The following is a 56,386-nucleotide window of genomic DNA, read 5'->3' as shown; positions in this document are numbered from 1 at the left end:
GGATGCGCACGACCCTCGAGCAGGTGGACCCGACACATCACGGCCACGCCGGGCACACCGCCCCGCAGGGGTCGGCCGGAGAGCAGGCCGCGCCGGCGGTCGTCTGCGGAGTCCATGTCTACGGCTACGAGCCCACCGGGGCCACCACGCTGGCCGACGTCCGGACGGTCTACGGCTTCCACCTCTGTGGCGTCGCCGAACAGAAGCGCCATTGGGACGGAGCGGTCAAACTCGTCGGCCCACTGATCATGGACATGACCACCCGACCTCCCGGCGTCGAGGTGGTCGAGGCGACCGCCGACGTCAGGTTCGTCGACCGGCTACGGGAGATGTTCCCCGACAAGTACGAGGACCTGGCACTCAGGGAAGCGTTGCCCGCATCGGAGATGGCCGACCTGCGGCGCCGGTACGACGCCGCCGCCGGCCTCTGACCACGCCGAGCGGCCGCCTCCGGTCACCTCGTGTTGGTGAGAGTGCCGCAGGCCTCTCTCATTCGTCGTATCAAATTCAAGGTGGTCTAACTCTGGACGTCTACTGTTAACAGTCCTAATAATAAGGCCCTCGGTTCCGCCCCGATCCGGAAGGGCCACCCCCATGCGCCGCCCCGCCATCCTCGCCCTGGCCGCCGTCCTGGCCGCCGGTGCTGCCACCGTCCACCTGGCGTCGTCCGCCTCCGCGGCCGCCGCCTGCTATCCCGCCTGGTCGTCGTCCGCCGTGTACGTCGGCGGCGGTCAGGCGTCGTACCAGGGCGTCAACTACCAGGCCAAGTGGTGGACCCAGAACGAGAACCCGGCCACGCACAGCGGCCAGTGGGACGTCTGGGCCAACCAGGGCGCCTGCGGCGGCTCCACCCCGCCGACCACGCCACCCCCGACCACGCCACCCCCGACCACGACGCCACCGTCCACCCCGCCCCCGACGACCACCCCGCCGCCGACCACGCCCCCGCCGACCGGCAACGGTCAGCTGCCGAAGCACTTCCTCACCGGTTACTGGCAGAACTTCGACAACCCGGCCCGGGAGATCCGGCTCCGTGACGTACCGGCCACCTACGACCTGATCGCGGTCGCGTTCGCCGACGCGACGAACACGCCCGGCACGGTGTCCTTCAGCATCGACCCGGGCCTGAGCGCCTCACTCGGCGGCTACACCGACGCCGACTTCAGGAACGACGTCGCCACCCTGCACTCGCGGGGCAAGAAGGTGATCATCTCGGTCGGTGGCGAGCGCGGCACGATCTCGGTCGCCAGTTCCAGCGCCGCAACGAACTTCGCCAACTCGATCGTCGGCCTCATCGCCAGCTACGGGTTCGACGGCGTCGACATCGACCTGGAGAACGGCGTCAACGCGACGTACATGGGTCAGGCCCTGCGGGACATCCGCAACCGGACGAACCCGAACCTGATCGTCACGATGGCGCCGCAGACCATCGACATGCAGAGCACCGGCAGTCAGTACTTCCAGTTGGCGCTGAGCATCAAGGACATCCTGACCGTCGTCCACACCCAGTACTACAACTCCGGTGCGATGCTCGGCTGCGACAACAACGCCGCGTACGCCCAGGGAACGGTCAACTTCCTCGTGGCGCTCGCCTGCATCCAGCTGGAGAACGGGCTCCGGCCGGACCAGGTGTCCCTCGGGCTGCCCGCCGCGCCGAGCGCCGCCGGTGGCGGCTACGTCAACCCCTCGGTGGTCAACCAGGCCCTCGACTGCCTCGCCAAGGGCATCAACTGCGGCTCCGTGAAGCCGCCGCGCACCTACCCGGGGATCCGTGGCGCCATGACGTGGTCGGTCAACTGGGACGTCACCAACGGCAACGGATTCGCCAACACCGTCCGTCCCCACCTCAACACCCTTCCCTGAACCCCCGCAGGAGAGTGTCATGAAACTCAGGCAGAAGATCCTGGCCCTGGCCGCCGTCACGGTCACCGCCACCGCCCTCGCCGTCGCCCCGATGACCACGTCGAGCGCGGCCGCGGCCTGCTACCCGGCCTGGTCGTCGTCCGCCGTGTACGTCGGCGGCGGCCAGGCGTCGTACCAGGGCGTCAACTACCAGGCCAAGTGGTGGACCCAGAACGAGAACCCGGCCACCCACAGCGGCCAGTGGGACGTCTGGGCCAACCAGGGCACCTGCGGCGGCACCACCCCGACCACCCCGCCCCCCACCGGCCCGACCAACCCGCCCCCGGCCGGCAGGATGGCGGCGGCGCCGTACGTCTATCCCGGCTGGGGCAACCCGCCGGCGCCCTCGACGATCACCGGTCAGGGCGTCCGCGCGTTCACCGTCGCGTTCGTGCTGGCGAACGGCTGCAACCCGGTCTGGGACGGTGAGGGCGGCCTGACCGGCGGCGTCCACGAGTCCTGGATCAACCAGGCCAAGGCCGCCGGCGCCACCATCGTCCCGTCGATCGGCGGGTGGCAGGGCAACAAGCTCGGCCCGAACTGCGCCACCCCGGAGGCCCTCGCCGGCGCGTACCAGAAGGTCATCAACACCTTCGGCCTCAAGGCCATCGACATCGACATCGAGAACTACGACGAGTTCGAGAACTACACGGTCGCCGACCGCATCGTGAGTGCCCTGGGCATCATCAAGCGCAACAACCCGGGCGTCACCACGATCCTGACCTTCGGTACGACCACGACCGGACCCAACGTGCACGGCGTCCGGCTGATCAACCAGGCCCGGGCGCTGAACGCCAACGTGGACGTCTTCACCATCATGCCGTTCGACTTCGGCGGCGGCGCGGACATGTACACCAGCACCCGCAACGCCGCGGAAGGTCTGAAGAATCAGCTGAAGTCCACGTTCGGCTGGAACGACCAGACCGCGTACGCCCACATGGGCATCTCCGGTATGAACGGGCTGTCCGACCAGCAGGAGGTCACCACGCCGGAGACCTGGACGCGGATCCGTGACTACGCCAGGAGCAACGGGCTCGCTCGATTCACGTTCTGGGCGGTGAACCGGGATCGCGGCTGCGCCGGCGGCGGCGTGGTGTCCAACTGCAGCGGCATCGCCCAGAGCGACTGGGAGTTCAGCCGGATCTCCGCCGGCTTCTGAGAGCTGTTCCACCAGGGCGGTGGAGCCGGGGAGGAGTCCGGGCGGCGGCCCGGACTCCTCCCCGCCCCGCACGGCATCCACCCTTCAGAAGCTGACCCCGAACGGCACCGGCGTCTTCGACGTCCTGACCGTGAGCGGCCGCACGGCTCGGCCGCGGTGTACGTCAGCTCGCCCCGTCGTTCGGCTCAGCGACCGACCTGGCGGGTGCGCTGCGGCGTGCGTCGACCGCCCCGGGTCACTCGGGTCGGTGGGATCGGTCCACGCCCTTGTGCACGCGGACCGTGCGCTCCACGAGCTCACGCAGCGTGCCCTCGTCGACGTCGTCGAGCCGCTTGAGGTAGAGGCAGCCCTTGCCGGTCCTGTGCGGGCCGAGCCGGGCGAGCAACGTCGGGTAGCGCTCCTCGTAACCGCCGACCAGATAGAGGACGAGCTGCTGCTTGCGGGGCGAGAAACCGGCCAGGGGCCAGTCGCCGGTGGGGCCGTGGTAGCTGCCGAAGCCCACGATGCTCGGGCCCCACATCACCGGCGGCTCACCCGTCACGTCGCGCAGGATCGCGCACAGGCGCAGGGCGTCGGCACGCCGGCGCTCGTCCGCGACCGCGGCCAGGAAATCGTCGACGCTCGCGTCGGTGGGAACCGTCACCGGCTGCCTTGATGTCGCCACGGCCGTGATGCTGTCACGTCCGTACGACAGGCGCCCCTGCGCGAGGACCGTTGCGCCGCCGACGTCGACCGCATCCGCACGTTCGGTCGAGGGGCCGGACCTCCGGACGCCCCGGTGGTGCCGCTGCCGCACGCCACCCGTCCTCGTCCTCCCAGTTCCGCGACCTGGTGCCGGGGCTCGGCAACCGTCGGCGGCTGGTCGCGCCCGATCTGCGCGGCAGGCGCTCCAGTCGCGAGCGGGATCGGCATGGACCGCGCCGCGCGCCCCGATGCCGTCGGGGAGACGTCGCGACGCTTCGTCCGTCCTCCCGTCGAGTAGGGATCACGCTCACCTGGCGGGGAGCGGCCGGCCGGAACCGCCCCGCAACCCCGGCGATGCCGGATCGGCATGAACACCGCCGATTCCGTCTTCGACCGCATGCCCGATCGCTGCCAGGGTCGAGTCCTGCCCAACCGGCGCTGTCCGGTGCCGGACGCACGACATCGACAAGGAGTGATCATGGTGCTCGCCCCACACCGTCTGGTGGCCGTGGTGTCAGCGGTGGCCCTCGCCGCCTGCGGTCCCGCCGATTCCGGCGATGCCGCCGAACGGCCGACGCCGGACCGTCCGATGACGGCCACCGCGTCCGCCGCGGCCGACCGGGACCGCGCGTTCCGGCACCTGGAGGAGACGTTCGACGCGCGGCTGGGGGTGTACGCGATCGACACCGGCACCGGCAGGACGGTGGGCTACCGGGCCGACGAGCGGTTCGCGTACGCCTCGACGTTCAAGGCGTTGGCCGCCGCGGAGGTTCTCGACGAGACCACGGATGCCGAGCTGGACCGGGTGGTGCGGTACTCGGCGGACGACCTGGTCACCTACTCGCCGATCACCGAGAAGCACGTCGCCGACGGCATGACGCTGCGCGCGCTCGCCGACGCGGCCGTGCGCTACAGCGACAACACCGCCGGTAACCTGCTGCTGCGCCGGCTCGGCGGACCGCAGAGGTTCGAGAAGGAACTGCGCGGGGTCGGCGACAAGGTCACCGCCCCCGCACGGTACGAGACCGCGCTCAACGAGGCGCGCCCGGGTGACCGTAGGGACACCAGCACCGCGCGGGCCCTGGCTCAGGACCTGCGGGCGTACGCCGTCGGCGACGCCCTCGACCCCGCGGACCGCGACATCCTCAACGGCTGGCTGCGGGGCAACACCACGGGCGGCGAGTTGATCCGCGCCGGTGTGCCCGACGGCTGGGTCGTCGGGGACAAGACCGGCTCCGGCGGCTACGGGACCCGCAACGACATCGCGGTGGTCTGGCCGCCGGACCGGGCGCCGATCGTGCTCGCGGTGCTGTCCAGCCGCGACCAGAAGGACGCCGACTACGACAACGCCCTGATCGCCCGGGCGGCCGAGGTCGCGATCGCCGCGTTGTGACGGCTCCACCACCAGCCGGTGCGGCGCCAGCCTTCGGGCAGCGCGGATGGAGGCCGCGGTGAACGCGCCGGTCGCCGGCGGGACCGACACCACCGACGCCGAGAACCACGAATGTCACGGTGCGACGGTGACGCGGTGACACTGCCCGCGCCGTCCGGCGAGCGCTGCAATGGGAATGCCACGCCGCTTGGAAGGAACCCCATGGACGCCACACGAACCGACGAACCGACGCAGCGTCACCGGCCGGCCGTCGACAGCTCCCGGCCCTTCGGGGCCCACCTGCGGATGAGCTGGTGGAAGCCGCTCGTGGTCATCGGTGTCCCACCGGTGGTGATGCTGGTCCTCCAGGTCCTGCTCTATCAGGTCGTGGGCGCCGTCGAGGGCAGCGACGACCCGATGTCCCCCCTCATGACGCCGCTGAAGTCCCTGGCCGTCAACATCAGCATCGGCGCGTCGGGCGTGGTGGCGGTCCTGCTCCTGGCGCGGATCGCCAGGGTGCCGTGGCGCAGGCTGATCAGCTCACCCCGGGCCGTCGACGCCCGCCGCCTGACGTCCTACCTCGTGATGGCCGCGGTGCTCGTGGGCGCGGGGATCGGCGTCGTGGCGCTGGTGGCGCCGGACTCGCCGGGCTGGACCACCTTCGGTGTCAGCGGCACGACGATCGGCCTGCTGGCGGTCACCGTGCTCAGTACGCCGCTGCAGTCCACCGGCGAGGAGTTGTTGTGGCGCAGCGCCGTGCTGCCCGCCGCCGCGTCCTGGGTGCGTGCGGTCCGGCCGGCGCTGGCCGTCGGGCTCGTCGTGTCGAGTCTGGGCTTCGCCGTGCTCCACGGGTCGAGCGACCCCTGGCTGTTCGGTTACTTCACCGTCATCGGCCTCTGCACCGGCCTGATGGCGATCATCAGCGGCGGCATCGAGGCGCCGGTCGCCTTCCACGTCGCCAACAACGTCCTGTTCGGGGTCGTCAGCACGGTGATGGCCGACGGCGAGCCCTACGCGATCGACCGCGCCACCGACTCCGGCGACGCGTCCCTGCTGATCCTGGCGGCCGTCAACGTCGCCATGGTGGTGCTGGTCTGGTCGCGTGAGCGGCGGACCCGGCCCAGAACCGCCGGCTAACCCCACCAGGGCAGCGTGCCCGTGCGCAGGTGGTCGTGCAGGGAACGGGCGACCTGGGCCATCGTCGCCTCGCTGCCGGGCTGGGCGACGGCGGGCACCCGGGAGGCGGTGAGTGCGGCGACCGCGTACGACTGCCCGTCGCCGTGGTCCACCACCCCGACCTCGTGCCGCAGGTGCAGCAGGGTGCCGGTCTTGGACGACCAGCGGGAGGCGTCGGAGGTGAAGTCGGGGGCGAGCCGCTGCCGGTGCAGGTTGTCGCCCATCAGGGCGCGCACCCGCGCGGCGGTGGTCTGGTGGATCACCGACGGTCGCCAGAGGGCCTGCAGCAGGTCGACGTAGGCCCGCGCCGATCCCGTGTTGGCGCGGGTGACGTCGAGCTGGGCGACCGGATGGCCCTGCCCGGGAGTCGCCGCGCCGATGGCGAGGGAGTGGGCCAGATGCGCGTCGTCGGGCCCGAGCCGTTCCGCCGGCGTGTCGGCGAGGTCGCCCGCCCGGTGCCGGACGGCGATGCCGTCGACGCGCAGTCGCCGCAGTTCGGCGGCGACCGCAGCCGGCGGAACGAGGTCGAACAACGCGTCGGCGGCGACCGAGTCGCTGACGGACGTGCTCAGGTACAGCAGGTCGTCCACGGCGATCCGGGCCGGATGCCGGAATCGGCTCAGACCGGTCGGGCCGGGGGTGGTGATCCGACCGGGCGCGACGTCGACCGGCAGCGCCGGGTCTATTTCGCCACGGGCGATCCGTTCCAGCACGGCGACCGCCAACGGCACCTTCACCAGCGACGCCGACGGGTAGCGGGCGTCCGCGTCGAAGCCGATCTCCGCGCCGCTGTCGAGGTTGCGGACCAGGAAGGCGCCGCGCAGCCCGGCCTCGTCGAGGAGCCCGCGCGCGTCGCGCACGACGGTGGTGGCACTCACGTCGTCGCGCCCAGGCATCGCGCTATGTCCGAATGCAGCACCGTTCGCAGCTGTTCGAGGTCCTCGCGGAGGCCGGCGGCGATGTCGTAGCCGCGTACGAGTCGAGGCTCGGCGAGGGGACACCAGTGCAGCCCGAAGTCCTCGGCCTGCTGGCGGGAGCAGAGCAGCAGGTCGGGTGAGCTGAGCGCCTTCGCCGCGGCGTCGACGAGCGACGGCGCGACGGTGACCTGGGCCGGCGCCAGTCCGGCCGACTGGCCGGCGCGGGTCAGCGGATCCCGCAGGTGGGCGAGGTCGTCCTCGGGCTGGATGAGGATCCGCCGTCGTGCCTGGGTGCGGGCTCGGCCGCGGCGCAGCGTCTCCAGGAACACCGTCGCCGCCGGAAACGGGGTCCGGGCGGCCAGCCCGAGCGGAACCCGCCAGGAAGCCGCCGCCTCGGGGACGGCCAGGATCCCCGCGCCGACCTCCAGAGCCTGACAGAGCCGGTCGCGTTCCTGCGGGCCGGCCGGCCGTACCTCCAGCTGGAGGCGGTGACGCCGGCTCGCGACCACCAGGGCGGCGAGGCGGGGTGCGGGACAGGTCTCGGGTACGGCGACCTGTAGCGGGCGCAGCCGGGCGCGCTCGGCGTCGTCGGTCATCGCGTCGGCGAGATCGACCAGGCGACGGGCCGTCGGCAGCATGTCCTGCCCGAACGACGTCAACCGAACCGCCCGGGAGGACCTGTCGAACAACCGCGCCCCGAAGTGCCCCTCCAGGGCGGCGATGCGGCGACTGGCGACCGACTGGGGGATGCCCGCCGCGGCGGCGCCGGAGGTGAAACTGCCGTGCCCGCTGACGGCGACGAAGGCCCGGCAGGCGGCGACCACATCCACCTGCCGAACCTATACCTGGAACGCATGGAACCGACGACCGGAGGCCGGACGAGGATCGTCCGCTACAACCAGTCGTGTTCGCGGGCGTACCGGGCGGCCTCGTGGCGGGTCCGGGTCTGGGTCTTGCGCATGGCGTTGGAGAGGTAGTTGCGGACGGTTCCCGGCGCGAGGTGCAGTCGGGCGGCGATGTCGGTGACCGAGTAGCCCTCGCCGGTGACCCTCAGGACGTCGGCTTCGCGGTCGGTGAGGGGGGAGTCGTCGGTGACGGCGAGTGCCGACACGTCCGGATCGATCCAGCGCTTACCGGCGTCCAGGGTGGCGATGACGGAGGTGATGTGGGCCGGCTCGGCGGACTTGCTGATGAAGCCTTGGACGCCGAGTTTCAGGGCCTTGCGGAGCACGCCGGGGCGGGCGTGCCGGGTCAGCATGAGGATCACCTGCTCGGGTCGCGTTCGACGGATCTCGGCGACCGCGCCGAGGCCGTCCACGCCGGGCATCTCCAGGTCGATGACCAGGACGTCGGGCCGGTGCCGCAGGGTGGCCTCGATGGCTGTCTCACCGTCCTGCGCCTCGGCGAGAACGGTGATGTCACCCTCCAGGGGCAGCAGCGCGGCGAGGGCCGTCCGGAGCAGCACCTCGTCGTCGGCGAGCACGATTGTGGTCATCGACCGTCCTCCTTCAGGGCCGGTGGCTGCACCGCGCCACGGGCGGGCGGGAACGTCGCGGCCGTCCGGAAGCGCCCCTCGTGCTGCTCCACCATCAGCTGACCGCCGTCGTCCGCCAGCCGTTGCCGCAGCGCGGACAGTCCCCTGAGCTCGGGTGGGGTGTCGGCGGTCACGCCGTCGTTGACGATGGTGATGCCCGACCCGGCGAGCGTGATCCGCACCTGGGTGGCCTGCGCGTGGCGCAGGATGTTGGTGGTGGTCTCGCGCAGCACCTGCCCGAGCAGTTCGCTGACGTGGGCGTCGACCTCGGCCTCCCGGGTCACCCGCACCCGGATGCCGGCGGCCTCGAACAGGTTCTTCGCGTTCTCGATCTCCGCGGTCAGGTTGAGCCGCCGTTGGGCGTACGCGAGTTCCTTGGTCTGGGTGATGGTGTCGCTGACCAACGCGTACGTCTCGCGCAGCTCCTCCTCGGCCCGCGCGGTGTCGCGGAGCAGCAGTCGCTGGGCCAGGGCGATCTTCAACTTGACCACGTGCAGGGTGTGGCCCTGGATGTCGTGCAGGTCGCTGGCGAATCGCACGCGCTCCCGGACGACGGCCAGCTCCGCCTCGCGTTCCCGGGTCTGTTCGAGTTCCCGGATGAGGTCGTAGAACCGCTCGCCCACGATCGTGAAGACCGTCACGACGACGGTGAGGGCGGTCGGGACGAGGACGTAGGTGACCAGGACGTGAGCGACGTCGTCCCGCTGCACCAGCAGCCGCGCCGCGCCGACGACGGCGACGTAGGAGAACAGCCCGGCCACCGCCGGCCCGCGGTGCCGCCGGACCTCCCGCAGGGCGAGGGAACCCACGGCGCAGAACCCCCAGTAGGCGTTGGGACTGCCGGTCACCAGGACTCCCAGCGGCCACACCGCTGCCCCGACGACCAGGCAGGGCACCGCCACCCGGGCCAGGTCGTTGGCCGTCCATCGTTCGAAGGCCACCACGGCCGCCACCGCCCCCGGCGCCAGGATGACGATGTGCCACCAGGTACGCGCGTCGATGTAGAGGAGGACCGCGGCGGCGAACACCACGGGCGGTAGTGACGTGACGAGATTGAGCCGGCGCAGCCTTCCCTGCGTCGACTCGGTGAAGCGCGGTGATCTCGCGGTCACCACACCAGTATCCGGCAGCCACGGGTCGCGACCAGTGACACCACGTCACATGCGGTGATGACACCGCGCCACTGACGGGTCGGCGGCGCCCGCGCTGTCATGGGTGCATGTCCACCTCACCCGTCATCGAAGTCGACCGGCTGAACCTCACGTACGGTGACTTCCACGCCGTCAAGGACCTCTCCTTCGAGGTACGGCCCGGAGAGCTGTACGCGCTGTTGGGCACCAACGGTGCCGGGAAGACCTCGACGCTGGAAGTCGTCGAGGGACACCGGAGGCCGACCTCCGGGAGCGTCCGCGTCCTCGGGCACAGCCCGCAGGACCGCCGTCTGGTCCGTCCCCGGATGGGCGTCATGCTCCAGGAAAGTGGTTTCTCCCCGGACCTCACGGTTCGCGAGTCTGTCCGGCTCATCGGCCGGCTCACCCGGCGCGGCGACGACGTCGACCGGGTGCTCGACCTGGTCGACCTCACCGGGCGGGCCGGCCGCAAGGTCTCGCAGCTCTCCGGCGGCGAGAAGCGGCGGCTGGACTTCGCCACCGCGGTATACGGCACCCCGGAGCTGATCTTCCTGGACGAGCCGACCACGGGCCTGGACATCCAGTCCCGCGACGCCGTCTGGGCGACCGTGGACCGGCTCCGCGAGGACGGCGCCACCATCGTGCTCACCACCCACTACCTGGAGGAGGCGCAACAGCGCGCCGACCGCATCGGACTGATGCACCAGGGCACCCTGCACCGCGAGGGCACCGTGGCGGAACTGACCCGCACCCTGCCGGCCGTCATCCGCTTCTCCCTCCCGGCCAGGGCGCCGGCGCTGCCGCTGCAGGCTGCGGTCGACGCCGAGGGGAAGGTCGTCGTCGAGACCTTCGGACTGCAGAAGGACCTGCACGTCCTGCTCGGGTGGGCCCAGGACCACGCCGTCGAACTGCAGGGTCTGGAGGCCGGGCCGACCCGCCTCGACGACGTCTTCCGCGCCATCAGCAACTGAACCGCGACCTCGACAGGAGTTCCCCCGTGTTGTCCATCGCCGCAAGCGAGCTGATCCAGATCTTCCGCAACCGGCTGGTACTGATCACCAGCCTCATCGTCCCGGTGGTCGTCAGCGCGTTCTTCGTCCGCCAGCACGAGACCTACGCCGCCCTCGGCAGCCTCGGCTACATCGCCGCGATCGTGATGTTCACGGTCACCGCGTTCGGGCTCTACGCCACCGCGGTCACCACGCTGGCCTCCCGGCGGCAGAACCTCTTCCTCAAGAGACTGCGCTCCACCGCCGAAGGGGACGCCGGCATCCTCGCCGGCCTGCTGCTGCCCGTCCTCGTCCTCGCCGTGGTGCAGGCGACCGCCATCCTGACCGCCCTGGCCGTGGTCGCCGGCGGACCGGCCGACGTCGCTCTGCTGGTCGTGGCGTTCCTCGCGACCCTGGCCATGATGGTCGGCCTGGCCCTGGCCACGGCTGGGCTGACGAACTCCCCGGAACACGCTCAGGTCACCACCCTGCCCGTCACCCTCGGTGTGATCGCCATGGCCACCTGGGTCGGCATCTCCGGCACGGAGGACCTCGCCTGGCTCAAGCGGCTGCTGCCCGGCGGCGCGGCCACCGAACTGACCATGAACGCCTGGAACGGCGGGGTCGCCGTGACCGACTCCCTGGTCCTGCTCGCGCCCACGCTCGGCTGGGTCGTCATCTCCGTCGCCCTCGCCATCCGCCTCTTCCGCTGGGAGCCCCGCCGATGACCACCGCACCCCGCTCGGACGCCCCGACCCTCGTCGAAGACCTCCTCCTGCTGCTGTTCCAGCCCACATCCGGGACCATCGCGGGTGAGAACACCCTCTTCTACGTCCTCGGTGGCGCGGTCCTCGCGGACCTGGCGCTCGGCGACCACCTGATCACGGCGGACCGTGGGCGGGTCAGTGGCGTGGCGGGTCACCCACCGTCGGACGACCTCCTCCGCCCGGCGTGGAACTACCTCGCCGAGAAACCGAGGGGAGTGCAGACCGCACTCGCGGCCATCGGTCCCGCCCTGCGCAAGCCGGTGTTGGAGCGGCTCGTCGCCCGTGGCGACATCGACGAGGCGCCGCGCAAGGTGCTCGGCCTGTTCCGGACGACGGCCCTGCGCGACGGCAGGACCGAACGACGGGCCCGCCTGCTCGCCGACGTTCGGCAGGTTCTCGTGGCGGGTGCGGAGCCGCGAGCCCGTGTCGCCGCGCTCGCGGCGCTGCTCTCGGCCAGCGGGACACTGCCGCAGTTCCACCGCGAGATCCCGTGGACGTCAGAGGTGATCACGCGGGCCAAGGCGCTCGAGCGCGGCGACTGGGGTGCCGGCGCCGCGGCCGAGGCGGTGACCCGTACCGTCACGGCCACGGTCGTCAACAGCGTCATCGTGGCCGTCACCGTGCTGCCGCGCAGCTAGTGGCGGGCACGCTGCGGAGCTTTCCCGCCGACAGCGAGCCGGCACTGCGGTCCGGGAGGCGCGGTGGCCGACGGTGAGTTCCCGCGCGCCGATCACCAGGCGCAGGGCGCGTAGTCCTTCAGGAAGCAGCCGTAGAGGTCCTCGCCCTGTTCGCCGCGGACGATCGGGTCGTAGACCCGGGCCGCGCCGTCGACCAGGTCCAGTGGGGCGTGGAAGCCGGCGTCCGCCAGCCGCATCTTCGTCGGGTGGGGCCGCTCGTCGGTGATCCAGCCGGTGTCGACGCTGGTCATGAGGATGCCGTCGGCCAGCATCTCCTGGGCGCTGGTTCGGGTGAGCATGTTCAGCGCGGCCTTGGCCATGTTGGTGTGCGGGTGCCCCGGCCCCTTGTAGCCGCGGGCGAACTGGCCCTCCATCGCCGACACGTTCACCACGTACTTCCGGCGGGCGGTCGCCGCGGCCATCGCCGGTCGCAGTCGGCTGACCAGCACGAACGGCGCGGTCACGTTGCACAGCTGCACTTCGAGCAGTTCGATCGGGTCCACCTCGTGCACCCGCTGCACCCAGCTGTTGACCGGTTCGAGGTCCGGCACCAGACCGCCGGCGTCGATGGCGCTCGCTGCCGCGATGCGCTCCGGCGACGCGGAGCCGCCGGTCAGCGCCAGCGCGGTGAGCGCGTGCGGGGTGAGCGCCGGACGCGCCGGGGCGGTCAGACTGCCGGCCGGGTCGTTCCGGCCGGCCGTCGGGGCGAACGTGATGATCTCCGGCAGCGGACCGTCCGGCAGGGCCGCCGCCTCCGCGGCGACGAGCGGCGCGTATGCCCCGGGGGTGCGGCGGACGGTCTGCGCCGCGTTGTTGATCAGGATGTCGAGTGGTCCCTGGGCGCTGACCGAGTCGGCGAGGGCGATCACCTGGGCGGGGTCGCGCAGGTCGATCCCGACGATCCGCAGGCGGTGCAGCCAGTCCGCGCTGTCCGGCATCGCGGCGAACCGGCGGACCGCGTCGTGCGGGAACCGGGTGGTCACCGTGGTGTGCGCGCCGTCGCGCAGCAGCCGCAGCGCGATGTACATGCCGATCTTCGCCCGGCCGCCGGTGAGCAGCGCGCGCCGGCCGGTCAGGTCGGTGCGGGCGTCGCGGCGCTCCCGGTTGAGCGCGGCGCAGGGCGGGCAGAGCTGGTGGTAGAACGCGTCCACCTCGCGGTAACGCTGCTTGCAGACGTAACAGCCGCGCGGGTTGTGCAGGAAGCCGGCAGTGGCGCCGACGGTGGGGGAGGCCAGCGGGATGCCCTGGGTCTCGTCGTCGATCCGGCCCGGGGCGCCGGTGGCGGTGGCCGCCGTCACCGCCCGGTCGGCCGCCAGGACGGCGTTCCGGCGGTCCTCGCGTCGCCGCTGCTTGATCACCTTGTAGAGCTTCGCGGTGGCCCGCTGCACCCGCACCACGTCGGGGTGGTCGGGTGGCAGGTTCTCCAGCGCCTCGAAGACGGCGAGGCAGGTCTCCAGCCGATCGCGGTCAATGCCGTGCTGGCCGTTTTCGGTACTCTTGTCCGCCGTCATACCGCCGCTGTCTCATTCCGTTCCCGCACCGGATCCACCCGGCCCGCCCCACGTCCGACCCGGAACTGTACGCACCGCGGGGCCGCCGACGCATCCCGCGTCGACCCGCCGGTCCGGGAGGTCGGGGCGAACCTCGCCCGGCGGGGCGAACGGTGCATCTCCCTCCCGGACGGGCGGGGCGGAAGCGGCCACGCCGAGGTGTGCGGGCCCGTGACCGGGTTGGTTGTCATCCTCTTCTGCATCGTTGTAAATTGGCGTGCGTCCATGTTCGACGAAGGAGGTAGTTCTGGACTGCGCACTGGCCTTCGATGCCACCTACGCCCCCCACGCCGCCGTCGTTGTGTCCACCGTGGTCGCCCACATGCCGGCGGAACCGTTGCGGTTCTGGTTCGCCGCGGGCGACGACGTCACCGAGCGCAGCCGGGCCGCCCTGACCCGGGCGGCCGGGCGCGCCACCGTCTCCTTCCTGACGGTGGACCCACCCCCGATCCGCCTGCCCGGCTCCCGCGAACCCCACCTGAGCTACCTCTCGGCCGCCATGTACCTGCGGCTGCTGATCCCGCACGCCCTGCCGCCGGACGTCCACCGCCTGGTCTATCTCGACTCGGACGTGCTCTGCACCGGCTCGTTGGCGGAACTGCGTGACCTCGACCTGGCCGGCGCGCCCCTCGGCGCGGTCCGGGACGCGTTCACCCGCCGGCTGATCGACACCGGCGGCCTGCCGGGCATCTACGGCCGGTACCACGACCTCGACGCCCAGGCCCCGTACCTCAACTCCGGGGTGCTGCTCATCGACGTGCCGCGGTGGAAGGAGCTCGACGTCACCGCCAAGGCGCTCGACTACGTCGCCCGCCACGCGGACGAGTCGCGCTTCCCGGACCAGGACGCCCTCAACCATGCCGTCTACGGGCGGTGGACACGGATGCCCAAGCGCTGGAACCACATGATGGCGTGGCGACTCGATCCGCGCGTCGGCGGGAACGTCACCGACGCGTCCGTCATCCACTTCGCCGGCCCGGTGAAGCCGTGGCATCCGGAGTTCCCCGACGGCGTGTACCGGCAGATGTACTGGCGACACCGCCGCCGTACCGAGGTGGTCACCGCCCGGAACAGATGACCTGGAGCGACCCGCGCCGGCCGGTTCACTTGTGCTGTCGATCGCCGGACCCGGCGGCGGTCCGGGCGGTGATCTCCGCACACCGTGACCTGATCGCGCACGATACCCTCGCGATCTCCGCGACGCTCGTGGACCCGCTGTCGGAGGGCTTGCCGGGCACGGTCGGCGGCGGCGAGGAGATCCTGGTGCACGCCCTCCGGGCCTGAGGCGGAGGCGGTGCCGCGGCGGAACAGGGCCGCGGCACCGCCCGCACGGCGGTCAGGGGCGGGGGAAGACCGGCACCGGCTGGTCCTCCGGGTCGAGGTCGAGCCCGGCGGGCCCGATGATCCGCGGATCGGGTACGCCGACGACCGAGGCGTCCTTGCCGGCGTAGTCGAACCGATGCAGCACGTGCCGCATCGCCTCCAGCCGGGCCCGCTTCTTGTCGTTGCTCTTCACCACGGTCCACGGGGCGTCGGCGGTGTCGGTCCAGAAGAACATCGCCTCCTTGGCCTCGGTGTAGTCGTCCCAGCGGTCGAGGGAGGCGAGGTCCATCGGGGAGAGCTTCCACTGGCGTACCGGGTCGACCTTGCGGATGACGAAGCGGGTGCGTTGCTCGTTGCGGGAGACCGAGAACCAGAACTTGACCAGCCGGATGCCGGAGCGGACCAGCATCCGCTCCAGGTCCGGGGCCTGCCGCAGGAACTCCAGATACTCCTTGCGGGAGCAGAAGCCCATCACCCGCTCCACGCCGGCCCGGTTGTACCAGGACCGGTCGAACAGCACGATCTCCCCGGCCGCCGGCAGGTGCGCCAGCCAGCGCTGGAAGTACCACTGGCCGGCCTCCCGCTCGTCCGGCTTCTCCAGGGCGACGACGCCGGCGCCCCGCGGGTTGAGGTGCTCCATGAAGCGTTTGATCGTGCCGCCCTTGCCGGCGGCGTCGCGGCCCTCGAAGAGGATCACCAGCCGCTCGCCGGTGTCCTTCACCCAGTCCTGGAGCTTCAGCAGCTCGATCTGCAGCAGGCGCTTCTCCCGGTCGTACGCCTCCCGGTCGAGACGCTCGTCGTAGGGGTAGCCGTCGCGCCAGGTCTCCACCGGGCGGCCGTCGGGCAGCAGCAGCACCGGATCGTCGTCGTATCCGTCACGTACCTGGTAGTCGGCGTCGAGGTCCAGCAGCGCAGCGTCGGCCATACCGACCGTACCTACCCCGCCACACCTGCCGCGACGCCTCCGGACAGGGGGAATGCCTGGTCGATTGTGCGGTCGATAGGGGTCCTCCCGCGTCCGGACGCCCGGCATCATCGGCCTGCGACGACCGCCCGGTGGCGGCTGCCGGATCTCGCACACTCACCGTCGGTGGAAGGAACTGCCGTGTCGACTCGTCGTCAACTGCTGCGCCTCGGCGCGGCGTCGGGCATCGTCGGGGCGACCGGCGGCCTGGCCGGCCTCGCCGGACAGCTGGCCGCGACCCCCGCCACGGCGGAGGTCGCCGCGCCGAGCGCCACGCCCGTCACCCCGTTCACCGTCCCGTTGACCGTGCCGCAGACGCTGCGCCCGGTGCTGCGGACCGCCACCACGGACTACTACTCGGTCACCATGCACCGGAGGCGACTGGAGATCGTGCCGGGCACCCGTACCGAGGTGTTCACCTACAACGGCGACCTGCCCGGCCCGACCATCCGCGCCCGGTCCGGCCGCCGGGTGGTGGTACGCCAGCGCAACCGGCTCGTCATGCCCACGGCGGTGCACCTGCACGGCGGCGCCATCGCCCCCGGCGACGACGGCTCGGGCGACGCCACGATCCCGCCCGGAGGCGAGCGCGTCTACACCTATCCGAACCGGCAGCCGCACGCCACGCTCTGGATGCACGACCACACCCACCACATGGAGGCCGAGCACCTCTACCGGGGCCTGTCCAGCCTCTATCTGCTCACCGACCGCACCGAGGCGGCGCTTCCGCTGCCCGCCGGCCAGTTCGACGTGCCGCTGGTGCTGCGCGACGCCCATCTGGACGCGAACGCCCAGCTGGTCTGGACCATGGACGACGCCGACAACCGGACCACCCTGTTGGTCAACGGGCGGCCGTGGCCGCGCTTCGAGGTGCAGGCCCGGCGATACCGCTTCCGCCTGGTCAACGCCAGCAACCTACGGTTCTTCCTGCTCCGCCTGGCCGACGGCGGGGACATCACGGTGATCGGCTCCGACGGCGGGCTGCTGGAGGCGCCGGTGACCATGCCGTACCTGCTGTTCTCGCCCGGCGAGCGGCTCGACGTGGTGGTCGACTTCGCCCGCTACCAGCCGGGCACCTCCGTGGTCCTGCAGAACATGCTGGGGCCGGGCCCGGCCGAGCAGGTGGGCCAGGTGATGCGCTTCGACGTCGTAGCGGCGCGGGGGCGGGACCGCACCTCGGTGCCGCAGCGGCTGCGTACCCTGCCGGCGCCGCCGACGCCGACCGTGCGCCGCAGCATCGAGCTGCGGATGGACGAGGCGGGCTCCGGCGGGCACCAGGCGTACATCGACGGGAAGGTCTTCGACCCGGCCCGGATCGACACGACCGTCGCCTGGGGCAGCACCGAGGAGTGGACGGTGACGAACGCCAACACCCTCATGCCGCACAACTTCCACCTGCACCTGGTGCAGTTCCGGGTGCTCGACCGCAACGGCGCGCCGGCCGATCCCACCGAGTCCGGCCTGAAGGACACCGTGATCGTCTGGCCGGGGCAGAGCGTCCGGCTCCAGGCCACCTTCGACACCTGGCGCGGCGTCTACCCCTACCACTGCCACATGGTCGACCACAGCGCGATGGGCATGATGGCCAACCTCCGGATCGTCTGAGTCGGCGGGACGAGACGATCATCGACCTTCTGGAGGGCGCCGGGAGCGGACCGCCGCGTGCGGACCGCTCCCGGCGTCACTGTCACCGGTTGCCGTTGACGACCGGCGGCACCAGACCGACGTACGTGAGGGCGGCCCGGCCGCCGACCACCGCGACGTCCAGGGTGCAGGCGTCGAGCCACTCCTGCCGCACCTTGTACTGGAGGCAGGTCGCCTCGGCCCGCTTGCGGAGTTCCTCGTCGAGGTCCCGGGCGAAGAACGGCGCGGACGGGTTGCCGGAGGCGACCGCGCCGCAGGGCGCCAGCAGGGTCCGGATCGGGGCGACCCGCCAACTGGCGCCGAAGCGCTGGTAGAGGTCGTCGAAGGAGAGCGGGACGGCGAACTGGGTGCCGTCCTTGGCGGCGAGGCGCTTCGGATCGCCGTCGGGGTTGCCGAGCAGGCCGACCACCGGGGTCGGGTACGTGCCGAGACCGACCGCCACGTCGATGTAGCCGCTGTTGACCGTCACCCGGATGCTGTTGCCGCTGGAGTCGGTCACCACGTACACGTTGCCGATCCGGTGGATGTCCACGCCCGAGGGCAGATGCAGCGCGCCGTCGGACGGGAGGTCCCTGGTCCGGCCGTCCACGACGAGGCTCTTGCCGTCGCAGAGCGCCACCTTGGTGCTGCCCATCCGCGTGGCGACCGAGCGGTCGACCGAGGCGTTGGGCCAGGTGGGCGCGCCGGACGCCTTGCGGGTCTGCACCTCGAAGCCGCTGCCGGCCTGCGCCTCGACGAAGTCGCCGGAGGCCTGGAAGTCGTAGAGCAGGCCGGCGAACGTGTGCTGGTGGGTGTCGCCGATGACGGAGGCCGCGGCGCAGTTGGTCGCCGCGCCGCCCGCGGTGTTCTCCACGAAGACCACGGCGGGGCCGGGCGCGGTGGCGGCCGGCGCGGGCGAGCCGAAGTTGAGGTTGTTGGTCTCGCCGGTGAAGCCCTGGGCCACGCAGATCGGGGCGGCGGTGCCCCCGTAGGTGATCCTCGTCCGGACGTTCAGCGACGCGCCGGCGTTGAAGGTGGCCGCGCCTCCGCCGTCGCTGTTGCCGCCGTAGCCGAACACGTTGAACTCGGACGTGGTCCAGCCGGCCGCCGCGTTGGCGGAGTTGGAACCCGCCGCGGTGTAGGCGGTGGCGCCCACGAACAGGGTGGCGCTGTCACTCGTCGCGTTCACCGTGCCGGTCAGCCGCAGCGCCCCGAGGTTGGTGATCGGCTGGTTGGGCACGGCTGCCGCGCCCGGGCTGTTGCGGTAGCAGTAGATGTCGGGGTCGCCGGTGAACGAGAACTGGGTCCAGCCGCCGGCCGGGCAGGCCGCGTTGTACTGGAGGAGCCAGTACTGGATGAACACCTGGCCGCTGGAGCCGTTGTTGGCGTAGACGAACTGCTGCCAGCCCCGGCACCCGGCGTTGGGCGACCCGGCGCAGGCCGTGCTGGCGAAGAAGTCGGTGTTGATCTGGAGGGTGTAGGCGTTCGCCACGGGCGGCCCGGCGTTGGCGATGGGCGAACTCTCGCTCGTCACGTTGACGATGTTCTCGAACGTGCCGGACGACTCGGAGATGAACCCGCTCGGCGCCTGGGCGGAGATGTCGTTGCCGTTGCCCACCACCAGTGGGCGGATGCTGCGCTTGGGCGTCATCGGGATCGCCGGCGCGGAGGCGCAGGTGGCCCGCTGCCACGCCAGTCGGGGATAGTCGGCGGTGAAGCATCCCTTCGCCGACGGGTGCGGGACCGCGGTGATCTCCGTCTGCCACGCCTTCAGGCTCGTGGCCGAGGGTGCCGCGTTCGCCGTCGCGGCGGATCCGCCCACCACGATCAGCACCGCCAGCGCCGTGACGCCGGTCAGTCTGCGGGTCACCCCGCGTGTTCGAGCAAAGAGCCCCATCGCCGCTCCATCCACTAGCCGGCAGTCATGTCGCCGGACAGGAAAAGGCAACCATCGATACGGGAGGCGATCACTCGTTGTGACGGCGTTGTGACACGTCGGAAGTGCGCGTTCTCGGAAGCCGCGCGGGCGCTGTCAGCTCCGCCGGGTGTGACGCCCGTTACCTCTGCGCGGAGGGGGAATCAGCCCGGGTGACGAGGATTTGAACCCAGGTGTGACTGTCGCACCGTCCTCCGCCTCGTCGTGTCCTGACCGGGTGGAGGTCCTCCGATGACCGATGTCCTCCCGGCCGGGACGACTCCCGCCCCCACGCCCGGCGACCTGATGAGCCGGGGGCAACGGCTGCGGCTCGTGCTGGTCCTCGGCTCGCTGATCGCGATCGGTCCGCTGACGATCGACATGTACCTGCCCGCGCTGCCCGCGATCGTCGCCGACTTCGCGACCTCCTCGGCGGCGGTCCAGCTGACACTGACCGGCACGCTCGCCGGCCTCGCCCTGGGCCAGCTGCTGATCGGGCCGCTCTCGGACGCCGTCGGCCGGCGTGGCCCGCTGGTCGCCGGCCTGGCGCTGCACGTCGTGGCGTCGGCGCTCTGCGTCGTGGCGCCCGACATCGCCGTCCTCGGCGTCCTGCGGGTGGTGCAGGGCCTCGGCGTCGCCGCCACCACGGTGGTGGCGATGGCGGTGGTCCGGGACCTGTTCAGCGGCCGGGCCTTCGCCACCCTGCTCTCCCGGCTGCTGCTGGTGATGGGCGCGGCGCCGGTTCTCGCCCCGACCCTCGGCGGTGGCGTGCTGCGGTGGACGGACTGGCGTGGCGTCTTCGTGACCCTGGCCGTCTTCGGCGTGCTGCTCGTCGCGGTGGCCGCGCTCGGCCTGCCGGAGACGCTGCCACCCGCGCGCCGTCGTCGCGGCGGCGTCGTCGCCACCGTGGGCCTGTACGGCTCGTTGCTGCGCGACCGTGTCTTCGTGGGCCTGGTCCTGGTCGCCGGCCTGGCCATGGCGGCGCTGTTCGCGTACGTGGCCGGCTCGTCGTTCGTCCTGCAACAGGGGTACGGGCTCGACGAGCAGCAGTTCGGGCTGGCGTTCGGGGCGGGCGCGGTGGGCCTGATCGGCGCGACCCAGTACAACGTGCGGCTGCTGCGCCGCTACCCGCCGCAGCGGATCCTCGTCGCCTCGCTGGGTGTGGGGACCCTGGCGGGGCTGGCGCTGGTGGCCTTCGCGGCGACCGGCCTCGGTGGGCTGCCCGCACTGCTGGTGTCGTTGTGGGTGGTGCTGGCGGCGGCGGGTCTGGCGATGCCGAACGCCCCGGCGTTGGCGCTGTCCCGGCACGGCGAGGCGGCCGGCACCGCCTCCGCCCTGCTCGGCGCCGTGCAGTTCGGCGTGGGTGCGGTGGCCGCGCCGCTGGTGGGCGTGCTGGGCACCGGCGCGCTGGCGATGGCCCTGGTGGTGGCCGGTGGCATGGTGGCGGCGCTGGCGGTGCTGCTGCTGGTCGTCCGACCGGCCCGGCTGGCCGACCTGGAGCCGGCGCCGGCGGTCGTGGTCGTGCACTGACGGACCGTCCGGTTGTTCCGTCGTTCCCGTCCCGGGCCGCCCCGGGCCGCCTATCGTTCGACCAGGACGACGGTCGGCGCGGCGGGGCACGGTCGGGAGGGCACGATGGGTGGGACGGTTCGACCGGACGGCATCAGTCCGGCCGCGGTCGAGGCGGCGCCGGGGCTGTGGCGCGTCGACCTGCAACGCCACGACCTGAGCGTGCCGGGGCGTGAGGTCGTGCAGACCCGGGTGGAGTTCACGCCGGACTCGCCGCCGTTCACGCACTTCCACCCCGGTGAAGAGATCATCTACGTGCTCCAGGGGTCGCTGGAGTATCGGCTCGACGGCCGCCCACCGGTGGTGTGCCACGCGGGCGACGCCCTCACCGTCGGGTACGGCGTGCACCACCAGGCCCGCAACGTCGGGCGCGGCATCGCGGTCGAGCTCGCCACCTACGTGGTGGAGAAGGGCAAGCCGCTGCTCACCAGGGTGGAGGGTGGACTGAACCGCCGGCGGCCGCCGCGGGACGACGCCTGCCGTCGGGTGAGCATCTCGGCCGCGGCGCGCAGCTTGGCTGCCGGTTGCTCACCCGCCGGCCCGAGCACCGCCGCGAACTGGTTGCCCAGGCCGAGCACCATCCGGGCGCGGTCGACGTCGCCGATGGCGACCAGGCACTGGGCGTAGATGCCGTAGGTGTTGGCCATCTCCCACAGGCTGAGCGGGCGGCTCGGGTCGAGCAGGCGCTGCCGCAGCTCGCAGGCCCGCGACGCGGCGAGCGCCGCCGCCCGGGCGTCGGCGTCGGGCGACCGGCCGGTCCGGGCCCGCTCCAGCAACGCGGTCGCCTGGTTGTGGTACGCCGTCCCCATCGCCTCGCGCGTGCGGGGTCCGGCGGCCGGGGGCGGGCCGGCGGTGTGCAACCCCACCTGCACCGCCCGGTCGAGCAGCTCCATCCGCAGGGTGGGCTGACCGGCGGCGTAGGCGGTCTCGGCGAGATCCAGCACCGCCGTGATCAGCTCGGCCAGCGCCTCGTCCCGCTGCGGGCCGGTCGCGGCGCGCGCGGCGTCGTTCAGCTCCTCGAAGAGGGCGACGGCCTCGCGGCCCGGCGTCAGCCCCTCGGCCGCTCGGCCGCGCGCGGCCAGGAGCATGCCGTGTCGCCAGAGCGCCCGGGCCAGTTGCCGCCGGTCGTGGGGATCCACCCGACCGGGACCGCGTACCGCCTCCCGGTAGGCGGCGACGACGTCGGTCCACAACCGGTCCGCCTCCGGCCAGGACGCGCGCGCGGTGGAGCGCTCGCGCGCCCGGTCGAAGAGTCGTTCCCGCTCGTCCGGCCCCATCCCGGAAACCGCCCTTCGCCGCCGCCGACACGTCGAACCTCATCGATCGTACGTGCCAGCGGCTCGGCGTGTCCGGCCCGAAGGGGTCAGGTCCGGTAGCGCGGGCGGCCGGCGCTCACCCCCGGCGCCACTTCTGGTTGGGGGTGCCCGAGCAGTCCCACAATTGCAGCCGCGCGCCGTCGCCCGTGTTGCGGTCCTTGATGTCGACGCACTTGTTCGCCTGGAGGTTGACCAGGTCGCCGGCCGCGGTGAGGGTGAACTGCTGGGCGCCGGTGCCGTTGCAGGTGTAGAGCTGCACCGTGGCGCCGTTGGCGGTCGAGCCACCGTCGACGTCCATGCACTTGCCGTTCTGGCTGCGCAGGGCGGCGCCGCTGAACGTCCACCGCTGCGCGTTGGTGTTGTTGCAGGTCCACATCTGCAGCGGGGCGCGGTCGACGAAGTTCGAGCCGGGCACGTCGACGCACTTGTCGTTCAGGCTGCTGACGAGTGCGCTGGTCGAGGTGCCGGTCCCGCCCGCGCCGAACGGGCTGAGGATCAGTCCGGCGGAGCGGGGATCGCCGTCGTGCACCAGCGACTCGAAGCCGCCGACGTCGTCGAAGGCGAACGCGTACGCCCTGCCGTCGGCCATGTTGGCGTGGATCAGGCGGGCGTACTGGTTGGTGGGGCTGTTGCGGTAGAAGGCGGCCGCGTCGGTGCTGGGTTGGGTGTCGACGGTGCCGAGGGTGCCGCGGTTGAGCGCGGCGCAGAGCGTCCGCGAGATCGGGCCGACGACCTGGTCGTTGGGCGCGGGCAGGTCGCCGTCGCAGCCCCAGACGCTGGCCGAGGAGGGCCGGCGGAACGAGGCGACCACCTGGCCGCTGCCGTTGGTGAAGGTCATGGTGGTGCCGGAGGTCCGGCCGTAGTAGCGGACCGCCGGCTGGTCGGTGAAGGGCGCCACGGTCAGCGTCCTCGTGGTGTACGCGTTCCACGCGGCGGCGATGTACGAGTCCAGATAGGTGGCGCTGAGCAGCCCGGCGCCGGCCGCCTTGCCCGGGGCCAGCACGCGCAGCACGGTGCCGTCCGAGCGGGTCTGGACGGTGTTGGCCCAGCCCGGCTGCGCCCGGATCCCGTCGATGACCGCGTCGCGTCCGTTGGCCACCACGTCGCCGGTGCGTCGGGTGACGCCGCCGGCGCCGGTCACGGTGACCGCGTGCGGCACGGCGAACATGTCGACCTGCGAGCTGTTCAGCCACAGGCCGGCGTCGTTGTAGGTGAACTCGCTCCAGTCGAAGAGGACGTCGCGGTTGGCGTCGCCGGCTGCCCAGGGGGCGGGTTGGACGAGCCCGTCGGGGGTGAGGAGGAACGTCAGCTTCCGCCCGAGGGCGAAGTAGACCCGACCGGAGAATCCGCGCGGGAACCGGATGGTGGTGCTGCCGCCGTTGGCGGGGCCGGGGATGGAGACGTCGGGCGCGGGCGCGGGCGGAATCTGGCCGCCGGTCCAGGGCACGAACGTGCCGGCCGAGGTCACGTACCCGAGCCGGCCGGTGGTCAGGTTGGTGCCGATGACGTAGAGGTGCACCGCGTCGGCGCGCCCGGTGGTGTTGGTGACCGTGACCGGTAGCAGGGACGGGCCGACCGCGTGCGCGGGCAGGGCGAGGGGCAGGCCACCGGCCACGCCGACGAGCAGGGCGGACGCGGCAGCGAGCAGTCTTCTTCGGAGACGCATGGAACACCTCGGGTGGTGGCGGGATGGGAGAGAGCGCTCTCTGAGCGTGAATTCGGAAACAACCTTTGTCAATAGGTGCGTCTCGATGCCTTGCGCTGCTCCGCCCTCAGCGGGCGGGGGTCGGGTGCTCCTCCGGCACGCGCACCGCCGCGCGCGCGTCGAGCACCGCGACGAGCAGGAGGACCAGGGCCGCGCCGATCGAGGCGGCCAGCAGGCCGGCCGCGTGACCCGGCACCGCCAGCACGGCGAGGCAGGCCACGCCGAGGAGCCGACGCGGGGACACGCGGTCGAACACGAGGCGTTCCAGGCGGGCCCGGCCCAGCAGGTAGATCATCGGTCCGCCGAGCACCACCGCCAGCCAGACCGGATAGGGCCGCGCGAACGGGTGGTCCAGCACCAGCCCGTAACCGACCGCGACCACCACGATGCCGAAGATCATGACGGTGTGGGCGAAGGCCACCGAGCGACCGAACGCGGCGCGGTCGTCGGCCGCGTCCACCGCCTCGCCGAGCAGCTCGCCGGAGCGGAAGAAGTAGATCCGCCACAGCAGCACCGTGGTCACGAACGACACGACCACCCCGCACGTGTGCGCCGCCTCCGGCGTCCCCTCGTTCGTGTAGGCGATGCCGACGGAGATCACACCCTCCCCGAGCGCGATCATCAGGAACTGCCGGTACCGGTCGCTCAGATGCGCGCCCCCGGTCTCCCAGGCCGCCGCCCGCCCGCGGCCGAGTCGGGGAAGTGGCCAACCGAGCCGGGCCGCGCCGAAGTCGATGGCGATGGCGATGGTCCACAGCACGGTGCGAGCGGTCTCCGACACCGTGGCGCCCCACAACCAGGGAATCGCGCTCAGGCAGTACCAGGCGCCGGACCGGAAGTAGAGGCGTTGCAGCGGAAGGCCGCCCAGCAGGAGGCCGAAGCCCACGGTGCGGCCGACCTGGAGCAGGACGTACGACAGGGCGAAGGTCATGCCCCGGGCGTCGAACGCGGCGGGGACGGCCGACGCCATCATGAACAGCCCGAACGCGCTGACCACGACCGCGAGGCGGACCCCGACGAGGCGGGGTTCGAACCGGGCCGTCACGTACGACGTGATGGTCCACGCCCAGGTCAGGGGCAGGAACAGCAGCAGCGTCCGAGCCGCCGCCATCCACCGGTCCGCGGGCGCCGGCGCCGACAGCCCGGGGACCGCCTGTGCCGCGAGCCGGGTCAGCGCGAACACCACGACCAGGTCGAAGAACAGTTCGGCGAACGTCGCGTGCGGGCCGCTGCCCGGGCCCCGCAACATCCCGACCCCGACCCCGGGACGGCGTGCACCCATCACCCGATCCAACCCGACCGCCCGATCGGGTCGAGGTCGAACGCGCTATTCGGCAGCTTTTTCGCGACCCACGGTTTCCGGGGCGAGACGGTGGAAAGGTGACAGAAGACGCCCGCGAACCCACCGATCCTCCAGGAGCACGCCATGAAGGCTCTCGTGTACCGGGGCCCGCACGAGGTCACCGTCGAGGACCGGCCCGACCCCACGGTCCAGGCCCCGACCGACGCGGTCATCCGCATCACCACCACCAACATCTGCGGCTCCGACCTGCACATGTACGAGGGACGCACCTCGGTCGAGGAGGGCAAGATCCTCGGCCACGAGAACATGGGCGTCGTCGAGGCCGTCGGCGACGCCGTCACCCGGATCCGGGTCGGCGACCGCGTCTCGGTGCCGTTCAACATCGCCTGCGGCACCTGCCGCAACTGCGCGCACGGTTGGACCAGCTTCTGCCTGCGCACCAACCCGACCGAGGGAATGGACGGCGCCGCCTACGGCTACGCCAACATGGGCCCGTACGACGGCGGCCAGGCCGAGTACCTGCGGGTGCCGTACGCCGACTTCAACCTGCTGCACCTGCCGCCCGGCACGGAGCACGAGAACGACTTCACCATGCTGTCGGACATCTTCCCGACCGGCTGGCACGGCACCGAACTCGCCGGGCAGGCCCCCGGCGACACGGTCGCGGTCTTCGGCGCCGGCCCGGTCGGCCTGATGGCCGCGCACAGCGCGCTGATCAAGGGCGCCGACCGCGTCTTCGTGGTGGACAAGGAGCCGGACCGCCTCGCCATGGCCGAGAAGATCGGCGGCCTCCCGATCAACTTCGCCGACGGCGACCCGGTGCAGCAGATCATGGACGCCACCGACGGCGTCGGCGCCGACTGCGGCGTGGAGGCCGTCGGCTTCCAGGCCCACGACCCGTCCGGCGACGAGCACCCCGAACTGGTGCTGGACAACCTCGTCGACGTGGTCCGCTCCACCGGCGGGATCGGCGTGGTCGGCGTCTACGTCCCGCAGGACCCCGGCGCGCCGGACAAGAAGGCGCAACAGGGGCGCATCGGCTGGCAGTACGGCACCTTCTTCAGCAAGGGCCAGCGGATGGGCACCGGGCAGTGCCCGGTGATGCGCTACAACCGGCAACTGCGCGACCTCATCATCGCCGGCCGGGCGCGACCGTCGTTCCTGGTCTCCCACGAACTGCCGCTGGCCCAGGCGCCCGAGGCGTACGGGCACTTCGACCGACGCGACCAGGGCTGGACCAAGGTGCTGCTGCATCCCGGCGGCTGACCGGGGCCCGGGGCGCGGCGGCGACGGTGCGCCCCGGACCGGCGGTAGGATCACGGCTCGTCCCGCCCGAGTCCGCCACCCCCGTCGGAGTCCCGCGTTTCCGAGCCGTCACCCACCCGCGTCACCCGGCGGGCCCGCCGGGTGCTGGCCGTCGTGGGCCTGCTCGTGGTGGCCGCCCTGCCCGCCGGCTCGTCCACGGCCGGGGCGACCGGTCCGACGACGCTGCGGATGCTCCAGATGAACCTGTGCAACAGCGGACGCGCCGGCTGCTACACCGGCCGAGCCGTGCCCGAGGCCGTCGAGGTGATCGCCGCCGAGACGCCGGACGTGGTCACCGTCAACGAGATCTGCCGGGACGACCTGCCCGTGCTGGAGCGTGCGCTCGCCGCCGTCCATCCCCGTGGGACGGTCCGGTCGGCGTTCCAGGCCGCCGGGGACCGGCCCAGCCGCTCCGTCACCCGCTGCCGCAACGGGCAGCCGTTCGGCATCGGGCTGGTCGCCCGGCTCGACACCCGCGACGCCCGCCCCGACGTCCGGGGTGGGATCCACCCGACGCAGGATCTCGCCGATCCCGAGGAGCGGGCCTGGCTCTGCCTGCGGGTCGGGGACGCGTTGCACGCCTGCACGACCCACCTGGCGAACACCAGCGGCGCCGTCGCGCTGGCCCAGTGCGCCCACCTGCTCGACACGGTGCTGCCGGAGCTCCGCCGGGGCGCCGGGTACGCGTCGGCGGTGCTCGGCGGCGACCTCAACCTGAGCCGGGGCGGCGCCCCGGACGTGCGGTCGTGCGTGCCACCGGACCACGTGCGCGTCGACGACGGCGCCCGGCAGCAGATCGTGACCACCCGTGGCGTCACGATCTGCTGCCACCGCGCGGTGGGCATGCGGGGGACCACCGACCATCCGGCGCTGCTCGCGGTGCTGACGGTCGGTGGCACGCCGGACGGCGGGCCGGTCGCGCCCTAACGGTGGCGCTCGACCACGTAGTCCGTCAGGTCGAGCAGGAACCGGCCGTCCTCGGTGTCGGCCGCCGCTCCCAACGCCCGCTGCCCCTCGCGCCGGGCGGCCTCCGCGAGGTCCCGGGCGCTGCGCCGCGCCGACTCCACGCAGTCGTAGGCGAGCAGCCGCCCGTGCAGCCAGCGCACCTCGGACGCGGTGCGCTGCCCGCGCCGCCGGCTCAGGAAGTCGAGCGTCCGCTCGCGTTCGTCGGCGGTGCACCGTCGCATGAAGTCGATCAGGATGAGCGTCCGCTTGCCCTCCCAGAGGTCGCCGGCGATCTCCTTGCCGTAACGGGCGTAGTCGCCGACGAGGTTGAGCGCGTCGTCCTGGATCTGGAACGCCGCGCCCAGGTACCACCCGTAGCGGTCCAGCACGTCGACCGCGTTCTGCCGGCCGGTGGCGACGAGGATCCCGGCCCGGCACGGGTAGATGCACGTGTACCAGGACGTCTTCTTCAGGCACATCCGGTAGTAGTCGTCCGCGTCCAGGTCGGACACGTTGTCGCGGATCCAGCCGATCTCGATCGCCTGCCCCTCCAGGGAGTGGCGCAGCATGAGCTCGGTCTCCTCGAACAGCCGCCAGGCGATCCCGGAACCGAGCGCCGCCCGGTTCGCGGCGAGCCGCTGCAACGCCAGCAGGTTGGTCATGTTGCCCACGTTCAGGGCCACGCCGACGCCGTACTCGGCGTGCAGGGTCGCCGCCCCGCGCCGCTGCTCGCTCTCGTCCTGGATGTCGTCGTGGATGAGGAAGGCGTTGTGGAACAGCTCCACGGTGACGGCGGCGTTGAGCCCCACCGCCTCCGCGCCGCCGAACGCCCGGCACGTGGCGAGGCAGAGCGCGGCCCGCAGCCCCTTGCCCCACCGGCGCGGATACTCCGCGACCAGGTCGTAGAGGTATCGCGGACCGCCCGACGGCAGGTCGTCGAGCAGCGCGCCGAGGGCGAGCCCGCGATAGCGCTCCAGCACCCGTTCCACGTGCCCGCCGGCCACTCCGGTGGTCGGCGCCATCGCCCGGCTACTTCTCCGACCGCGGCCGGCTGCGCGGGGCCGGCGTCGCCAGCCGGTCCGCGAGCCCGTTGGCCACGTCCGGGGCCAGCCGCGCGAGATTGAGGACGGTGTCCAGCGCGTCGTGCGCGTCCGAGGTGTAGCGGCGGACGACCTCACCGCGCTGGTCGTCGGCCATCTTCAGTTGCGCGACCACGGTGTCGATGAGGGCGTGCCCGTCGGTGCGGACCCGCGCGACGAGTTCGTCGAACGCCTCCGGGTCCACCCTGCGGTCCGCGCTCAGCTTCTCCTCGAGCCGCCGGGCGCCGGCCAGCCCCGCCGCGAGTTCCTCCTCCAGCACCGAGGCCGCGTGGGTGACGGTCTCGGAGGTCTCGCCGGCCACCTTCTCGAAACGTTCGTTGGTGCGCTCACGCTCGCCGTTGTCCATGGGCGCAGTGTTCACCCGGGTGCCGACGGCGGGCCAGAGGTGTGTCGCGATGGTGACTCAGCGTATCGACGCAGGTCAGGGTTGATCGAGCCGGGCCCGCAGGGCGGGCGGCGCCACCGACCGGTAGCCGTCCCGGACGATCTCGGCCAGCTCGGCCTCGCCGATGCCGGTGTCGAGGCGTACGCCGATCCAGCCCCGGTGCCCGACGTAGGGCGGACGGAAGAAGGTGCGCGGGTCGACCGCGACCAGCTCGACGGCCGCGCCGGCCGGCGCGGCGCACCACAGGTGCGGGAACTCGTCCCGGTGGTGCCCGTCGGGCCAGACCGAGGCGAACGACGTCCGGCCGCGGACGAACCAGGTCGGGGTGCCGTGGCTCAGCCGCTCCGTCACCTCGGGCAGCGCCAGGCAGGTCCGCCGGATGGCCGCCACGATGTCCGTCATCGATCCACGGTACGACAGCGTCGGGGGACGGTGACCTCCGGTGGGGTCGATCTGTCGGAGGGGCGTGGGAGGGTGGCGGCCGTGACCGGATGGATCTACAACGAACGCCCGGCGGGCGTCACCTTCCTGACCGAGCGGATCGGCGAGCCCGGCCGCGGCGAGATCGAGGCCGAGATCTGGGGCCGGGTGGTCCGCGGCGAGGTCGACCCGGACGACTTCGTGGACTTCTTCGACGACGACGAGGAGCGGCACGGCGCCACCGACGACGAGCTGCGGGCCGCCTTCGAGCGGGCGGTGACCGCGCGGCGGGAGCAGCAGCGCGGTTGGGGCGAGGTGCGGGGCAACCTGACCCGCGCCTTCGCCGAGCTGAACGGGATCGGCGTGCTGGCCCGAGAGAACTTCAGCTGCTGCGGCACCTGCGCGGCGGCCGAGATCCACGACGAGCGGGACGACTCGCGCCACTGGCGGGGCTACCTCTGGTTCCACCAGCAGGACACGGAGGCGTTGCTCGCGAGCGAGGACGGCGGGGTCTACCTCGGCTACGGCGTCTACCCGCCGGCCGACTTCGACGAGGCCGCCTACGACGCTCTCAGCGAGGCCGACCAGCGGGCCCGCTACCAGGCGGACCTGGAACGGCTGCTCGACGGGGAGGTGTTCCCGGTGCTCCACCGGCACGGCATGCGGGTGGAGTGGAACCGGCGGCAGTCCACCCGGATCCGGGTCAGCGGCGCCCGGTGGTACGCGCCGCTGACGTGACGGGTCGCGACGTCAGGTCCGGCGCAGCCGCTCCGCGAGGTCCCGGACCGCGTCGTCGAATCGGGGATCGTTCTCGCCGGGCCAGTGTCCGACGATGGGCGGCGAGACGGTGTCGGTCGTGGGCACCACGACGCCGCACGGGTCGCGCAGCCGCCGGTCCACCGTGCCGACCGGTCCGGCGACGGCCGGCGGCTCGCCGTCGCGGTGCGGCGAGAAGATCCAGCTGCCCACCGGATCGGTGTCCCGCCAGAGGTTGAGCCACCGCCAGCCGACCCGGTCGCCCACCTCGCACAGCGCGGCGTCGTCGACGTAGGCGGGGAAGAGTTCGGCGTAGAGGCGGCGCAGCGGCGAGCCGTACGTCAGCAGCGCCACCCGGTCGCCGACGCCGGGCGGCAGTTGGAGCACGGTCGCGGCGAGCAGCACCGAACCGTGGCTGTGCCCGGCGAGCAGTACCCGGTCGCCGCGCGAGGTCAGGTGGCAGATGCGCCGGGTCAGCTCCGGCACGGCCCGCTCGGCATAGCAGCGGGGCGCGAAGGGGTGCGCGATCCGGGGCCAGAACGTGCCCAGGTCCCACAGCACCCCGACGTAGCGGCGGAACTCCGCCGTCCGGTACGCGAACAGGCCGCCGACCACGAGCCCGAGCACGAGCGCCGTGATCGCGTAGCTGCCCATCTCGATGCCGAAGTTGACCAGTCCCTCCGGTATCCCGGTCCACCGTTCGAGCACGGTCCCCGGGTAGAGCCCCAGCAGGCCGAGCGTGCTGGTGGCCATGCCGAACCCGGCGAGCCCGGCGTAGACCACGGCGAGCGGCGCCAGCCGGTCGGTGAACCGGGCCCGGGCGACGACCTTGCGGACCTGGTCGAGCCGCGGCGCGGCCTCGGGCGGGGCGTCCGGGAAGTCGCGGGCGACCGCGGCGGAGGCGGCGCGGCGCCGGCCCGGCCGGGAGGCCAGCAGCACCACGGCGCCGACCGCCACCGCGGCCAGCACGGCGAGGAAGAACGCGAAGAGCGCCCACTTGTACGCCAGCGGCGGACCGGTGGGTGAGTACAGCCCGGTCGACGCGCCCCGGTCGAGCAGGTCGCCGACCCGGTAGGCCAGCTCGGCGGAGAACGCCACCGCCACCCCGGTGGCCACGGCGGCGAGGACCGGCGCGCCGAGCCCCCGCAGCGGCGCGTCCTCCCGGGCGCGGCCGCGCCCGCGTACCACCACCACCCAGAGCGCGGTCAACAGCAGGGTCTGCGCGAAGAACAGCCAGGACACCGTCGCGGCGTAGCCGGGCAGCGTGTCCGCCGACGACCACGGCGCCGGGTCCACGGCCACCGCGACGAGGACCACCGCGGTGAGCCCGCCGGACGTGACGCGCAGGACACGGGTGACCCGGTCGAGCCCCGGCACCCGCTCGGGCCGGTCGACGAGCGGATGGGCGCAGACCAGCCCGAAGCAGCCGACGAGCACGGCGCCGGCAGTCACCGTCAGGGCGAGGGTGCCGGGGGAGGCTCCGCCACCGGCCCGGGCGAGCAGCAGGACGAGGTCCAGGACGGCGAACGCGGCGGCGACGTGGATCGCGCGCAGCCGCTCGACCACCGGCATGGCGTCCCACTGCCCGACGTCGCTGAGCCGGTGCGTACCCGAGGGGCGGGGGACGCCCTGGAACGCCTGCCGGCTCCAGCTCGCGCCCGCGCCGAGCCGCCAGACCAGGACGACGGCGCCGGCCGGCACCAGCGCGAGCACGGCCAGCCGCACGCCGAGCGGCCGGCCGCCGAGCCAGGACAACCAGGCCCGCCCGGACAGGCAGCTCGGCATCGCCATGCACTTCCAGCCGACCTGGTCCAGCGCCACCCCGGCGACGGTGAGCACGTACAGCGCGGTCAGGGTGAGCGCCAGCACCCGGAGCAGCGCCTTCGTCACCGTCGTGGCGGCCGGGCCCTGACCGTCCGGCCGCATCCAGAGCGCCACGTTGCCGAGCATGAACGGCAGCAGGAAGACCAGGGACACGGTCCGGACCGCGGTGCCCGAGGGCAGCTCGCTCCACCGGTACGCCTCCAGGAGCACCCCACCCGGCCCGCGGGTGTCGGGGTAACCGGGCGGGGGACGGTGGAAGCCGCCGCTGCGATCGCCGGCGACCTGGCGCGTGTTCGGCCGGTCCAGGATCCGCCGCGCGTCGGCGCCCGAGACGCCGTGCACCCGCAGCTCGACCACCTCGCCGGAGCCGGAGGGCGGGCGCGGCGGTCTCGGCGTGTCCGCCATGGCCCCTCCCAGGTCGACGCCGGCGCCGGCCGGCCGGCGTCCGGTCGTCCGTGTGGCGGGGCGCGCCTACCCGTTCCACCGGCGATCACGCCTGCCCGCCGATCCCGGTGCGACGCCGGCCGCCTCCGGCCCTGTGCTATCCAGGTCTCATGGCCGACATCCGCGATCACCGACTGCTCTACGGCTGCATGGGCCTGGGCGGCGACTGGAACACCGAACCGTACGGCGCGCGGGAGATCGCGGCGGCGGAGGCGGCGGTCGAGGCCGCCCTGGAGATCGGCGTCACCGCGTTCGACCACGCGGACATCTACCGCCACGGCAAGTCCGAGGCCGTCTTCGGTGAGGTGCTCGCCCGCGCGCCGGACCTGCGGGCGCGCATCCTGCTGCAGACCAAGTGCGGCATCCGGCTGGACGGCGACGCCGGGCCGGGCCGGTACGACCTGCGCGGGACGCACATCGTGCGTAGCGTCGAGGAGAGCCTGGCCCGGCTGCGCACCGACGTGATCGACGTGCTGCTGCTGCACCGCCCGGATCCGCTGGCCGACCCGGAGGACGTGGCGGCGGCGCTGACCTCGCTGCACCGGCAGGGGCTGGTGCGGCAGTTCGGCGTGTCGAACATGGCGGCGGCGCAGATCGCCCACCTCCAGGAGCCGCTGGAGGTTCCCCTCGTCGTGAACCAGTTGGAGATGAGCCTGGCCCGCCGGGACTGGGTGGAGGCGGGGGTCCTGGTGAACACGGCGGCGTCCACCGCGACCGGCTTCCCGCTGGGCACCGTCGAGTACTGCCGGGGGAACCGGATCGGTCTGCAGGCGTGGGGCCCGCTCGCCGGGGGACGCTTCACCGGCGCTGCCCGGACGCCGGGCGACCGCGCCACGGCGGACGTGGTCGCCGCGCTCGCCGAGCGCAGGGGGACCACCCCGGAGGCCGTCGTCCTGTGGTGGGTGCAGCGGCATCCGGCCGGTGTGGCGCCGGTGATCGGTACGGCGCGTCCCGACCGCATCCGGGCGTGCCGGGACGCCGTCGCGCGCGAGCCGGAGCTGACCCGCGAGGAGTGGTACGAGCTGTGGCTCGCCGCCCGGGGCGAGCCGCTGCCCTGATCGGGCCGACGCTGCGAGGACGGCGATGTGGCCGTCCCCGCAGCGTGGCGCTCAGGCGGCGGCGCAGGCCGCGCCGTTGAGTGTGAAGGCGGTCGGTCGGGCGGTGTTGCCGGTGTGTGTGGCCTGGAAGCCGATGCTGGTCGACCCGTTCGGCGGGATGACCGCGTTGTAGGCGACGTTGCGGGCGGTCACCTGGCCGGAGGTGGGGGAGTAGGTCGCGTTCCACCCCGAGGTGACGGTCTGGCCGGCGGGCAGCGTGAACGCCAGGGACCAACCGTTCACCGCGACCGCGGAGGTGTTGCGGACGGTGATGTTCGCGGTCAGCCCGGAGTTCCACGCGTTGACCTCCACGGCCACCGTGCAGGCGCCGGCACCCGGTGACGTGGTGGGGGTCGGTGACGTGGTGGGGGTCGGCGACGCGGTGGGCGTCGGTGAGCCGGTCGGGCTGGGCGAGGTGGTCGGGCTCGGCGGCGTGGTCAGGCCGAAGAACTGGACGGCCGCCGCGGCCATGCCGCTCGCGGGCAGGCTGTGCCCGGCTCCCTGGATGCTGTAGGCCTCGACCTGCACGGTGCCGGCGCCGTCGGCGTACCGGCGCCGGTTCCAGTTCGCCTGCGGCGTGTCGGTGGAGGTCGGCGTCTGACCGAGCCCGAACACGTTCGTCCACTGCTCGATCGTCTCCTGGAGCAGCTGGTAGGGCACGAGCGTGTCGCTGGTGCCGTGCCACAGCTGCACCCGGGGGCGGGGGCCGGACCAGCCGGGGTAGGCCTGGCGGACCGCGTCACCCCACTGTTGCGGGGTGCGGTCCATCGCGCCACCGGTGCACCGGCTGGTCCCGGGCGGGTAGTCCGCCGCGTTGGCGAAGCAGGTGAACGGCACGCCCATGAACGCGGCCCCGGCCTTGAACACGTCGGGGTAGAGGGCCAGCATGTGGTTGGTCATCATGCCGCCGGAGGAGCTGCCGGTGGCGTAGACCCGGTCCGGGTCCGCGCCGTACTGCTGCTGGACGTGCCGGATCATCGAGATGATCGACACCGGGTCGCTGCCGCCGCCGCGGCGCTTGGCGGCGTCGGACCAGGTGTCGAAGCAGTTGCCGAACCCGGCCTGCTGGGTGGCGGTGGGATAGATCACGATGAACCCGTACCGGTCGGCCAGGGCGGCGAACTCGCTGCCCGAGTAGAAGCCGGGGCCGGAGCCGCCGCAGCCGTGCATGGCCACCACGGTCGCCGGCCGGGCCGGACGGGAGTCGGGCACGTAGACGTGCATGCGCATCCGGCCGGGGTTGTCACCGAAGCTGGTCACCTCGGTCAGCGTGGCCGCGTACGCGGGTCGGACGGTGGGGACGACCAGGCCGGCGGCCGTCAGGGCCGCGGCCAGGGCGAGCAGCGCAATGTTTCTGATTCGCACGGAGACTCCTTCGCGCGCCTGTCTGAGGCGCGGATCGGGCGGACGCCCTCGGCTCGCGGTCGGCCCGGTCGACCACGAGGGCGTGTCGCCCACGACGAATGGCCTCGCTCGGCCCGGCTCCCTGTCGCGTGTCAGTTAGTGTTCCCGTCGAGCGTCGAAGTGTCAATCGACGAAACCCGATGGATCACGAGGGTGCGCGCCGCGCCCGTCTACAGTCGACCCACCCGTCCCCGAGCCGAGCCCGGAGCGTCTGTGGCAAGTCCCTTCGACATCGAGGAGATCTACCCCGACGACGGGGAGGCCCCGCCGCGACTGCCCCGGCGGCAGGCCGGCGCGTCGCCGCAGGGGCTCGCGGTCACCCTCCTGGCGGACTACACCGTGCACAGCCGGGCGGCCCTGCCGTCCGCCGCCGTCGTCGCGCTGCTCGGTGAGTCCGGCGTGACCAGCGCGGGCGCCCGAACCGCGATCAGCCGGCTGGCCCGTCGCGGCGTGCTGGAGGGCAGCCGGCGGGGGCGGACCAGCGCCTACCGGCTCAGCTCCGCCGCCGCCGCCAACCTCTGCGCGGGAGGCCGGTGGATCCTCACCGCCACCACCGCCACCCCGTGGGACGGGTGCTGGACCGTCGTCGCCTTCTCGCTGCCGCAGGACCGCGCCGCGCAGCGCCGGGCCCTGCGCGGCCAGCTCCGCTGGCTGGGCTGCGCCCCGCTGTACGACGGGCTGTGGATCTCGCCGTACGAGCTGGGACCGGCGGCCCGCTCGCGTCTCGCTCCGCTCGCCGACGGCGCCGTGACGGTGTTCCGGGGCCGGCAGGCCGCCTCGGACCTGATCGGTCAGCGGGCACCCATCGAGGCCTGGGACCTCGCGGCGATCCGCCGGCAGTACGAGACGTTCCTGCGCCGGTGGACCCCGCTGGCGGGCCGATCGGCGTCCCCGGGTGGCGCGGAGGCGGTGCGGGCGCGCACCGAGGTGATGGACACGTTCCGGCGCTTTCCCACGCTCGACCCGCGGCTGCCGCTGGAACTCCTGCCGCCGGACTGGCCCCGGCAGGCCGCGCGGGAGTTGTTCACGGCGGTCTACGACGGGCTGGCCGGACCGGCCGAGCGGCACGTCCGGGACGTCGTGGCGCGGTTCACCGACGAGGCCCCGGACGGCATCCGGGCACACACCACCTCGGACCTGCTCGCCGGCACGGAAGGGGTCGCCTGCGCCGCCGAGTGAGGCGGCGGGCGCCCCGTGGGCGGGTCGCTCAGGTCGCGAGCCGGTCCGCGACGACCCGGGTACGCCGGCCGAGGGCGGCGACCGCGACGACGACGATCGGGACGAGGGTCAGGTGGCACAGCGCCAGTGTGGTCTTGCTGGTGGCGTCCAGGTCCGTGGGCAGGGTCATCAGGACGATCGTCAGGACGGCGAGCGCCGGGCCGACGACCGACGCGGCCCGGACGACCCAGCCGGCGCGCGGTGCCAGCAGGGCCACGGCGGTGAGCCCGACCAGCAGTGGCAGCGCGCTGAAGGCCGCCACGGTCACCGCGTCGACCTCGGCCGGTCCGCCGGCGGCGGTGAACCGGAACGTGCCGCCGGCCGCCCGGCCCACGGCGTACACGACGAGGTTGACGACCACCGCGCCCACGACGGCGAGCGCGACGATGGCGGCGCGGGACAGGTCAGCCATGCGACCGCTCGCGGATCAGGTACGCCTCGATCCGGTCGAACGCCCCGGGCATGACCTCGCCGACGAAGAAGTCGCGCAGCTCGGGCGTCGGGAAGCCGCTCTGCACGACGGTCATCAGCGTGCCGCCGTCGTGTGCTTCGAACGTGACCTCGATGCGGGTGGTCATGGTGGTGCCGTCGGGGCTGCTGCCGGTGGACTCGGTGACCAGCCGGTGCGGCCGGTCGATCTCCAGGAACGTCTGCGTCTCCCGGAACAGCATCTCGGGGGAGGGGCCCCACACGGCCGTCTGCCGCCCGCCGACCCGCAGGTCCACCTCGATCTCGACCACGCCGGGCTCCTCGTCGAGGATGCTGAACCAGATCTTCTGCTTCTCGGCGTCGGTGTAGGCGTCGAAGGCGTCCTCCGGGGTGCCGGGAAGCTGCCGGGTCATTCGCATGTCGAGCGTCATCGGTCACGTTCCTTCGGGCCGGTGCGGAGAGTGAGATAGGCGTCGAGGCCGTCGAGGCGGCGTGCCCAGAGCCGTTGGTAGAAGCTGATCCAGGCCATCGCGGCGTCCAGCGGGGCGTCGCCGAGCCGGCACTGTCGCGACCGGCCGACCTTCTCGGTGACCACGAGGCCGGCGTTCTCCAGCGCCTGGACGTGTTTCTTCATGCCGGTGAGGCTCATCCCGGTCGGCGCGGTGAGCTCGCTGATGGTGGCCGGGCCGGCGCCGAGCCGGATCAGGATGTCGCGTCGGGTGGGGTCGGCCAGGCTGGCGAACACCCGATTCAGAACCTCTTGCTGAACCATGCGGTTCACCGTATAACACTGAACTTGCTGGTTCAACGATTTCGCCGACCCGCCGCGGTGCGGGTGTGCCGCCGTGCCAGAATCCGGGCCGTGTCCTATCACCCCTCCCAGCCGTACCCGCCGATGCCCGGCGTGGTCACGCCGCTGATCGCCTACCCGCACCCGATCGCGCCGCCGCCCGGCTGCGCGGTGCTCGTCGTCTCGGTCAACCGGGGCCCCTACCTGGTGCCCGCGCCGGCGACCAGCCGCTTCAAGGTCGACGGTCGGGTGGTCGCCATCCCGGGCGAGGGGACCTGGCACGTCGCGGTCCCGGCCGGGCCGCGCGACGTCCGGTACACCGACTTCATGGGCATCCCGGTCGTCACCACCTCGCTGGTCGCCCAGCCCGGGGCCGCGCACCACCTGTCGTTCCGCTTCGGCGGCTGGCGCAACCGCGTCCACGACGGGTACGGCACCGACGTGACCCGCTTCGGCATGTGGTCGAACTACAGCATCCTGATCGTCGTCCTGGCCGTCGGCGGGCTGCTCTGCTGCGGGCTGTTCGGGTTGACCGCCGCTTTCTCCGCCTCGCCCTGACCGGTTGCCGCGCCGCGTGCGTACCGGAAGGAATCCGATGTCGTCACCCGAAGCCGTCCTGTCCGACCTGCGCGCCGCGTGGGGCGCGGGTCTCGGCGGCCACCTGCCGGGCCTCTACCTGCACGGCTCGCTGGTGGCCGGCGACTTCGCCCCGGACCGCAGCGACCTGGACCTGCTCGCGGTGCTCGACCACGACCCGGACGACGACCTGCTCGCCGTGCTCGCCGGGCTGCATCGCGACCTCGACCGGCGGCACCCGGACTGGACGGGGCGGATCGAGGTCGAGTACGTGTCCCGCGACGCCGTCCACGACGCGGCGCGCGGGCGGGTCGACCGCGACCACCTCATCGCCCGGGTCAGCCCCGGCGAACTGCTGCACCTGTTGCCCGCCACCACCCACCGGATCGTCACCTGGGCCGCCGTCCACGACCACGGCCGCAACCTGCTCGGGCCGCCGGCAGCCGAGCTGCTGCCCGCCGTCGACCCGGACCGCGTCCGGGCGGCCCTGCTGGACCACGTCCGGGACTGGCCGGACTGGGTGACCGGGATGACGACCCCCGGCGCCCAGTCCTACGCCGTGCTCACCCTCTGCCGGGCGTTCCAGCGGCTGCGGCACGGTCGGCAGCTGTCCAAGCGGCGGGCCGCCGAGCGGAGCGCCCTCGACCTGCCCCGGTGGGCGGACCTCGTCACCTGGGCGCACGACTGGTGGTACGACCACGGCGCGGACACCGACCCGGGCCGGGCCGGCGAGGTCGTCGCGTTCGTGGGCGAGGTCAGCGCCGCCGTCCTCGCCGCGGAGTCCCGCGCTCCGCGGGATGCCGGCGGCTGAACAGAAGCGGACAACCCGCTGGCACGGTCCGCGTCGCTCCTGCTACGCATTGTGGACCGACCCCGGGAGGTCTTATGTGGCAGCGGTTCCGGTCCGACCCGGTACGCCGGCTCCGCGAGCGCCTGGATCGCTTCGGCGCCGGCCACGACCCGCGTCACCTCCTCGACGCCGGCGCGGCCCGGGACGCCGAGGCGGTGGTCGACCTGGTCAGCGCCACCGAACCGACCGCGCCGCTGCCGGAACGGACCGCCGAGGCGCTGTTCCTGCTGGCCTGCCTGCACTGGTACCGCTACCAGGTGCTGCCGGCCGGCCGGGACGCCGACGACCTCGCCCAGGCCGTGACGCTGACCCGGCTGCTGCTGCACGCCGCCCCGGACCGGGTGCCGCCGTCGCTGCTCGCCCTCTACCGCGCGCACGCCCCCGCCGACCCGGCCCGGGTGCCCGGCAGCCGGGCCCCGGAGGCCGGTCGCGCGACGTCGACCGACGCGCCGGCCGCGCTCGCCATGCAGGCGGTGCTGCTGATGGGCGACGCGGAACGCACCGGGCGGTACGCGGCCGCCGACCGGGCCGAGGCGCTGCTGCGGCGGGCGATCGACGTCACCCCGCCCGGCCCCGAGCGGGCGACCTACCTGTCCATGCTCGGTCGCGTGCACCGGGACCAGTTCCGGCACCTGGGCCGGTCGCGTGCCCTCCCGGCCGCGATCGACGCGCACCGGGAGAGCCTGGAGTACACCCGGGCCGATGACGCGCAGCGTCCCACCCGCCTGTTCAACCTGGGCAACGTGTTGTCCGACCGGTTCGAGGTCGACGGCGATCCGGCCACGCTGGACGAGTCGAGGGGCCTGCTGCGTGAGGCGGCCGCGTCGGCGACCGACCCGACGGTCCGCGTCCTGGCCTCGGCCGTCCTGGGCCAGGTGCTCCGGCACCGGTGGCGGATCCACGGCCGCCCGGCCGACCTGGACGAGGCCGTCGACGCCTTCGGCCGGGCCCGGCCGGCCGGTGACCCCCGCCTCGCCGCGCTGCACGGCATCGTGCTGTCCGAGCGGTTCCTGCGCGACGGCTCGCCGGCCGACCGGGACGCCGGCATCGACGCGCTCCGGGCGGCGGTGGGCGCCGACACCCCCCTCGACGCGGAGCTGGCCGGACCCACGTGGGGCGGCCTCGCCGCGTTGCTGGAGGACCGCTACCGCGCCGACGAGCGCGCCCCGGCCGCCGGGGCCGACCTCGACGCGGCCCTCGCCGCCTACCGGGCGGCCGCCGGGGCCACCGGGGACGACGCGTTGCGCCACCAGGTCGGCGTCCTGCTCACCCACCGCTACGAGCGCGGCGGTGACGCCGGGGACCTGGCCGAGGCGGTGCGGCTGTTGCGCGCCGGGGCGGCCGCCGCCGACGATCCGGTCGTGCGCGGGCGTCGCCTGGCCGACCTCGGGTACGCCCTGGCCCGGGGCCGTCCCGAGCGCGGCGCCGTCGACGCGTGGCGGGCCGCCTGCGACGCGCTGAGCGAGGCCGTCGCGCTGCTGCCCCCCGGTGACCCGGCCCGCCACCGGTCGCTGAACAACCTCGGGAACTCCCTGCGTGAGCGGGCCGACCAGGGTGACGATCCGGACCTGCTGGAGTCGGCCGCGGAGACGCTGCGCGCCGCGGTGGCGGAGACGGATCCCCGGACGCCGGCCGACTACCTGTCGAACCTGGGCCTGGTGCTCCAGGCCCGGTTCGCCGTCACCCAGGATCTCGCCACGCTCGCCGAGGCGGTCGCCGTGCTCGCCGACGCCGTCGAGGCGGCCCCGCCCGGCCACCCCGCCCGGGCGGCGGCGCTGACGAACTACGGCGCGGCGCTCAACCGCCGCGCCGAACTCGCCGTCGACGACACCCGCCCCGCGGCGACCGGGGCCGCCCGGCGCGACACCGACGCCGCCGTCGCCGCGCTGCGCGAGGCGGTCGCCCTCGCCGACCCGACCGACCCGCAGGAGTACGCCCAGAGCGGCGGCAGCCTCGCGACCGCCCTGTTCCTGCGGCACCGGACGACCGGCGACACCGCCGCCCTGGACGAGACGATCGACCTGCTGGACGGGCTGACCCGGGCCGGCCCGCTGCGCCCGGCCGACCGGCACCGGGCGCTGACCAACCTCGGCAACGCGCTGCTGGTGCGTCACCGCGCCACCGCCACCGCCACCGCCGACGACGCCGAGGCGATGCTGGCCGCGTACCGGGGCGCGCTCGACGCGCTGCCGCCGGAGCACCCGGACCGGACCATGTGCCTGAGCAACCTGGCCACCGCGCTGGAGGCGACCACCGCGCCCGGCGACGCCCCGGACGAGCGGGCCCGGGCCGCGCTGCGGGAGGCCGCGTCGGTGCCGGCCGCGCCGTCGTCGCTGCGCGCGGTCGCCGCCCACCGCGCCGCGCGCCTGGCCGACCTGGCCGACGACCTGCCGGCGGCCCTCGACGGCTACGCCACCGCGATCGAGCTGCTCGACCTGGTCGCCTGGCACGGCATGGACCCCGACGACCAGGCCCGGCTGCTCGCCCGCTTCCGGGGGCTGGCCACCGACGCCGCGGCGGTCGCCGTCGCGCTCGGCGATCCGCGCCGCGCGGTGGAGGTGCTCGAGTACGGGCGCGGCGTCCTGCTGACCCGGGCACACGACGCGACCGCCGACCTCACCGCCTTGCGGGCCGGCGCACCCGACCTCGCCGCCGCGTTCACCGCCGTACAGACCGAACTGGACGGCTTCCGCCCGGCCGGGGCCGACACCACCCCGCGCCCGGCCGGCGGGCCGCCCCCGGAGCGCCGCCACGCGCTGGCCGAACGCCGACGGCGGCTACTGGCCGAGATCCGCGCCCTGCCGGGGCTCGACCGCTTCCTGCGTCCGCCGGAGTTCGCCGACCTGGCCGCCGGCTGCGGACCGGTGGCGCTGGTCAACGTCGGGGAGCGCCGCAGCGACGCGCTGGTCGTCGCCGCCGGTGACGTCACCGTCGTGCCGCTGCCCGAGGTGAGCCCGGCCGAGGTGGCGGCCCGGACCGCCCAGTTCGTGGTGGCGGTAGCGGTGCTCACCGGGCAGGCGCCGCCGGTGACGGAGCCGGCGGCGAGCCGCCGCGTGGTGGCCGCCCGCGCCACGGTGGGTCGCACGCTGGACTGGCTCTGGCGGGCGGTGGCCGCGCCGGTCCTCGACGTCGCCGCGCCGTCCGGGGAGCCGGGGGAGTGGCAGCGGTTCTGGTGGTGCCCGACCGGCCTGCTGACGCTGCTGCCGCTGCACGCCGCCGCGCCGCTCGACGGCGGGCCCGGCGTCCTGGACCGGGTGGTCCCCTCCTACACCGCGTCCCTGCGCGCGCTCGACCGCGCCCGGCGGGCCGTGCCGGACGTGCCGACGCCGGTCGACCGGGCGCTGGTGGTCAGTCTGCCGCACACGCCGGGCCTGCCCGACCTGCCCGGCGCGGCGCACGAGGCGCGGATCGTCCGGGGTCACCTGCCCTACGGCGGCACGCTCAGCGGTGCGAGCGCCACTGCGGACGCGGTCGTCGCGGCGTTGCCCGGGCAGCCGTTGGTGCACCTGTCCTGCCACGGCCGGCAGGACCTGGGCGACCCGCTGGCCGGCCACCTCGCGCTCAGCGGTGGGCCGCTCCGGGTGCGCGACCTGTGGCGTCCGTCGGGCGGGGCCGCCGCGCTGGCCGTGCTGTCGGCCTGCGAGACGGCGCAGGGCGGGGCGGCCCTGCCCGACGAGGTGCTGACCCTCGGCACCGCGTTCCAGCTCGCCGGGTTCCGGCAGGTGGTCGGCGCGCTCTGGTCCATCTCGGACCCGGTGACCGTCCAGCTCTGCGCCGACCTCTACGACGCGCTGGCCGTGCCCGGCGGGGTCGACCCGGACCGGGCGGCGGTCGCGTTGCACCACGCCGTGCGCGGGCTGCGTGCCGCGTTGCCCGGCCGGGCCGATCTGTGGGCCGCGTACGCGCACCTGGGCCCGTGACCGGCTCAGCGGGTGGTGACGGCGGCCGGGGCGGGACGGGCCGGGGCGTACCAGGTCACGCCGACCGCGGCGACCAGCAGGCCGGCGCAGACCAGCACCAGCACCACGCCGGCGCGCAGCGCGCGGGCGGCGGCCACCGCCTCCTGGTGGTCGGCCAGCGGCGACGGCGCGAGCGCGGACACCGGCGTGACGGTGAGCCGGCCGTGCGCGGCGCGCAGCAGCGCGAGGGCGCCGACCGCGCCGACGACGACGGCGCCGAGCAGCAGCAGCCCGACCGCCGCCGCCCAGCCCGGCCGCAGCGTGGTGACGTCGGTGCGGCCCCGGACGAGACCGAAGCCGAGCAGCGCGACCAGCAGCCCGCCGAGGCCGTTGCGCCAGGCCAGCGCCGCCCCGCGCACCCGGTCCAGCTCGCCGCGCAGCAGGCCGGACAGCTGTTGGGCGCGGCGCAGGTCGGTCGCGGTCGGCGGCGGGCCGGGGCGCAGCCGGATCACGCCTCGTCCTCCAGCACCAGCGTCCAGTAGGCGCCGCAGCCCACCATCGCGACGGGCCGCTGCGGATGCTCGGCGGCGCACTCGCACAGCACCGTCCGGTAGCCGGGGTCCGGCCCGACCGTCGCGGGTTCCCGCCGGTACAGCTCGTCGACCAGCGCGCTGGTGGTCGCGTGGCCGCAGCGGGGACACGGGCCGTGGAGCAGCACCGCCGGGCCGTGCGGACGCGCGGTGAACGTGCCCGCCGCCCGTTGCGCGTACCCGGGGTCGGTGACCTCGACGTAGGGCAGCTGCTCGTCCGGCATCCCGACCTCCAACCATCTGGCCTCGGACCGCTCACGGTACCGGGCGCGCGCATCCCGGCCCGGCACCGGAACGGGGTCGAAAGTTTCGGTTTCCGATGAGTGGCCGGCCCCGATCAACGACCGCGCTGCCGGGGCGGGATCCCTCATGGACGCCGGTTCGTGTTTCCAGAACGTTTCCGGAAGTCGTTGACACGACGAACGGACGACTTCAATACTGGCGCCATCGACGCACCTCTATAGCCGTCGATGTCCGCCCACACCGCGCGGTCCGTGTCATCCCGCTGGCCTTCGTGCCAGCCGTCCCAGGGAGGAAACACGCCCATGAACGACGCCCCCGTCCGCTCGGGCAGCCGCCGACGCGGACGCCTCAGGACAGTCCTCGGCGGGGCCTGCGCCGTGGCGCTGGTCGCCGCCGGCGCGACCGCGGTCCTGTCCAGCCCGGCCTACGCCGACCAGACCGTGACCTCGAACTCGACCGGCACGCACAACGGCTACTTCTATTCCTTCTGGAAGGACAGTGGCAACGTCTCCATGACCATGGGCAACGGCGGTCAGTACAGCACCCAGTGGAGCGGCATCAACAACTTCGTCGCCGGCAAGGGCTGGAACCCGGGGGCCCGTCGCACGGTCACCTACTCCGGCAGCTTCAACCCCTCCGGCAACGCCTACCTGACGCTCTACGGGTGGACCCGCAACCCGCTGGTCGAGTACTACATCGTCGACAGCTGGGGCAGTTGGCGGCCTCCGGGCAGCGGCTACATGGGTTCGGTCTCCACCGACGGCGGCACGTACGACATCTACCGGACCCAGCGGGTCAACGCGCCCTCCATCGAGGGCACGCGCACGTTCTACCAGTACTGGAGCGTCCGGCAGTCGAAGCGGGTCGGCGGCACGATCACCGCGGGCAACCACTTCGACGCCTGGTCCCGCTACGGCATGAACCTGGGCAGCCACGACTACCAGATCATGGCCACGGAGGGCTACCAGAGCAGCGGCAACTCCAACATCACCGTGGGCGGCTCCGGCGGGTCCAACCCGACCACTCCGCCGCCGAACGGCGGCGGGTGCACGGTCAGCGTCAGCCGGGCCGAGGAGTGGGGCGACCGGTTCAACGTGACCTTCTCGGTCAGCGGGTCCAGCAACTGGGTGGTCAGCATCCAGACCCAGGGCGGCCAGAGCCTGCAGAACAGCTGGAACGCCTCGGTGAGCGGCACCAGTGGCACGCTCACCGCCCGTCCCAACGGCAACGGCAACTCCTTCGGCATCACGCTCTACAAGAACGGCAACAGCAACACGCCGACGGCGAGCTGCTCGGCCGGCTGAGCCGGTCCCCAGGGGTGGGGGCGCCGCGGTCACGCGGCGCCCCCACCGTTCGTGTGTGCCGGCGGACACACCCGGGCAAAAACTTGATTCATTCCAAAAGACTGGACTAGTGTTCGTCGGGTGACGGCCGACTTCGAGACCCAGCTCCGAGCGGTCTCGTTGCGCGTGACCCGCCCCCGGCTGGCGGTGCTCGCCGCGCTGCGGGACCACCCGCACGTCGACACCGACACCGTGATCGCGCTGGTCCGGGCGGACCAGCCCACGGTCTCCCACCAGGCGGTCTACGACGTGCTGCGGGCACTCACCGACGCCGGGCTGGTGCGCCGCATCCAGCCGGCCGGCGCCACCGCCCGCTACGAGATGCGGGTGGGGGACAACCACCACCACGTCGTGTGCCGCTCGTGCGGCGCGATCGCCGACGTCGACTGCGCCGTCGGCGACGCCCCCTGCCTCACCGCCTCGGACGACCACGGCTTCGTGGTCGACGAGGCGGAGGTCGTCTACTGGGGCACCTGCCCCGGCTGCGCGACCGCCGGTACCGCCCAGTGATCCGCCAGTTGTTCGGAAGGAAGCAGATGAGCGACACCCAGGACAACGCGCCCGTCAGCGCTCAGGGCGTGGACGCCAAGGAGGCGGCCGGCTGCCCGGTCGCGCACGACTCCGTGACCGCGCACGGCAGCGAGAGCGAGAACCCCGCGATCGACTCGCCGACCCCGAAGACCGGCGGTCGTCCGCGCACCAACCGGGACTGGTGGCCCAACCAGCTCGACCTGTCGGTGCTGCACGCCCACTCCGACAAGGGCAACCCGCTGGGCGCGGACTTCAGCTACGCCAAGGAGTTCGCCAAGCTCGACGTCGAGGCGCTCAAGCGCGACATCACCCAGGTGCTGACCACCTCGCAGGACTGGTGGCCGGCCGACTTCGGGCACTACGGCGGCCTGATGATCCGGATGAGCTGGCACGCGGCGGGCACCTACCGCATCGAGGACGGTCGCGGCGGCGCCGGTGACGGCGGGCAGCGCTTCGCCCCGCTCAACAGCTGGCCGGACAACGCCAACCTGGACAAGGCCCGCCGGCTGCTCTGGCCGGTCAAGCAGAAGTACGGCCAGAAGATCTCCTGGGCCGACCTGCTGGTGCTCGCCGGCAACGTGGCCCTGGAGTCGATGGGCTTCAAGACCTTCGGGTTCGGCTTCGGCCGGGAGGACGTCTGGGAGCCCGAGGAGATCTTCTGGGGCCCGGAGGACACCTGGCTCGGCGACGAGCGCTACGCCTCCGAGAAGGAGATGGCGGCCGGTGTCGGCGCGACCGAGATGGGCCTGATCTACGTCAACCCGGAGGGTCCGCGCGGCAACGCCGACCCGCTGGCGGCGGCGCACTTCATCCGGGAGACCTTCCGCCGGATGGCGATGAACGACGAGGAGACCGTCGCGCTGATCGCCGGCGGCCACACGTTCGGCAAGACCCACGGCGCGGGCGTCGCCGACGACCACGTGGGTCCGGAGCCCGAGGGCGCGCCGCTGGAGGCGCAGGGCCTGGGCTGGCTGAGCACCCACGGTAGCGGCAAGGGCGGCGACACGATCACCAGCGGCCTCGAGGTGACGTGGACCGACCGGCCGACGCAGTGGAGCAACCGCTTCTTCGAGATCCTCTTCGGCTACGAGTGGGAGCTGACCACCAGCCCGGGCGGGGCGAAGCAGTGGGTCGCCAAGGACGCCGAGGCGATCATCCCGGACGCCCACGACCCGTCGAAGAAGCACAAGCCGACGATGCTCACGACCGACCTGTCGCTGCGCGTCGACCCGGCGTACGAGAAGATCTCGCGGCGCTTCCTGGAGAACCCGGACGAGTTCGCGCTGGCCTTCGCCAAGGCCTGGTACAAGCTGCTGCACCGCGACATGGGCCCGGTCAGCCGCTTCCTCGGGCCGTGGGTCCCGGAGGCCCAGCTCTGGCAGGACCCGGTGCCGACCGCCGACCACCAGCTGGTGGGTGACGCCGACGTCGCCGCGCTCAAGGCGAAGGTGCTCGACTCCGGGCTCACCACCGCCCAGCTGGTCTCCACCGCCTGGGCGTCGGCCGCGAGCTACCGCTCCACCGACAAGCGCGGTGGCGCCAACGGCGCCCGGATCCGGCTGGAGCCGCAGCGCAACTGGGAGGTCAACCAGCCGGAGCAGCTCGCCTCGGTGCTGGCGACCCTGGAGGGCGTCCAGCGGGAGTTCAACGCCGCCGGCGGCGCCCAGATCTCGCTCGCCGACCTGATCGTGCTCGCCGGCTCGGCCGCGGTCGAGAAGGCGGCGCGGGACGCCGGCGTCGAGGTGACCGTGCCGTTCCGGCCGGGCCGCACCGACGCCACCCAGGAGCAGACCGACGTCGAGTCGTTCCGGGTCATGGAGCCGCGCGCCGACGGGTTCCGCAACTACCTGCGGCCGGGGGAGAAGACCCAGCCCGAGGTGCTGCTCGTCGACCGTGCCTACATGCTCGACCTGACCGCGCCGGAGATGACCGTCCTCGTCGGCGGCCTGCGGGCGCTCGGCAACAACGTCGGCGGCACGTCGCACGGCGTGCTCACCGACCGGCCGGGCGTGCTGACCAACGACTTCTTCGCCAACCTGCTCTCCCCGGGCACCCGGTGGAAGGCGTCGGAGTCCGACGAGCACGTGTACGAGATCCGCGACCTGGCCACCGACCAGGTGAAGTGGACCGCCACCGCGGTCGACCTCGTCTTCGGGTCCAACTCCCAGCTGCGCGCCCTCGCCGAGGTCTACGCCAGCGAGGACGCGCGGGAGAAGTTCGTGACCGACTTCGTCGCCGCCTGGACCAAGGTCATGGAGCTGGACCGCTTCGACCTGGCCTGATCCGCGGTCAGCCCGACGAGCCCCGGTCGATCCGTCCCCGGATCGACCGGGGCTCGCCCGTGCCCGGGGTCGCGGTCGGGCGCGGTCAGCCGCGCCAGTGCTCGCAGCCGGCCACGACGAGGCGGAGTTGCCGGGTCGCCCGGTCACGCAGGTCCGCCATGGCGCGCGGGTCGTCCACCACGTCGAGCAGGGCGGCGGCGGTCTGCCACATGTGGTCGACGAAGAGCGTGGTGGCCATCCGGACGTCCTCGGCCGGCCAGTCGCGCAGGTAGGCGGCGGCGTCCAGGTCGCCGGTGACCAGGTCGGCGGCGAGTTCGTCGGCGCCGCGCCGAAGCTGCTCCTCGATGGCGCGGCGCACCACGGCGACGCCGCCGTATCGCTCCCGGGCGATGAACCGGTGCCGCTCCGGGTGGCGCCGGACCTCCTCGAACAGGACGGCCATCGACTGCTCGATCAGCTCGTCGCTGCCGGTCAGTCCGATGCGGACCATCCGCTCGGCGTCGCGGGTGCCGCCCAGGGACTGCTCCACCAGGGCGACCCCGAGCTGCCCGATGTCGGCGAAGTGGCGGTAGAACGCGGCCGGCACGACGCCCGCCACGCGGGTCACCTCGCGCAGGCTGAGACTGCTCAGGCCTTGGTCGGCGAGGAGGTGCACGGCGGCGTCCAGGAGCGCCTGCCGGGTGAGTTCCTTGCGCGCGGATCGGCTATGGGACACGTCACTCAGTAAACACCTGTGCACCGACGTTTTCGTTCCCCTAGCCTGGGCACTGAGTGAACAAGTGTTCACGAGTCCGATGTGGAGGTCGATCCGATGCTCGCCCTGATGGCCGCGCTCTGGCTGGCCGCCCTGACGCTCGGCACCGCCGCCTTCTCCGACCGGCCGCTGCTCTGCCTGGTCGCGGCCGCGCTGGTGGCGGGCGGCGTCGGGGTCCTGACCCGCGGCAGCGGCCTGCTGGCCCGCCGCCGCGCCCGCGAGGGCTGATCGGGCCGCACCGGGCGAACCCCGCTCCTCCGCGAAGGGAGACACCCATGTCCGTCGCCAGCCGGGAACGGCCGATCCACACCGCGCCCCGCCGCTCCGCCGGGAACACGCCGCGTCTCGACGGCCGTGCCTCGGCCGCCCTCATGCTGGGCGGCGCCGGCCTGTTCGTGTTCAACGTGCTCTTCGGCCCGATCGCCATCGTGCTGGGCCTGCGGGCGGCACGGAACCCCACCGGCGGACGCTTCGGCCGGATCGGTGGGCGCCTCGGCGTCACCCTGGGCGTGCTCGACCTGCTGGTCTGGGTCGTTCTGCTGCTCGTCCGGCTCCGCGGTGACGGGCTGAGCTGGCAGTTCGGGGGCTGACCCTCAGCTGTGCAGCGTCCGGCTCGGCGGGATGCCGAAGACGGACCGGTAGTGGGCGGTGAACCGGCTGTGGCTGAGGAAGCCCCACCGGGTGGCGATCCGGTTCACCGTGTCGTGCTGCGGGTCGCCGAGCCGCAGGTCCTGATGGGCACGTTCCAGCCGGATCTGCCGCAGGTAGGCCATCGGTGTGCTGTCCAGGTGCCGCCGGAAGGCCAGTTGCAGCGACCGGACGGACACCGCCGCGGCCGCCGCCACGTCGGCGGGACCGATGTCCCGGTGGGCGTGTTCCTCCATGAAAGAGATCGCGCGGCGCAGGACCGGCGCGACGGCGTCCCGCCGGTCCCGGCCCGTCGGCTCGGTCAGCGCGGTGTTGGGAAAGACGGCGAGGGCGGCCGCGGCGAGGGTCCGTGCCGCCGCCCCGAGGACCAGCGGCTGGCGACTGGCCTCGGGATTGCTCAACACCGCGAGCCGAACGTAGTGGGCGGTGGCCCGCCAGTGGTCGGCGAGGACGGCCGAACCCGGCTCCAGCCCGGTGAACCGGACCGGCGACGGCCGCCGTCCCGGGGCGGGGGACGCGATCTGGTCGAACAGTTGCCGGTCGAGCTGGCACAGCACCACCTCGCCGGGCTGCCAGCGGACCCGGTACGGGCTACCCGGCCGGGCGTTCAGGAACACGTCACCGGGCCGGTAACGGCTCTCCTCCCCGTCGCAGCTACGGGTGACCGTGCTCGTCGTGCTCTCGCAGACGACCAGGGACTCGATCTCCGCGACCTCCACCCGGAGGTCGGTGGACTGCACGACCCGGTCGACGCGGATCGGCCCGGCGTGCAGCCGACGGTGGCTCAGCCGGTAGCGGCGCTCGTCGCTGTCGATGCGCATGCCCCGGGTGCCGTACGCCTCGGTGAGATAGCGGTGGATGTGCTCCGGGTCCCGGCTGTCGAAGTGGTGGCTGACGGTCGATTCGAGCCTCACAGCGTCCCCCTGGCGAACTCGGTGCCGTAAGTGGGAGTCCTTCGCCCGCGATGGAGGGAATGCGGGATTGCGACCGAACTGCGCCGCCGCCGAATGTCCTTTGTGAGTCCTGGATGGTACTGCGCTTCGCGTTCTTCCGATGCCATTTCCCCAACGGGAATTGCGCCTAACGCAGATCCCATTGATAGGACTTTCGTTCAGCGATCAGTTGTCGTCTCGTCCTTTCGCTGTCGGACGTAGTCCCGGCCCGCGTGATCAGGAAGGGTCGGTGCCTGGGGCGTACCGGTGCGGTCGACAGGGGGCGCGGGTGGACGGGTCCGAGGCACGAAGAGTGGCGTGGGTGGTGGCCGCGGAGTCGATGCGGCGTCTCGACGGCGCCGCCGGCGGTGGCGGTCGGTTCGACGGCCACGAGGCGGCCCTCGGGGTGGCGCTGCGGGAGACGCTGCACGAGGTTCTGCGCGGGACCGCCGCCGCGGACGGCCGACCGCTGGCCGAACTGTGCCGGCGACTGGGCTGGACGCCGGAGGAGTTCGACGCGCTCGGGCACCACCTGCTGACCGCGGTGCTCGCGCAGCGGCTGGGACCGGACGTGCTGGTCCGTGTCGGCGCGATGCTCACCCGGGCCCGCCACCGGCTGTCGCACGCCGGTCCGCACACGCCGCACCGGGAACCACGCAGCCGCAACGACGCGTCCCGCCGCTATGTGGCCGCCGCGCCGCCCGCGCACCTGCCGCTGCCGCCGGACTGGCGGTGCACCGGCTGCGCGGCGGAGTGGCCCTGTCCGACCAAGCAGAGCCAGTTGCTGGTCGAGTTCGGCGGGACCACCGCGGGTCTGGCCGTCTACCTCGGCACGTGTCTGGTCGCCGCCGCCGAGGACCTGCCCACCATGCCGGTCGCCGAGGCCCGGGCGCGCTTCCTGGGCTGGCTGCCCCGCAGCCGCTACTGACCGCCGGCCGCGTGGTCGCCCGGCGACTGTCGACCCGTGCGGCCGGACGACGCTCAGAGCAGCTCGGCGTCGTGCACGAGCAGGGCGATCTGCACCCGGTTGTTCAGGCCCAGCTTGGCCAGCAGCCGCGACACGTGCCCCTTCACCGTCGGCACGCCCATGCCCAGCCCGGCGGCGATCTCGGCGTTCGACCCGCCCTGGCCGACGAGCACCGCCACGTCCCGTTCCCGGTCGGTGAGGGCGGCCAGCCGCTCCCGCGCGCGTGCCCGGCGACTTCCCGCGACCGGGTCCGCGACGTGGTCGATCAGCCGACGGACGACCGCGGGCGACAGGATCGCCGCACCCGCGGCGACGGTACGGACGGCGGCGAGGATCTCCCGTGGCGGGGTGTCCTTGAGCAGGAAGCCGCACGCGCCGCCGCGGAGCGCGTCGAGCACGTACTCGTCGGCGTTGAACGTGGTCAGCACGATGATCTCCGGCGCGCCCGGCCGGGAGCGGATCCGGCGGGTGGCGACCAGCCCGTCGACGCGGGGCATCCGGACGTCCATGAGGATCACGTCCGGCCAGTGCGCGTGGACCATCGACACTGCCTGCGCGCCGTCGGCCGCTTCCGCGACCACCTCGATGTCGGGCGACCCGCCGACCAGGATGCGCAATCCGGCCCGGACCAGCGGGTCGTCGTCGACGACGGCCAGCCGGATCGGCCGCCGGCCGGGATCCGGCCCGGCGGCGGGTGGTCCGTTCACGTCGGCCACGGCAGCCACGCCTCCAGCCGGTACTGCCCGCCCTCCGCGCCGTGGCTCACCCGCCCGCCGGCCAGCGCCACCCGCTCGCCGATGCCGACCAGTCCCATCCCACCCGGCCGGCCGGCGCGTCCGCCCGTCGGCGACGACGGATTGACCACCACGAGGCGCAGTCCGTCGCCCGGTCGGCCGGCCAGCCGGACCGCCGCGCTGGCGTCGCTGCCGTGCCGGCGGGCGTTGGTCAGCGCCTCCTGCGTGATCCGGTAGACCGTCCGTCCCAGCGCCGTGGGCGGCTCGTCGCCTGTCACCTCGTCGGCGTAGTCGACCCGCATCCCCGCCGCGCGGGCGCCGGCCACCAGGTCCGGCACGTCGGCGAAGCCGGGCTGCGGCGGCTCCGGCCGGTCCGCGACGCCGACCACGGCGCGCAGTTCCTCGAGGGCCTCGTGGGCGCTGGACCGGATCGCGCCGGCCGCGATCGCGATCTCGTCGGGCCGGGCGTCGGTGCGTACCTCCAGCGCGCCGGCGTGCAGGCTGATCAACGACATCCGGTGCGCCAGCACGTCGTGCATCTCCCGGGCGATCCGGGCCCGTTCGGTCAGCCGCGCCTGGTCGACGCGCAGGTGCTGCTCGGCCTGCAACCGCGCGGCGTGCGCGCGCAGCGACTCGGTCAGCCGCCGGTAGGCCTGCACGAACTGACCCCAGCCGATCGCCGCGACGCCGGTCACCGCGCGCATCACCACGTCCACCCAGACCGGGTACGGCGGGTCGTGCTGGAGCAGGAAATAGACCACACCGGTGCCGACGTGCGCCGCGCCCAGGGTGAACAGCAGCCGGGCCCGGTGGCGGACCGCCGCGGTGAACAGCGCGACCAGGATCGGCCCGGTCGCGGTCACCGAGATCGCGCCGAACGGCAGCAGCGCGAGCAGCACGGGCACCGGCCGGCGTCGCCGGAGCAGCAACGGAACGGCGCAGAGCACGCCGACCAGCACGTCGACCGGCCACGGGATCGCCGCGCCGGGCGCGGTCGCGTCACCGATCCGCAGCATGGTCAGGCCGTAGCCCAGCGCCACGGTGACCGCCACGGTGTCGGCGAGGCGGTGACGCGCGGTCACCCGGTCGCCGGTCGGGTCCGGCACGAGCAGGGCGAACAGCGCGGCGGCCATGCCGGCAGCCTAGGCGGTACGGGTGGCGACGCCAGCTACCAAAGTAGGGGTGCCGGTCGATCCTCCGGCTCGTGCCCGGGCGCCCGTGTGACGGCGATCCTCGGTCGGGTCGACCGGACGAGGGAGGCCCACGTGGACCCGCACGAGACGATCTGCGGCGCGCTGCGGCGTGCGGCCGGCAGCCGGGGACGCCGGATCCTTCTGCTGGTGACGGTCGGCGCCGGGATTCTCGCCACCGCGGCGCTCCTGGCCGGGCTCCCACCCGCCGAGCGCACCGCCGCGACGTTCGCCGAGACGGTGCACGCGTTCGTCTCCGTCCCACTGCCGTTCGTCGGTGTCCTGCTCGCCCACGACCTCCGCCGCGCGCCCGGCGCCCCGGTGCTGCCCACGCTCGCCGCGGCGACGCTGATCGCGGTGGCCGCGGGGCTGGCCGGCGACGCGCTCTTCGTCGTCGCACTGGCCGCGTCCGGGTCCACCGCGTCCGATTCGTGGGCGCACGTCGGCGGGCTCGCCGTGGCGGGCGTGCTGGCGCAGGTGCTCGCGCAGCTCGTCGGCACCGGGCTGGGGCTGCTGATCGCCCGGCCGGGGTGGGCCTGCCCGGCCACGATCGTGCTGCCGCTCGGGGCGTACGCGGTGCTCACGCCGCTGGGCACGGCCCGCGACCGGCTCACGCCGTACGGGGCTCTGCAGGGGCTGCTCGGCGCGGCGCCGGGTGGCCCGCGATGGGCGTGGTGGGTGACCGCGGCGCTGTTGTGGGGCGCGGCCCTCAACGCGGTCGGCGCCGTCGCGCTGCGGCGTCGCGCCGTCCGGACCGGAGGGGGCGCGTGACGGCTCCCCGGGTACGAGGTCGGCTCAGCGGAACGTGGTCTGGAATTTCTTGCTCGACCCGACCGGTCTTCCCAGGACGCGTGCCCGGTCGTCCCGCGCCGTGGGAGCGCTGCCTGTGTCGTCGACGTCCGTCCGGAAGGGATCTCCGCTGGTCGAGGGCGATTTTGCGGCACAGGTGTTGCCAGCCGGTTTCGAAAACTTTGCCGCAAGGTATTGCAAAGACTTTCATGGATCCCGCATGGTGTTCGCTACCCGGACGGCCGTCCACCTCCGCGCACCCCGTCGAGCACGGAAGAGGTCCCCTGCCATGGAATCCGCCAGGCCACACCCCCGTGGCCGTGCCGGCCGCCTGATGCTCGCCGCCGCGCTGGTCGCGGCCGGCGGCACGGCGGTCGTCACGGCTGCCACCACCGCCGCCCCCGCCCGCGCCGCCACCGTCCTCAACGACAGCGAGGTGACCGCCAACCTCTGGGAATGGAACTGGGCCTCGGTCTCCGCCGCCTGCACCGACCACCTCGGCCCCGCCGGTTACGGCGCGGTCCAGGTGGCACCGCCGCAGGAGTCGGTCAGCCTGCCGAGCAGCCCCGACGGCGTGCACCCCTGGTTCGAGGTCTACCAGCCGGTGTCGTACAGGTTGGACAGCCGGTTCGGCAACCGACAGCAGTTCGCCGCCATGGTCAGCGCCTGCCACGCCGCCGGCGTGCGGGTCTACGTCGACGCCGTGGTCAACCACATGGCCGGCACCAACAACCCGGCCGGCACGCGCGGGTACGCCGGGACCGAGTTCTCCGGCTACAGCTACCCGGCCGTGCCCTACGGCAGCGGCGACTTCCACCGCCCCGGGGACAACTGCCCGACCGGCGGGGGCATCAGCGACTGGAACAACGAGGCCCAGGTGACCAGCTGCGAGCTGCTGTCCCTGTCCGACCTCTACACCGAGAAGGAAGCGGTCCGGAACACGATCGCCGGCTACCTGAACGACCTGATCGGGCTCGGCGTCGACGGCTTCCGGGTGGACGCGGTCAAGCACGTCCGCAAGGACGACTTCGCCGCGATCCTCGGCAAGCTGAACAACACCGTCGCCGAGGGCAGACGCCCGTACGTGGCTCAGGAGATCTTCGACGGCGCCAGCAACCCGGCCCTGCAGGCCCGGGCGTTCACCGGCAACGGCGACGTGCTGGACTTCGCGTACGCCAAGGGTATCCGCTCGGCCTTCCAGGGCTCCATCGCGGCGCTGGCCAACGTGGCCAACTGGAACCTCGACGCGCCGAGCGCCAACGTCTTCGCCATGGTCACCAACCACGACCTGGAGCGCGACGGGGTGGTGCTGTCCTACAAGAACGGCACCGACTACGTGCTCGCCACCTACTTCGGGCTGGCCCACCCGCACGGCAAGCCCTCGGTCTACGACAGCTTCACCTGGACCGACCGCAACCAGTCGCCGCCGCACGACGGCACCGGCCGGGTCACCGACACGGTCTGCGGCGCCGCCTGGACCTGCCTGAGCCGCACCACCGGCATCAAGGGCATGGTCGGCTGGGCGAACACCGCCCGCCCGGTGAAGACGGTCTCCGACTTCACCACGGTGACCAGCAACGTGATCGGCTTCCACCGGGGCGACCGGGCCTGGATCGGCATCAACGACTCCGGTTCCGCCACCACCGCCACCTTCACCACCGGCCTGGCCGACGGCCGGTACTGCGACGTCATCTCGGGCGTCGCCACCGCCACCGGCTGCACCGGGGGCACGGTGACCGTCTCCGGCGGCCGGGCCACCGTGACCGTCCCGGCCAACGACGCCGTCGCGATCCACGGGGGCCCGGCCGGGCACGAACCCGTCGCCGACCGCGTCCCCGACGGCATCCCCGACCGCGTCCCCGACGGCCTCGCCGACCGGCAACCCCACCGACCGGGTCGCCACCACGTTCACGGTCGCCGCGACCCCGGCGGCCGGCCAGGACGTGTACGTCGTGGGCAACGTCCCCGAGCTGGGCTCGTGGTCGCCGGCGAACGCCGTGAAGCTTGCCGCGCAGGGCGGCGGCAGCTACCGCGCCACCGTCGACCTGCCCCGGTCGGCCACCGTGGAGTACAAGTTCGTCAAGGTGACCACCGGTGGGGCGGTCACCTGGGAGTCCGGCTCCAACCGGACCCTCACCACTCCGGCCGCCGGCACCTACGCGGTGACCGAGACGTTCGGGGGTGACACCGTCACCTCGACGGTGGCCGCCACGTTCGCCGTCACCGCCACCACCGCGTACGGCCAGAACGTCTTCGTCGTCGGCAACGTCCCGGCGCTGGGCGGCTGGAACCCGGCCGCGGCGGTCCCGCTCTCCCCGGCCGCCTACCCGGTGTGGCGGGCGACGGTCGAGCTGCCGCCGAACACG

Annotated in this window: 52 protein-coding genes and 2 pseudogenes (1 of these 54 cut by a window edge); 29 read left to right on the top strand and 25 right to left on the bottom strand. The window is 73.2% G+C overall.

All coding sequences use genetic code 11. The annotated features are described in order from the left end of the window. From COO58_RS19180 to COO58_RS19170, 3 genes are all read left to right on the top strand, one after another. Positions 1–431, top strand: partial view of a hypothetical protein gene (locus COO58_RS19180; protein WP_091573795.1) — the 3' portion only. The gene continues 154 nt to the left of window position 1, outside the view; 431 of the gene's 585 nt are visible here — the last part of the coding sequence; the start codon falls outside the window, past its left edge; the stop codon is at positions 429–431. A gap of 163 nt (positions 432–594) precedes the next feature. Further along, on the top strand, positions 595–1,863 hold the full coding sequence (locus tag COO58_RS19175; protein ID WP_098746537.1) for a chitinase: 1,269 nt from the start codon (positions 595–597) through the stop codon (positions 1,861–1,863). A gap of 19 nt (positions 1,864–1,882) precedes the next feature. Further along, positions 1,883–3,061: a glycosyl hydrolase family 18 protein gene (locus tag COO58_RS19170; RefSeq protein WP_098746535.1), complete on the top strand. Its 1,179-nt coding sequence runs from the start codon at positions 1,883–1,885 to the stop codon at positions 3,059–3,061. A 235-nt stretch (positions 3,062–3,296) separates the two neighbouring features. Here the strand turns inward: COO58_RS19170 and COO58_RS19165 are convergent, their stop codons facing one another. Next, on the bottom strand, positions 3,297–3,704 hold the full coding sequence (locus tag COO58_RS19165; protein WP_091573798.1) for a DUF1801 domain-containing protein: 408 nt from the start codon (positions 3,702–3,704) through the stop codon (positions 3,297–3,299). 519 nt (positions 3,705–4,223) lie between these two features. Here COO58_RS19165 and bla point away from each other — a divergent pair. Further along, positions 4,224–5,138: a class A beta-lactamase gene (bla, locus tag COO58_RS19160; RefSeq protein WP_098746644.1), complete on the top strand. Its 915-nt coding sequence runs from the start codon at positions 4,224–4,226 to the stop codon at positions 5,136–5,138. A gap of 201 nt (positions 5,139–5,339) precedes the next feature. Then, positions 5,340–6,254, top strand: coding sequence for a CPBP family intramembrane glutamic endopeptidase (locus COO58_RS19155; protein ID WP_098746533.1), 915 nt, complete (start codon positions 5,340–5,342; stop codon positions 6,252–6,254). Here COO58_RS19155 and COO58_RS19150 read toward each other — a convergent pair. From COO58_RS19150 to COO58_RS19135, 4 genes are all read right to left on the bottom strand, one after another. Continuing rightward, entirely contained in the window at positions 6,251–7,189 is a 939-nt protein-coding gene (locus tag COO58_RS19150) for a serine hydrolase (RefSeq protein WP_369700207.1), read from the bottom strand. The two genes, COO58_RS19155 and COO58_RS19150, sit on opposite strands and share 4 nt — an antisense overlap. Beyond that, a complete protein-coding gene (locus COO58_RS19145) occupies positions 7,168–8,040 on the bottom strand; it encodes a LysR family transcriptional regulator (protein WP_098746531.1) in 873 nt (290 codons plus the stop codon). The genes COO58_RS19150 and COO58_RS19145 overlap by 22 nt, the downstream gene beginning before the upstream one ends. Positions 8,041–8,102: 62 nt before the next feature. Then, positions 8,103–8,705 (bottom strand): response regulator transcription factor, encoded by a 603-nt coding sequence (locus tag COO58_RS19140; RefSeq protein WP_091573802.1) that lies wholly within the window; start codon positions 8,703–8,705, stop codon positions 8,103–8,105. Next, a complete protein-coding gene (locus tag COO58_RS19135; protein ID WP_098746642.1) occupies positions 8,702–9,856 on the bottom strand; it encodes a sensor histidine kinase in 1,155 nt (384 codons plus the stop codon). Before COO58_RS19135 ends, COO58_RS19140 begins: the two co-directional genes overlap by 4 nt. Before the next feature lie 107 nt (positions 9,857–9,963). Here COO58_RS19135 and COO58_RS19130 point away from each other — a divergent pair, with 107 nt between their 5' ends. Genes COO58_RS19130 through COO58_RS19120 form a run of 3 tightly spaced genes read left to right on the top strand, consistent with a single transcriptional unit; the run spans position 9,964 to position 12,268 of the window. Beyond that, positions 9,964–10,845: an ABC transporter ATP-binding protein gene (locus COO58_RS19130; protein WP_098746529.1), complete on the top strand. Its 882-nt coding sequence runs from the start codon at positions 9,964–9,966 to the stop codon at positions 10,843–10,845. A 26-nt stretch (positions 10,846–10,871) separates the two neighbouring features. Further along, positions 10,872–11,591 (top strand): ABC transporter permease, encoded by a 720-nt coding sequence (locus COO58_RS19125; RefSeq protein WP_098746527.1) that lies wholly within the window; start codon positions 10,872–10,874, stop codon positions 11,589–11,591. Further along, complete coding sequence (locus COO58_RS19120; protein WP_091573805.1) at positions 11,588–12,268, top strand: GPP34 family phosphoprotein; 681 nt, start codon at positions 11,588–11,590, stop codon at positions 12,266–12,268. The genes COO58_RS19125 and COO58_RS19120 overlap by 4 nt, the downstream gene beginning before the upstream one ends. Before the next feature lie 92 nt (positions 12,269–12,360). Here the strand turns inward: COO58_RS19120 and COO58_RS19115 are convergent, their stop codons facing one another. Further along, positions 12,361–13,818 (bottom strand): SDR family oxidoreductase, encoded by a 1,458-nt coding sequence (locus COO58_RS19115; RefSeq protein ID WP_098746525.1) that lies wholly within the window; start codon positions 13,816–13,818, stop codon positions 12,361–12,363. Positions 13,819–14,074: 256 nt separating this feature from the next. Here COO58_RS19115 and COO58_RS19110 point away from each other — a divergent pair, with 256 nt between their 5' ends. Next, positions 14,075–14,935, top strand: a complete 861-nt coding sequence (locus tag COO58_RS19110) for a glycosyltransferase family 8 protein (protein WP_176558900.1) — start codon at positions 14,075–14,077, stop codon at positions 14,933–14,935. A 68-nt stretch (positions 14,936–15,003) separates the two neighbouring features. Further along, positions 15,004–15,141 (top strand): hypothetical protein, encoded by a 138-nt coding sequence (locus COO58_RS30290; protein WP_176558899.1) that lies wholly within the window; start codon positions 15,004–15,006, stop codon positions 15,139–15,141. Between the two features lie 52 nt (positions 15,142–15,193). Here the strand turns inward: COO58_RS30290 and ppk2 are convergent, their stop codons facing one another. Further along, positions 15,194–16,105 carry a polyphosphate kinase 2 gene (gene ppk2 / locus COO58_RS19105; RefSeq protein WP_218012400.1) on the bottom strand — a complete coding sequence of 304 codons (912 nt, stop codon included), beginning with the start codon at positions 16,103–16,105 and terminating at the stop codon, positions 15,194–15,196. A gap of 180 nt (positions 16,106–16,285) precedes the next feature. Between ppk2 and COO58_RS19100 the strand changes: the two genes are divergently transcribed. Next, complete coding sequence (locus COO58_RS19100; protein ID WP_098746523.1) at positions 16,286–17,749, top strand: multicopper oxidase family protein; 1,464 nt, start codon at positions 16,286–16,288, stop codon at positions 17,747–17,749. A gap of 82 nt (positions 17,750–17,831) precedes the next feature. Here the strand turns inward: COO58_RS19100 and COO58_RS19095 are convergent, their stop codons facing one another. Continuing rightward, entirely contained in the window at positions 17,832–19,637 is a 1,806-nt protein-coding gene (locus COO58_RS19095) for a VWD domain-containing protein (RefSeq protein ID WP_141561928.1), read from the bottom strand. A 351-nt stretch (positions 19,638–19,988) separates the two neighbouring features. Here COO58_RS19095 and COO58_RS19090 point away from each other — a divergent pair, with 351 nt between their 5' ends. Together COO58_RS19090 and COO58_RS19085 are read left to right on the top strand one after the other, a co-directional pair. Then, complete coding sequence (locus COO58_RS19090; RefSeq protein WP_091573811.1) at positions 19,989–21,212, top strand: multidrug effflux MFS transporter; 1,224 nt, start codon at positions 19,989–19,991, stop codon at positions 21,210–21,212. A gap of 105 nt (positions 21,213–21,317) precedes the next feature. Further along, positions 21,318–21,623, top strand: a pseudogene (locus tag COO58_RS19085) (cupin domain-containing protein); the annotation flags it as partial. A 23-nt stretch (positions 21,624–21,646) separates the two neighbouring features. Here the strand turns inward: COO58_RS19085 and COO58_RS19080 are convergent. The 3 genes from COO58_RS19080 to COO58_RS19070 all read right to left on the bottom strand — a co-directional run bounded on the left by COO58_RS19080 (position 21,647) and on the right by COO58_RS19070 (position 25,554). Then, positions 21,647–22,528, bottom strand: a complete 882-nt coding sequence (locus COO58_RS19080; RefSeq protein ID WP_098746519.1) for a hypothetical protein — start codon at positions 22,526–22,528, stop codon at positions 21,647–21,649. A gap of 115 nt (positions 22,529–22,643) precedes the next feature. After that, a complete protein-coding gene (locus COO58_RS19075) occupies positions 22,644–24,233 on the bottom strand; it encodes a glycoside hydrolase family 64 protein (RefSeq protein WP_091573814.1) in 1,590 nt (529 codons plus the stop codon). 106 nt (positions 24,234–24,339) lie between these two features. Then, on the bottom strand, positions 24,340–25,554 hold the full coding sequence (locus COO58_RS19070) for a low temperature requirement protein A (RefSeq protein WP_098746516.1): 1,215 nt from the start codon (positions 25,552–25,554) through the stop codon (positions 24,340–24,342). Between the two features lie 144 nt (positions 25,555–25,698). On the opposite strand from COO58_RS19070, the gene COO58_RS19065 reads away from it, so the two are divergent. Together COO58_RS19065 and COO58_RS19060 are read left to right on the top strand one after the other, a co-directional pair. Then, positions 25,699–26,841 carry a glutathione-independent formaldehyde dehydrogenase gene (locus tag COO58_RS19065; protein WP_091573816.1) on the top strand — a complete coding sequence of 381 codons (1,143 nt, stop codon included), beginning with the start codon at positions 25,699–25,701 and terminating at the stop codon, positions 26,839–26,841. A 141-nt stretch (positions 26,842–26,982) separates the two neighbouring features. Further along, on the top strand, positions 26,983–27,807 hold the full coding sequence (locus COO58_RS19060) for a hypothetical protein (protein WP_091573817.1): 825 nt from the start codon (positions 26,983–26,985) through the stop codon (positions 27,805–27,807). On the opposite strand, the gene COO58_RS19055 is transcribed toward COO58_RS19060, so the two are convergent. The 3 genes from COO58_RS19055 to COO58_RS19045 all read right to left on the bottom strand — a co-directional run bounded on the left by COO58_RS19055 (position 27,804) and on the right by COO58_RS19045 (position 29,712). Beyond that, positions 27,804–28,847, bottom strand: coding sequence for a polyprenyl synthetase family protein (locus tag COO58_RS19055; RefSeq protein WP_098746514.1), 1,044 nt, complete (start codon positions 28,845–28,847; stop codon positions 27,804–27,806). The two genes, COO58_RS19060 and COO58_RS19055, sit on opposite strands and share 4 nt — an antisense overlap. A gap of 7 nt (positions 28,848–28,854) precedes the next feature. After that, positions 28,855–29,271, bottom strand: a complete 417-nt coding sequence (locus tag COO58_RS19050; protein ID WP_098746512.1) for a hypothetical protein — start codon at positions 29,269–29,271, stop codon at positions 28,855–28,857. Positions 29,272–29,346: 75 nt separating this feature from the next. Continuing rightward, positions 29,347–29,712, bottom strand: a complete 366-nt coding sequence (locus COO58_RS19045) for an MmcQ/YjbR family DNA-binding protein (RefSeq protein ID WP_098746510.1) — start codon at positions 29,710–29,712, stop codon at positions 29,347–29,349. 81 nt (positions 29,713–29,793) lie between these two features. Between COO58_RS19045 and COO58_RS19040 the strand changes: the two genes are divergently transcribed. Next, complete coding sequence (locus COO58_RS19040) at positions 29,794–30,468, top strand: hypothetical protein (RefSeq protein ID WP_141561927.1); 675 nt, start codon at positions 29,794–29,796, stop codon at positions 30,466–30,468. Positions 30,469–30,480: 12 nt separating this feature from the next. Here COO58_RS19040 and COO58_RS19035 read toward each other — a convergent pair whose 3' ends face one another. Next, positions 30,481–32,715 (bottom strand): hypothetical protein, encoded by a 2,235-nt coding sequence (locus COO58_RS19035; RefSeq protein ID WP_098746506.1) that lies wholly within the window; start codon positions 32,713–32,715, stop codon positions 30,481–30,483. A 149-nt stretch (positions 32,716–32,864) separates the two neighbouring features. Here COO58_RS19035 and COO58_RS19030 point away from each other — a divergent pair, with 149 nt between their 5' ends. Further along, positions 32,865–33,812 (top strand): aldo/keto reductase family oxidoreductase, encoded by a 948-nt coding sequence (locus COO58_RS19030; RefSeq protein ID WP_218012399.1) that lies wholly within the window; start codon positions 32,865–32,867, stop codon positions 33,810–33,812. 51 nt (positions 33,813–33,863) lie between these two features. On the opposite strand, the gene COO58_RS19025 is transcribed toward COO58_RS19030, so the two are convergent. Further along, positions 33,864–35,216, bottom strand: a complete 1,353-nt coding sequence (locus tag COO58_RS19025; RefSeq protein WP_098746504.1) for a PHB depolymerase family esterase — start codon at positions 35,214–35,216, stop codon at positions 33,864–33,866. A gap of 252 nt (positions 35,217–35,468) precedes the next feature. Between COO58_RS19025 and COO58_RS19020 the strand changes: the two genes are divergently transcribed. Beyond that, positions 35,469–36,434 (top strand): PaaX family transcriptional regulator C-terminal domain-containing protein, encoded by a 966-nt coding sequence (locus tag COO58_RS19020; protein ID WP_098746502.1) that lies wholly within the window; start codon positions 35,469–35,471, stop codon positions 36,432–36,434. 28 nt (positions 36,435–36,462) lie between these two features. Here COO58_RS19020 and COO58_RS19015 read toward each other — a convergent pair whose 3' ends face one another. The 3 genes from COO58_RS19015 to COO58_RS19005 are packed head-to-tail and all read right to left on the bottom strand — an operon-like array spanning position 36,463 to position 37,674. Beyond that, the gene (locus COO58_RS19015) at positions 36,463–36,885 is read right to left on the bottom strand and encodes a DUF6069 family protein (RefSeq protein WP_098746501.1); all 423 of its coding nucleotides are present in this window, start codon (positions 36,883–36,885) and stop codon (positions 36,463–36,465) included. After that, positions 36,878–37,333, bottom strand: a complete 456-nt coding sequence (locus COO58_RS19010) for an SRPBCC domain-containing protein (RefSeq protein WP_098746499.1) — start codon at positions 37,331–37,333, stop codon at positions 36,878–36,880. The genes COO58_RS19015 and COO58_RS19010 overlap by 8 nt, the downstream gene beginning before the upstream one ends. After that, entirely contained in the window at positions 37,330–37,674 is a 345-nt protein-coding gene (locus tag COO58_RS19005; RefSeq protein ID WP_098746497.1) for a helix-turn-helix transcriptional regulator, read from the bottom strand. The genes COO58_RS19010 and COO58_RS19005 overlap by 4 nt, the downstream gene beginning before the upstream one ends. A 90-nt stretch (positions 37,675–37,764) precedes the next feature. On the opposite strand from COO58_RS19005, the gene COO58_RS19000 reads away from it, so the two are divergent. From COO58_RS19000 to COO58_RS18990, 3 genes are all read left to right on the top strand, one after another. Beyond that, the gene (locus COO58_RS19000; RefSeq protein WP_098746495.1) at positions 37,765–38,250 is read left to right on the top strand and encodes a hypothetical protein; all 486 of its coding nucleotides are present in this window, start codon (positions 37,765–37,767) and stop codon (positions 38,248–38,250) included. A 37-nt stretch (positions 38,251–38,287) separates the two neighbouring features. After that, complete coding sequence (locus tag COO58_RS18995) at positions 38,288–39,079, top strand: aminoglycoside adenylyltransferase domain-containing protein (protein WP_098746493.1); 792 nt, start codon at positions 38,288–38,290, stop codon at positions 39,077–39,079. Positions 39,080–39,153: 74 nt separating this feature from the next. Beyond that, positions 39,154–43,038, top strand: coding sequence for a CHAT domain-containing protein (locus COO58_RS18990; RefSeq protein WP_098746492.1), 3,885 nt, complete (start codon positions 39,154–39,156; stop codon positions 43,036–43,038). A gap of 5 nt (positions 43,039–43,043) precedes the next feature. Here COO58_RS18990 and COO58_RS18985 read toward each other — a convergent pair whose 3' ends face one another. Together COO58_RS18985 and COO58_RS18980 are read right to left on the bottom strand one after the other, a co-directional pair. Further along, the gene (locus COO58_RS18985) at positions 43,044–43,529 is read right to left on the bottom strand and encodes a hypothetical protein (protein WP_091573830.1); all 486 of its coding nucleotides are present in this window, start codon (positions 43,527–43,529) and stop codon (positions 43,044–43,046) included. Then, the gene (locus COO58_RS18980) at positions 43,526–43,831 is read right to left on the bottom strand and encodes a hypothetical protein (RefSeq protein ID WP_098746490.1); all 306 of its coding nucleotides are present in this window, start codon (positions 43,829–43,831) and stop codon (positions 43,526–43,528) included. The genes COO58_RS18985 and COO58_RS18980 overlap by 4 nt, the downstream gene beginning before the upstream one ends. 321 nt (positions 43,832–44,152) lie before the next feature. Here COO58_RS18980 and COO58_RS18975 point away from each other — a divergent pair, with 321 nt between their 5' ends. The 3 genes from COO58_RS18975 to katG all read left to right on the top strand — a co-directional run bounded on the left by COO58_RS18975 (position 44,153) and on the right by katG (position 48,006). Next, positions 44,153–45,154 (top strand): glycoside hydrolase family 11 protein, encoded by a 1,002-nt coding sequence (locus tag COO58_RS18975; RefSeq protein WP_098746488.1) that lies wholly within the window; start codon positions 44,153–44,155, stop codon positions 45,152–45,154. 120 nt (positions 45,155–45,274) lie between these two features. After that, positions 45,275–45,703: a Fur family transcriptional regulator gene (locus COO58_RS18970; RefSeq protein ID WP_098746486.1), complete on the top strand. Its 429-nt coding sequence runs from the start codon at positions 45,275–45,277 to the stop codon at positions 45,701–45,703. Between the two features lie 26 nt (positions 45,704–45,729). After that, on the top strand, positions 45,730–48,006 hold the full coding sequence (katG, locus tag COO58_RS18965; protein WP_098746484.1) for a catalase/peroxidase HPI: 2,277 nt from the start codon (positions 45,730–45,732) through the stop codon (positions 48,004–48,006). 85 nt (positions 48,007–48,091) lie between these two features. On the opposite strand, the gene COO58_RS18960 is transcribed toward katG, so the two are convergent. After that, positions 48,092–48,721, bottom strand: a complete 630-nt coding sequence (locus COO58_RS18960) for a TetR family transcriptional regulator (protein WP_098746482.1) — start codon at positions 48,719–48,721, stop codon at positions 48,092–48,094. Between the two features lie 81 nt (positions 48,722–48,802). Here COO58_RS18960 and COO58_RS18955 point away from each other — a divergent pair, with 81 nt between their 5' ends. Beyond that, positions 48,803–48,988, top strand: coding sequence for a hypothetical protein (locus tag COO58_RS18955; protein ID WP_098746479.1), 186 nt, complete (start codon positions 48,803–48,805; stop codon positions 48,986–48,988). A gap of 47 nt (positions 48,989–49,035) precedes the next feature. Continuing rightward, positions 49,036–49,350 carry a hypothetical protein gene (locus COO58_RS18950; protein WP_098746477.1) on the top strand — a complete coding sequence of 105 codons (315 nt, stop codon included), beginning with the start codon at positions 49,036–49,038 and terminating at the stop codon, positions 49,348–49,350. A gap of 3 nt (positions 49,351–49,353) precedes the next feature. Here COO58_RS18950 and COO58_RS18945 read toward each other — a convergent pair whose 3' ends face one another. After that, the gene (locus COO58_RS18945; RefSeq protein WP_098746475.1) at positions 49,354–50,322 is read right to left on the bottom strand and encodes a helix-turn-helix transcriptional regulator; all 969 of its coding nucleotides are present in this window, start codon (positions 50,320–50,322) and stop codon (positions 49,354–49,356) included. A gap of 331 nt (positions 50,323–50,653) precedes the next feature. Here COO58_RS18945 and COO58_RS30910 point away from each other — a divergent pair, with 331 nt between their 5' ends. Beyond that, positions 50,654–51,268: a hypothetical protein gene (locus COO58_RS30910; RefSeq protein ID WP_255292540.1), complete on the top strand. Its 615-nt coding sequence runs from the start codon at positions 50,654–50,656 to the stop codon at positions 51,266–51,268. Between the two features lie 53 nt (positions 51,269–51,321). On the opposite strand, the gene COO58_RS18935 is transcribed toward COO58_RS30910, so the two are convergent. Further along, a complete protein-coding gene (locus COO58_RS18935) occupies positions 51,322–52,023 on the bottom strand; it encodes a response regulator (protein ID WP_369700174.1) in 702 nt (233 codons plus the stop codon). Beyond that, entirely contained in the window at positions 52,011–53,174 is a 1,164-nt protein-coding gene (locus COO58_RS18930) for a sensor histidine kinase (RefSeq protein WP_098744270.1), read from the bottom strand. Before COO58_RS18930 ends, COO58_RS18935 begins: the two co-directional genes overlap by 13 nt. Positions 53,175–53,306: 132 nt before the next feature. Between COO58_RS18930 and COO58_RS18925 the strand changes: the two genes are divergently transcribed. Next, positions 53,307–54,002 carry a hypothetical protein gene (locus COO58_RS18925; RefSeq protein ID WP_141561865.1) on the top strand — a complete coding sequence of 232 codons (696 nt, stop codon included), beginning with the start codon at positions 53,307–53,309 and terminating at the stop codon, positions 54,000–54,002. 307 nt (positions 54,003–54,309) lie between these two features. Then, a pseudogene (locus tag COO58_RS18920) lies at positions 54,310–56,386 on the top strand (carbohydrate-binding module family 20 domain-containing protein); the annotation flags it as partial.

The organism is Micromonospora sp. WMMA1996 (assembly GCF_002573675.1).
Lineage (GTDB): Bacteria > Actinomycetota > Actinomycetes > Mycobacteriales > Micromonosporaceae > Micromonospora > Micromonospora sediminicola.
This window is presented reverse-complemented; position numbering and strand designations above follow the sequence as displayed.

Bases quoted from the DNA above. Each gene is read 5' to 3' on its own strand.
- COO58_RS19175 (WP_098746537.1), top strand. From the start codon at position 595: ATGCGCCGCCCCGCCATCCTCGCCCTGGCCGCCGTCCTGGCCGCCGGT.
- COO58_RS19170 (WP_098746535.1), top strand. From the start codon at position 1,883: ATGAAACTCAGGCAGAAGATCCTGGCCCTGGCCGCCGTCACGGTCACC.
- bla (WP_098746644.1), top strand. From the start codon at position 4,224: ATGGTGCTCGCCCCACACCGTCTGGTGGCCGTGGTGTCAGCGGTGGCC.
- COO58_RS19155 (WP_098746533.1), top strand. From the start codon at position 5,340: ATGGACGCCACACGAACCGACGAACCGACGCAGCGTCACCGGCCGGCC.
- COO58_RS19150 (WP_369700207.1), bottom strand. From the start codon at position 7,189: ATGCCTGGGCGCGACGACGTGAGTGCCACCACCGTCGTGCGCGACGCG.
- COO58_RS19140 (WP_091573802.1), bottom strand. From the start codon at position 8,705: ATGACCACAATCGTGCTCGCCGACGACGAGGTGCTGCTCCGGACGGCC.
- COO58_RS19130 (WP_098746529.1), top strand. From the start codon at position 9,964: ATGTCCACCTCACCCGTCATCGAAGTCGACCGGCTGAACCTCACGTAC.
- COO58_RS19120 (WP_091573805.1), top strand. From the start codon at position 11,588: ATGACCACCGCACCCCGCTCGGACGCCCCGACCCTCGTCGAAGACCTC.
- COO58_RS19115 (WP_098746525.1), bottom strand. From the start codon at position 13,818: ATGACGGCGGACAAGAGTACCGAAAACGGCCAGCACGGCATTGACCGC.
- ppk2 (WP_218012400.1), bottom strand. From the start codon at position 16,105: ATGGCCGACGCTGCGCTGCTGGACCTCGACGCCGACTACCAGGTACGT.
- COO58_RS19090 (WP_091573811.1), top strand. From the start codon at position 19,989: ATGAGCCGGGGGCAACGGCTGCGGCTCGTGCTGGTCCTCGGCTCGCTG.
- COO58_RS19080 (WP_098746519.1), bottom strand. From the start codon at position 22,528: ATGGGGCCGGACGAGCGGGAACGACTCTTCGACCGGGCGCGCGAGCGC.
- COO58_RS19075 (WP_091573814.1), bottom strand. From the start codon at position 24,233: ATGCGTCTCCGAAGAAGACTGCTCGCTGCCGCGTCCGCCCTGCTCGTC.
- COO58_RS19070 (WP_098746516.1), bottom strand. From the start codon at position 25,554: ATGGGTGCACGCCGTCCCGGGGTCGGGGTCGGGATGTTGCGGGGCCCG.
- COO58_RS19065 (WP_091573816.1), top strand. From the start codon at position 25,699: ATGAAGGCTCTCGTGTACCGGGGCCCGCACGAGGTCACCGTCGAGGAC.
- COO58_RS19055 (WP_098746514.1), bottom strand. From the start codon at position 28,847: ATGGCGCCGACCACCGGAGTGGCCGGCGGGCACGTGGAACGGGTGCTG.
- COO58_RS19050 (WP_098746512.1), bottom strand. From the start codon at position 29,271: ATGGACAACGGCGAGCGTGAGCGCACCAACGAACGTTTCGAGAAGGTG.
- COO58_RS19045 (WP_098746510.1), bottom strand. From the start codon at position 29,712: ATGACGGACATCGTGGCGGCCATCCGGCGGACCTGCCTGGCGCTGCCC.
- COO58_RS19035 (WP_098746506.1), bottom strand. From the start codon at position 32,715: ATGGCGGACACGCCGAGACCGCCGCGCCCGCCCTCCGGCTCCGGCGAG.
- COO58_RS19030 (WP_218012399.1), top strand. From the start codon at position 32,865: ATGGCCGACATCCGCGATCACCGACTGCTCTACGGCTGCATGGGCCTG.
- COO58_RS19015 (WP_098746501.1), bottom strand. From the start codon at position 36,885: ATGGCTGACCTGTCCCGCGCCGCCATCGTCGCGCTCGCCGTCGTGGGC.
- COO58_RS19010 (WP_098746499.1), bottom strand. From the start codon at position 37,333: ATGACGCTCGACATGCGAATGACCCGGCAGCTTCCCGGCACCCCGGAG.
- COO58_RS19005 (WP_098746497.1), bottom strand. From the start codon at position 37,674: ATGGTTCAGCAAGAGGTTCTGAATCGGGTGTTCGCCAGCCTGGCCGAC.
- COO58_RS18995 (WP_098746493.1), top strand. From the start codon at position 38,288: ATGTCGTCACCCGAAGCCGTCCTGTCCGACCTGCGCGCCGCGTGGGGC.
- COO58_RS18990 (WP_098746492.1), top strand. From the start codon at position 39,154: ATGTGGCAGCGGTTCCGGTCCGACCCGGTACGCCGGCTCCGCGAGCGC.
- COO58_RS18980 (WP_098746490.1), bottom strand. From the start codon at position 43,831: ATGCCGGACGAGCAGCTGCCCTACGTCGAGGTCACCGACCCCGGGTAC.
- COO58_RS18975 (WP_098746488.1), top strand. From the start codon at position 44,153: ATGAACGACGCCCCCGTCCGCTCGGGCAGCCGCCGACGCGGACGCCTC.
- katG (WP_098746484.1), top strand. From the start codon at position 45,730: ATGAGCGACACCCAGGACAACGCGCCCGTCAGCGCTCAGGGCGTGGAC.
- COO58_RS18950 (WP_098746477.1), top strand. From the start codon at position 49,036: ATGTCCGTCGCCAGCCGGGAACGGCCGATCCACACCGCGCCCCGCCGC.
- COO58_RS18930 (WP_098744270.1), bottom strand. From the start codon at position 53,174: ATGGCCGCCGCGCTGTTCGCCCTGCTCGTGCCGGACCCGACCGGCGAC.